Origin of the sequence: Janthinobacterium sp. AD80 (genome assembly GCF_002878455.1) — a bacterium.
Lineage (GTDB): Bacteria > Pseudomonadota > Gammaproteobacteria > Burkholderiales > Burkholderiaceae_D > Janthinobacterium.
Map to the genome: position 1 here is coordinate 1 of NZ_NRDQ01000070.1, position 50,605 is coordinate 50,605.

50 protein-coding genes, 1 tRNA gene and 2 pseudogenes are annotated in these 50,605 nt (G+C 61.2%); 45 read left to right on the plus strand and 8 right to left on the minus strand.

Translation table 11 applies throughout. From position 1 onward, the window contains the following. Positions 1–89: 89 nt before the first annotated feature. Together JaAD80_RS14930 and JaAD80_RS14935 are read right to left on the minus strand one after the other, a co-directional pair. On the minus strand, positions 90–494 hold the full coding sequence (locus JaAD80_RS14930) for a DUF3619 family protein (protein ID WP_102295105.1): 405 nt from the start codon (positions 492–494) through the stop codon (positions 90–92). Further along, entirely contained in the window at positions 491–1,060 is a 570-nt protein-coding gene (locus tag JaAD80_RS14935; protein WP_092795059.1) for an RNA polymerase sigma factor, read from the minus strand. Before JaAD80_RS14935 ends, JaAD80_RS14930 begins: the two co-directional genes overlap by 4 nt. Positions 1,061–1,556: 496 nt before the next feature. Here JaAD80_RS14935 and JaAD80_RS14940 point away from each other — a divergent pair, with 496 nt between their 5' ends. The 9 genes and pseudogenes from JaAD80_RS14940 (at position 1,557) to JaAD80_RS14980 (ending at position 11,356) form a co-directional block, all read left to right on the plus strand. After that, positions 1,557–3,284 (plus strand): acetolactate synthase 3 catalytic subunit, encoded by a 1,728-nt coding sequence (locus JaAD80_RS14940; RefSeq protein WP_180979431.1) that lies wholly within the window; start codon positions 1,557–1,559, stop codon positions 3,282–3,284. A gap of 2 nt (positions 3,285–3,286) precedes the next feature. Further along, positions 3,287–3,778 carry an acetolactate synthase small subunit gene (gene ilvN, locus JaAD80_RS14945; RefSeq protein WP_010399754.1) on the plus strand — a complete coding sequence of 164 codons (492 nt, stop codon included), beginning with the start codon at positions 3,287–3,289 and terminating at the stop codon, positions 3,776–3,778. 79 nt (positions 3,779–3,857) lie between these two features. Continuing rightward, positions 3,858–4,871 (plus strand): annotated as a pseudogene (ilvC, locus tag JaAD80_RS14950) (ketol-acid reductoisomerase); the annotation flags it as partial. Between the two features lie 107 nt (positions 4,872–4,978). Beyond that, complete coding sequence (locus tag JaAD80_RS14955; RefSeq protein WP_146012398.1) at positions 4,979–5,428, plus strand: hypothetical protein; 450 nt, start codon at positions 4,979–4,981, stop codon at positions 5,426–5,428. A gap of 192 nt (positions 5,429–5,620) precedes the next feature. Further along, a complete protein-coding gene (locus tag JaAD80_RS14960; protein WP_180979432.1) occupies positions 5,621–6,859 on the plus strand; it encodes an MFS transporter in 1,239 nt (412 codons plus the stop codon). A 212-nt stretch (positions 6,860–7,071) separates the two neighbouring features. Continuing rightward, on the plus strand, positions 7,072–7,827 hold the full coding sequence (locus JaAD80_RS14965; RefSeq protein ID WP_102295114.1) for an SIMPL domain-containing protein: 756 nt from the start codon (positions 7,072–7,074) through the stop codon (positions 7,825–7,827). 172 nt (positions 7,828–7,999) lie between these two features. Continuing rightward, positions 8,000–8,755 carry an SIMPL domain-containing protein gene (locus JaAD80_RS14970; RefSeq protein ID WP_102295115.1) on the plus strand — a complete coding sequence of 252 codons (756 nt, stop codon included), beginning with the start codon at positions 8,000–8,002 and terminating at the stop codon, positions 8,753–8,755. Positions 8,756–8,912: 157 nt separating this feature from the next. Continuing rightward, on the plus strand, positions 8,913–9,764 hold the full coding sequence (pssA, locus tag JaAD80_RS14975) for a CDP-diacylglycerol--serine O-phosphatidyltransferase (RefSeq protein WP_102295117.1): 852 nt from the start codon (positions 8,913–8,915) through the stop codon (positions 9,762–9,764). Between the two features lie 47 nt (positions 9,765–9,811). Further along, the gene (locus JaAD80_RS14980) at positions 9,812–11,356 is read left to right on the plus strand and encodes a 2-isopropylmalate synthase (protein WP_102295119.1); all 1,545 of its coding nucleotides are present in this window, start codon (positions 9,812–9,814) and stop codon (positions 11,354–11,356) included. 160 nt (positions 11,357–11,516) lie between these two features. Here JaAD80_RS14980 and bamE read toward each other — a convergent pair whose 3' ends face one another. Beyond that, positions 11,517–12,014: an outer membrane protein assembly factor BamE gene (gene bamE, locus JaAD80_RS14985; protein ID WP_102295120.1), complete on the minus strand. Its 498-nt coding sequence runs from the start codon at positions 12,012–12,014 to the stop codon at positions 11,517–11,519. Between the two features lie 185 nt (positions 12,015–12,199). Here bamE and rpsO point away from each other — a divergent pair, with 185 nt between their 5' ends. The 31 genes from rpsO to ispF all read left to right on the plus strand — a co-directional run bounded on the left by rpsO (position 12,200) and on the right by ispF (position 40,470). After that, a complete protein-coding gene (rpsO, locus tag JaAD80_RS14990; protein WP_010399743.1) occupies positions 12,200–12,469 on the plus strand; it encodes a 30S ribosomal protein S15 in 270 nt (89 codons plus the stop codon). A gap of 220 nt (positions 12,470–12,689) precedes the next feature. Beyond that, positions 12,690–14,807, plus strand: a complete 2,118-nt coding sequence (gene pnp / locus JaAD80_RS14995) for a polyribonucleotide nucleotidyltransferase (protein WP_102295122.1) — start codon at positions 12,690–12,692, stop codon at positions 14,805–14,807. A 220-nt stretch (positions 14,808–15,027) separates the two neighbouring features. Continuing rightward, positions 15,028–15,723 (plus strand): hypothetical protein, encoded by a 696-nt coding sequence (locus JaAD80_RS15000; protein ID WP_102295124.1) that lies wholly within the window; start codon positions 15,028–15,030, stop codon positions 15,721–15,723. Between the two features lie 9 nt (positions 15,724–15,732). Next, positions 15,733–16,029: a hypothetical protein gene (locus JaAD80_RS15005; RefSeq protein ID WP_102295126.1), complete on the plus strand. Its 297-nt coding sequence runs from the start codon at positions 15,733–15,735 to the stop codon at positions 16,027–16,029. A 134-nt stretch (positions 16,030–16,163) separates the two neighbouring features. Continuing rightward, the gene (locus tag JaAD80_RS15010) at positions 16,164–18,122 is read left to right on the plus strand and encodes a methyl-accepting chemotaxis protein (protein WP_180979433.1); all 1,959 of its coding nucleotides are present in this window, start codon (positions 16,164–16,166) and stop codon (positions 18,120–18,122) included. A gap of 153 nt (positions 18,123–18,275) precedes the next feature. Continuing rightward, on the plus strand, positions 18,276–18,491 hold the full coding sequence (locus JaAD80_RS15015; RefSeq protein ID WP_102295127.1) for a hypothetical protein: 216 nt from the start codon (positions 18,276–18,278) through the stop codon (positions 18,489–18,491). 109 nt (positions 18,492–18,600) lie between these two features. Continuing rightward, complete coding sequence (locus tag JaAD80_RS15020; RefSeq protein WP_102295128.1) at positions 18,601–19,362, plus strand: GIN domain-containing protein; 762 nt, start codon at positions 18,601–18,603, stop codon at positions 19,360–19,362. Between the two features lie 68 nt (positions 19,363–19,430). Continuing rightward, positions 19,431–20,039 carry a tetratricopeptide repeat protein gene (locus JaAD80_RS15025; RefSeq protein WP_102295130.1) on the plus strand — a complete coding sequence of 203 codons (609 nt, stop codon included), beginning with the start codon at positions 19,431–19,433 and terminating at the stop codon, positions 20,037–20,039. A 73-nt stretch (positions 20,040–20,112) separates the two neighbouring features. Further along, positions 20,113–21,093: an NAD(P)H-quinone oxidoreductase gene (locus JaAD80_RS15030; RefSeq protein WP_102295131.1), complete on the plus strand. Its 981-nt coding sequence runs from the start codon at positions 20,113–20,115 to the stop codon at positions 21,091–21,093. A gap of 72 nt (positions 21,094–21,165) precedes the next feature. After that, positions 21,166–21,915: a triose-phosphate isomerase gene (gene tpiA / locus JaAD80_RS15035; protein ID WP_102295133.1), complete on the plus strand. Its 750-nt coding sequence runs from the start codon at positions 21,166–21,168 to the stop codon at positions 21,913–21,915. A 28-nt stretch (positions 21,916–21,943) separates the two neighbouring features. Then, positions 21,944–22,354 (plus strand): preprotein translocase subunit SecG, encoded by a 411-nt coding sequence (gene secG / locus JaAD80_RS15040; RefSeq protein WP_070255615.1) that lies wholly within the window; start codon positions 21,944–21,946, stop codon positions 22,352–22,354. 202 nt (positions 22,355–22,556) lie between these two features. Further along, a tRNA-Leu gene (locus JaAD80_RS15045) sits at positions 22,557–22,641 on the plus strand. Between the two features lie 177 nt (positions 22,642–22,818). After that, positions 22,819–23,178 (plus strand): NADH-quinone oxidoreductase subunit A, encoded by a 360-nt coding sequence (locus JaAD80_RS15050; RefSeq protein ID WP_071326314.1) that lies wholly within the window; start codon positions 22,819–22,821, stop codon positions 23,176–23,178. A 3-nt stretch (positions 23,179–23,181) separates the two neighbouring features. Then, positions 23,182–23,658, plus strand: coding sequence for an NADH-quinone oxidoreductase subunit B family protein (locus tag JaAD80_RS15055; RefSeq protein WP_010399733.1), 477 nt, complete (start codon positions 23,182–23,184; stop codon positions 23,656–23,658). Between the two features lie 17 nt (positions 23,659–23,675). Beyond that, positions 23,676–24,269, plus strand: a complete 594-nt coding sequence (locus tag JaAD80_RS15060) for an NADH-quinone oxidoreductase subunit C (protein ID WP_102295135.1) — start codon at positions 23,676–23,678, stop codon at positions 24,267–24,269. After that, the gene (locus JaAD80_RS15065; RefSeq protein WP_034749992.1) at positions 24,269–25,522 is read left to right on the plus strand and encodes an NADH-quinone oxidoreductase subunit D; all 1,254 of its coding nucleotides are present in this window, start codon (positions 24,269–24,271) and stop codon (positions 25,520–25,522) included. The genes JaAD80_RS15060 and JaAD80_RS15065 overlap by 1 nt, the downstream gene beginning before the upstream one ends. A 12-nt stretch (positions 25,523–25,534) precedes the next feature. Beyond that, entirely contained in the window at positions 25,535–26,014 is a 480-nt protein-coding gene (gene nuoE / locus JaAD80_RS15070; RefSeq protein ID WP_035820520.1) for an NADH-quinone oxidoreductase subunit NuoE, read from the plus strand. Further along, complete coding sequence (nuoF, locus tag JaAD80_RS15075) at positions 26,011–27,306, plus strand: NADH-quinone oxidoreductase subunit NuoF (protein ID WP_010399729.1); 1,296 nt, start codon at positions 26,011–26,013, stop codon at positions 27,304–27,306. The genes nuoE and nuoF overlap by 4 nt, the downstream gene beginning before the upstream one ends. Positions 27,307–27,328: 22 nt before the next feature. Continuing rightward, entirely contained in the window at positions 27,329–29,662 is a 2,334-nt protein-coding gene (gene nuoG, locus JaAD80_RS15080; RefSeq protein ID WP_102295136.1) for an NADH-quinone oxidoreductase subunit NuoG, read from the plus strand. Continuing rightward, a complete protein-coding gene (nuoH, locus tag JaAD80_RS15085; RefSeq protein ID WP_099378296.1) occupies positions 29,662–30,744 on the plus strand; it encodes an NADH-quinone oxidoreductase subunit NuoH in 1,083 nt (360 codons plus the stop codon). The genes nuoG and nuoH overlap by 1 nt, the downstream gene beginning before the upstream one ends. 14 nt (positions 30,745–30,758) lie before the next feature. Continuing rightward, positions 30,759–31,247, plus strand: coding sequence for an NADH-quinone oxidoreductase subunit NuoI (gene nuoI / locus JaAD80_RS15090; protein ID WP_010399726.1), 489 nt, complete (start codon positions 30,759–30,761; stop codon positions 31,245–31,247). A 66-nt stretch (positions 31,248–31,313) separates the two neighbouring features. Continuing rightward, on the plus strand, positions 31,314–31,946 hold the full coding sequence (locus JaAD80_RS15095; protein ID WP_102295138.1) for an NADH-quinone oxidoreductase subunit J: 633 nt from the start codon (positions 31,314–31,316) through the stop codon (positions 31,944–31,946). Next, positions 31,943–32,251: an NADH-quinone oxidoreductase subunit NuoK gene (gene nuoK / locus JaAD80_RS15100; RefSeq protein WP_010399724.1), complete on the plus strand. Its 309-nt coding sequence runs from the start codon at positions 31,943–31,945 to the stop codon at positions 32,249–32,251. The genes JaAD80_RS15095 and nuoK overlap by 4 nt, the downstream gene beginning before the upstream one ends. Before the next feature lie 46 nt (positions 32,252–32,297). Beyond that, the gene (gene nuoL, locus JaAD80_RS15105) at positions 32,298–34,391 is read left to right on the plus strand and encodes an NADH-quinone oxidoreductase subunit L (protein WP_102295139.1); all 2,094 of its coding nucleotides are present in this window, start codon (positions 32,298–32,300) and stop codon (positions 34,389–34,391) included. Positions 34,392–34,420: 29 nt separating this feature from the next. Next, positions 34,421–35,920: an NADH-quinone oxidoreductase subunit M gene (locus tag JaAD80_RS15110; protein ID WP_102295141.1), complete on the plus strand. Its 1,500-nt coding sequence runs from the start codon at positions 34,421–34,423 to the stop codon at positions 35,918–35,920. A 16-nt stretch (positions 35,921–35,936) separates the two neighbouring features. Then, the gene (nuoN, locus tag JaAD80_RS15115) at positions 35,937–37,439 is read left to right on the plus strand and encodes an NADH-quinone oxidoreductase subunit NuoN (protein WP_102295143.1); all 1,503 of its coding nucleotides are present in this window, start codon (positions 35,937–35,939) and stop codon (positions 37,437–37,439) included. Between the two features lie 3 nt (positions 37,440–37,442). Continuing rightward, entirely contained in the window at positions 37,443–37,766 is a 324-nt protein-coding gene (locus tag JaAD80_RS15120; protein WP_102295145.1) for a DUF2818 family protein, read from the plus strand. Between the two features lie 174 nt (positions 37,767–37,940). After that, complete coding sequence (locus JaAD80_RS15125; RefSeq protein WP_102295147.1) at positions 37,941–38,513, plus strand: NUDIX domain-containing protein; 573 nt, start codon at positions 37,941–37,943, stop codon at positions 38,511–38,513. Between the two features lie 8 nt (positions 38,514–38,521). Beyond that, a complete protein-coding gene (locus JaAD80_RS15130; RefSeq protein WP_102295149.1) occupies positions 38,522–39,217 on the plus strand; it encodes a hypothetical protein in 696 nt (231 codons plus the stop codon). Positions 39,218–39,229: 12 nt separating this feature from the next. Further along, positions 39,230–39,946, plus strand: a complete 717-nt coding sequence (ispD, locus tag JaAD80_RS15135) for a 2-C-methyl-D-erythritol 4-phosphate cytidylyltransferase (protein ID WP_102295151.1) — start codon at positions 39,230–39,232, stop codon at positions 39,944–39,946. 20 nt (positions 39,947–39,966) lie between these two features. Next, positions 39,967–40,470, plus strand: a complete 504-nt coding sequence (gene ispF / locus JaAD80_RS15140; protein ID WP_102295153.1) for a 2-C-methyl-D-erythritol 2,4-cyclodiphosphate synthase — start codon at positions 39,967–39,969, stop codon at positions 40,468–40,470. 124 nt (positions 40,471–40,594) lie between these two features. On the opposite strand, the pseudogene JaAD80_RS32010 reads toward ispF, so the two are convergent. After that, positions 40,595–40,705: pseudogene (locus JaAD80_RS32010) on the minus strand (hypothetical protein); the annotation flags it as partial. 477 nt (positions 40,706–41,182) lie between these two features. On the opposite strand from JaAD80_RS32010, the gene JaAD80_RS15150 reads away from it, so the two are divergent. Genes JaAD80_RS15150 through JaAD80_RS15160 form a run of 3 tightly spaced genes read left to right on the plus strand, consistent with a single transcriptional unit; the run spans position 41,183 to position 44,749 of the window. Further along, positions 41,183–43,153, plus strand: coding sequence for a hypothetical protein (locus JaAD80_RS15150; protein WP_146012400.1), 1,971 nt, complete (start codon positions 41,183–41,185; stop codon positions 43,151–43,153). Between the two features lie 60 nt (positions 43,154–43,213). Beyond that, positions 43,214–44,389, plus strand: coding sequence for a PQQ-dependent sugar dehydrogenase (locus JaAD80_RS15155; protein ID WP_102295158.1), 1,176 nt, complete (start codon positions 43,214–43,216; stop codon positions 44,387–44,389). 57 nt (positions 44,390–44,446) lie between these two features. Then, positions 44,447–44,749: a hypothetical protein gene (locus JaAD80_RS15160; RefSeq protein ID WP_102295159.1), complete on the plus strand. Its 303-nt coding sequence runs from the start codon at positions 44,447–44,449 to the stop codon at positions 44,747–44,749. A 7-nt stretch (positions 44,750–44,756) separates the two neighbouring features. Here JaAD80_RS15160 and JaAD80_RS15165 read toward each other — a convergent pair whose 3' ends face one another. Further along, complete coding sequence (locus JaAD80_RS15165) at positions 44,757–46,004, minus strand: MFS transporter (protein WP_102295161.1); 1,248 nt, start codon at positions 46,002–46,004, stop codon at positions 44,757–44,759. Positions 46,005–46,094: 90 nt separating this feature from the next. Here JaAD80_RS15165 and JaAD80_RS15170 point away from each other — a divergent pair, with 90 nt between their 5' ends. Then, positions 46,095–46,715 carry a TetR/AcrR family transcriptional regulator gene (locus JaAD80_RS15170; RefSeq protein ID WP_102295163.1) on the plus strand — a complete coding sequence of 207 codons (621 nt, stop codon included), beginning with the start codon at positions 46,095–46,097 and terminating at the stop codon, positions 46,713–46,715. 9 nt (positions 46,716–46,724) lie between these two features. Here JaAD80_RS15170 and JaAD80_RS15175 read toward each other — a convergent pair whose 3' ends face one another. Continuing rightward, on the minus strand, positions 46,725–47,114 hold the full coding sequence (locus JaAD80_RS15175) for an MmcQ/YjbR family DNA-binding protein (RefSeq protein ID WP_258003009.1): 390 nt from the start codon (positions 47,112–47,114) through the stop codon (positions 46,725–46,727). Positions 47,115–47,585: 471 nt separating this feature from the next. Between JaAD80_RS15175 and JaAD80_RS15180 the strand changes: the two genes are divergently transcribed. Next, positions 47,586–48,242 (plus strand): CCXG family PEP-CTERM protein, encoded by a 657-nt coding sequence (locus tag JaAD80_RS15180; protein WP_102295166.1) that lies wholly within the window; start codon positions 47,586–47,588, stop codon positions 48,240–48,242. 99 nt (positions 48,243–48,341) lie between these two features. Here the strand turns inward: JaAD80_RS15180 and JaAD80_RS15185 are convergent, their stop codons facing one another. Further along, a complete protein-coding gene (locus tag JaAD80_RS15185) occupies positions 48,342–49,319 on the minus strand; it encodes an FHA domain-containing protein (protein WP_102295168.1) in 978 nt (325 codons plus the stop codon). After that, positions 49,316–50,605, minus strand: a 1,290-nt coding sequence (locus tag JaAD80_RS15190; RefSeq protein WP_102295169.1) for a serine protease, incomplete at its 5' end; no start/stop codon positions are given. The genes JaAD80_RS15190 and JaAD80_RS15185, both read right to left, overlap by 4 nt.

Genomic DNA, 50,605 nt, shown 5'->3' on the forward strand with positions numbered 1-50,605 from the left:
GCCCATCCAGGCGGCGCCGGCCAGCGCGCAGGCGCCCAGGCCGATGCCGGCGGCGAGCCAGCCAGTGCGTTTGCTGATGCGTGCCATGCTTATTGCTCGCGTTTCGTCAGGTAGGCGTTGAAGCCATGGTCCATATAGGCGGACAGCGGCAATTCGTCGGACAGCACGGCGGCATCGATTTCTGCCAGTTCGGCAATATGTTGTTCCTGCTCAAACTGATAAATGCCCACCATGCCGCCGACCAGCAGCAGCAGCGGGATGATGACGCTCATGCGGCCCAGCCATGACAGCGGTTCGACCAGCAAATGGCTGGCGATGCCGGCCAAGACGTCCTTGCGCACGGCGACGGCGGCCGGCGCATCGGCTTTCTTGCGCGACAGGGCCAGCTTGCGTGCCGCTGCCAGGCGGTCGGTGGTCGAGGCGGGCAGGTCGTCGAGTTTTTCGTTCAGTGCATGGCGCACTTTGTAAGCGAAATTGAGATCGTCGGTGTTCATAATTTTATTCCCTTGGCTTTCAGCGATTCGGCGAGCGTGTGGGTAGCTCTGGAGCAATGTGTTTTCACGCTACCTTCGGAGCAACCCATCGCCTCCGCTGTTTCAGCCACATCCATGTCCTGCCAATAACGCATGAGGAACGCTTCGCGTTGACGTGCAGGCAGTTTTTGTACCTCTTCATCAATCAAATCAAGGATTTGCGCGCGTTCGACCTGATCGGCCGAAGATTCTGCGGCGCTGCTGCCCTGTTCGGCTTCATACGTGTCCAATAGTTCAAAATCGTCATGCTCGTCGCCGGAAGATTTCATGCCGGAAAACAGGCTGACCCAGGTGTTGCGGACTTTTTCTCTGCGGAAATAGTCCAGTATGGTGTTCTGCAAAATACGCTGGAACAACATCGGCAGTTCGGCGGCCGGCTTGTCGCCGTATTTCTCGGCCAGCTTGATCATCGCATCCTGCACGATATCGAGCGCCGATTCATCCTTGCGGACCGCGTAGGCGGCCTGCTTGAAAGCGCGCCGCTCGACATTTTCTAGAAAGTCGGATAATTCTTTGTCTGTTGCCATGCGGTATGGGGCGAGCTAGCGGCTGCGTGTGCTGTGGGCGAAATGGAGGCGGGACTGCATTTTGTAAACTGAGGCATGCTAGCAAAAAATGTGCGTTTCCGCATGGTTTTTGCACCTTGCATGAGCAAAAAGGCATTTCCGCTGACATTTTCCTTGACCATAATGGTGCGACGCGATAACGTATGGGACGCTTTGAACACCCCAAAGCTGTATGGTCAGGTCGCGACCGGCACACAACGCCATCCGCGGCAAGACGCGCTTTCATTTGTAGGCAGTTTGTTCTAACCCGCGCCACAAGCGCGAGCGGTTCGTTCAGGCGCCACAGAAACTCCGGCCAAACGAGTTGCGTTAAGCGTTGTTTTGTAAGGTATCTATGGGTGCCCAAAGAAATGCCGTGACCGCATGAAAAGGGAAGCAGGAGCACTGTCGCGCACAGCGAACTTCGTCAGGAAAGAACATCCGATCAATCTCCAATGGACCTTGAAAGGAATGTTTCATGAATACCGAAGCAACAGGACCCATGACCGGCGCAGAAATTGTCGTGCGCTGTCTGGCTGAAGAGGGCGTCGAGCACGTCTTTGGATATCCGGGCGGAGCCGTACTCTACATCTACGACGCCATCTTCCAGCAAAACAAATTCCAGCATATCCTGGTACGCCACGAGCAGGCCGCGATCCACGCCGCCGATGCCTATTCGCGCAGCTCGAACAAAGTCGGTGTCGCCATCGTCACGTCCGGTCCGGGCGTCACGAATGCCGTCACGGGCCTGTCGACCGCCTATATGGACTCGATTCCCATGGTGGTGATCTCCGGCCAGGTGCCGAGCCACGCCATTGGCCAGGATGCGTTCCAGGAATGCGATACCGTGGGCATCACGCGCCCCGTCGTCAAGCACAACTTCCTCGTCAAGGACGTCAAGGACCTGGCAGCGACGATCAAGAAAGCCTTCTTTATCGCCCGCACTGGCCGTCCCGGCCCCGTGCTGGTGGATATCCCGAAGGATATCAGCATGCACAAATGCCATTTCGACTACCCGAAGGAAGTCGAGATGCGTTCCTACCGTCCCGTGGACAAGGGCCATTCGGGCCAGATCCGCAAGGCCGTGCAATTGCTGCTGCAAGCCGAACGCCCGATGATCTACACGGGCGGCGGCGTGATCCTGGCGAATGCCTCGGCCGAGCTGAACAAGCTGGTTGACCGCCTGGGTTTCCCTTGCACCAACACCTTGATGGGCCTGGGCGCCTACCGCGCCTCGAGCGAGCAGTTTGTCGGCATGCCCGGCATGCACGGCACCTACGAAGCGAACATGGCGATGCAGAACTGCGACGTGCTGATCGCCATCGGCGCGCGTTTCGATGACCGCGTGATCGGCAACCCGAAACACTTCGCCTCGCATCCGCGCAAGATCATCCACGTGGACATCGATCCATCGTCGATTTCCAAGCGCGTGAAGGTCGATATTCCCATCGTCGGCAACGTCAAGGATGTGCTGATCGAGTTCCTCGCGCAGCTTGACGCGGCCGAAGCCAAGCCGAACGTCAGTGCATTGAGCAACTGGTGGAAGCAGATCGCCGAATGGCGTGGCCGCGAATGCCTGAAATACCCGACCTCCGACCTGGTCATCAAGCCGCAATCGGTGGTCGAGAAAGTCTTCCAGATCACCAAGGGCGATGCCTTCATCACGTCCGACGTGGGCCAGCACCAGATGTGGGCGGCGCAGTACTACCGCTTCGACAAGCCGCGCCGCTGGATCAATTCCGGTGGCCTGGGCACCATGGGGGTCGGCTTGCCGTACGCCATGGGCGTGCAGATGGCCAACCCGGACGCCACCGTTGCCTGCATCACGGGCGAAGGCTCGATCCAGATGTGCATCCAGGAGCTCGCCACGTGCAAGCAGTATCACCTGACGCCGAAGATCATCATGCTCAACAACCGTTTCCTCGGCATGGTGCGCCAGTGGCAGGAAATCGATTACGGCTCGCGCTATTCCGAGTCGTACATGGATTCGCTGCCGGACTTTGAAAAACTGGCCGAAGCATATGGCCACGTGGGCATGAAAATTGAAAAACCGGGCGACGTCGACGGCGCCCTGAAAGAGGCGTTTGGCATGAAAGACAGGCTGGTATTCATGAACTTCATTACCGACCAGTCCGAAAACGTGTGGCCAATGGTGAAAGCCGGCAAGGGCCTGTCCGAAATGATGCTCGGCTCGGAGGATCTCTGATCATGCGCCATATTATTTCTGTCTTGCTGGAAAACGAAGCGGGTGCCCTGTCGCGCGTGGTGGGCCTGTTCTCGGCACGCGGCTACAACATCGAAACATTGACCGTGGCGCCGACGGAAGATTCGACCTTGTCGCGCATGACCATCGTCACCAGCGGCTCGGACGACATCATCGAGCAGATCACCAAGCACTTGAACCGCCTCATCGAGGTGGTCAAGGTGGTTGACCTGACCGAAGGCCAGCATATCGAACGCGAGTTGATGCTGATCAAGGTCCGTGCCGTGGGCAAGGAGCGCGAGGAAATGAAGCGCACCGCCGATATCTTCCGTGGCCGCATCATCGATGTCACCGAAAAGACGTACACGATCGAGCTGACGGGCAACAAGGTCAAGCTGGACGCGTTCATCGATTCGATCGACCGCGCCGCCATCCTGGAAACCGTCCGCACGGGCGGTTCCGGCATCGGCCGCGGCGAACGCATCCTCAAAGTATAAAAATATAAGCAGCACTACGCGGCCCTGGCGCCGCATTTAAAACAACAACGCATCATCAAATATATAGGAAATACCATGAAAGTTTTTTTACGACAAAGACGCTGACCTCTCCTTGATCAAAGGCAAAAACGTGGCCATCATCGGCTACGGTTCGCAAGGCCATGCTCACGCGCAAAACCTGAACGATTCGGGCGTCAACGTCACCGTCGGCCTGCGCAAGGGCGGCGCTTCCTGGACCAAGGTCGAGCAAGCGGGCCTGAAAGTGGCGGAAGTCAACGACGCCGTGAAAGCGGCCGACGTCATCATGATCTTGCTGCCGGATGAAAACATCGCCCAGGTCTACAACGAAAACATCGCGCCGTTCGCCAAGCAAGGTGCCGTGCTGGCCTTCGCCCACGGCTTCAACGTGCATTACGGCCAAGTCGTGCCACGCGCCGACCTGGACGTGATCATGGTCGCGCCGAAAGCGCCAGGCCACACCGTGCGCGCCACCTACACCCAGGGTGGCGGCGTGCCGCACCTGATCGCCGTGTACCAGGACAAATCGGGCATCGCCCGCGATATCGCCCTGTCGTACGCCTCGGCCAACGGCGGCGGCCGTGCCGGCATCATCGAAACGAACTTCCGCGAAGAAACCGAAACGGACTTGTTCGGTGAACAGGCCGTGCTGTGCGGCGGCGCCGTGGAACTGATCAAGGCCGGCTTCGAAACCCTGACGGAAGCGGGCTACGCGCCTGAAATGGCTTATTTCGAGTGCTTGCACGAACTGAAGCTGATCGTCGACCTGATCTATGAAGGCGGCATCGCCAACATGAACTACTCGATCTCGAACAACGCCGAATACGGCGAATACGTGACCGGCCCGAAAGTCGTGACCTCGGCCACCAAGGATGCGATGCGTCAATGCCTGAAAGACATCCAGACGGGCGAATACGCGAAGAGCTTCATCCTGGAAAACAAGGCAGGCGCACCGACCCTGATCTCGCGCCGCCGTTTGACGTCCGAGCACCAGATCGAAGAAGTGGGCGCGAAACTGCGCGCCATGATGCCTTGGATCGCCAAGAACAAGATGGTTGACCAGTCGAAAAACTAAGCAGTATCGTTCTTCACAAGAAGCCGGCGCAAGCCGGCTTTTTTTGCGCCTCGCCTGGCAGGCAACATCCGTTACAATCGAGGCCAGTCCACCATACCGTCAGCGCCATGCTTGTTTTTTCTAAAGTTTTTGTCGGCAATCTCCATGTGCTCAAGCGCCCCTTCCCCGTCACCATCAGCTGCTGGTTTCTGATTTTCGGCTCCCTGTCAGCGCTGGTGTCGGCCTGCCTTGGCCGCAACGATTCCGCCAGGCTGGCCGGGATGGCGGACGGCGTGATTCCCGCCGAGGTGCAATACGCGATTATGATCTTCAGCATGGGCATTACCCTGGTGGCAGCGCTGGCCATGCTGCAAAGGCTGCGTGGCGCCCGCACCGTATATCTGGTGTGGGGCGTGATCGATACTGCGATCTGCCTGGCGAGCGTGCCGCTGAAGATGAACGTGCTGCCTGGCACGCTCATGTTCGCCGTCATCTGCGCCGTCCTGTACAGCCCGAAATCGAATGCCTGGTTTTCGCCACGCAAGGCGGCCAATGATGCCAGCATGACGCCAGCGTGAGCGCGCTGTTTTGGCGCGCACGCTTTTCGCCCGCCTCCTGTCTTTTCATCTTCCTATATAATCCCGCCCTTCCTTTGCAGTTTCCTGTGGACTGCATCTGTTTCGGTATCTGCCGACCGCAACGCGCATCACCGCTTTCGTAGCACGCCAGGCGCTGGCTTACCAGCTGCCTGCGCAATCTGAAGGACCCCTATGACTGACCGCACCACCACCGCAGTACCCATGCCGGGCACTGCCGAATCCTCCGTTGCCGAACGGCTTCCCGTGCTGGCCTTGCTGGCCCTGGCGATGACGGCGTTTCTCGCTCTATTGTCGGAAACCTTGCCGGCCGGACTGCTGCCGCAGATTGCCCGCGACTTGAATATTTCCGAAGTCATGACGGGCCAGCTGGTCACCGTCTATGCCATCGGTTCCATCCTGACGGCGATCCCGCTGACGGCCCTGACGAGCGGCTGGCGCCGGCGCAATGTCTTGCTGCTGGCCATCATCGGCTTCTTGATCTTCAACACGGCGACGGCCCTGGCGCCCAACTATATGGTTGCCCTGGCCTCGCGCTTCGTCACCGGCATGGCGGCCGGCCTGGCCTGGGGCTTGATGGCCGGCTATGCGCGCCGCATGGTCAGTGTCGAGCAGCAGGGCAGGGCGATGGCCATTGCCATGATCGGCACGCCGCTGGCCCTGTCCTTGGGCGTGCCGCTGGGCACCTTGATGGGGGGCGTGCTGGGCTGGCGCAGCATCTTCGGCATCATGTCCGGCCTGGCCGTGGTGCTGGTCGCGTGGGTATTGCTGGCCGTGCCTGATTATCCGGGGCAAAAGAATGGCGAACGCCTGAGCATCCGGCAAGTATTCATGACGCCGGGCGTGCGGCCGATCCTGTTTGTCATCGTCGCGTGGATGCTGGCGCATAATATTTTATATACCTATATCGCGCCGTTCCTGGCGCCGTCCGGCTTGCGTCCGCGCGTCGACCTGGTGCTGCTCGTGTACGGCGTGGGCTCGCTGGCCGGCATCTGGCTGGTCAGCCAGCTGATCGACCGCTGGCTGCGCACTCTGGTGCTGGGCTGCATTGCCGCCTTTGCCGTGGTGGTGGTCGTGCTGGGACTGGCGATGGACTCTCCCATCGTCATCTATGTCAGCATGGCCATCTGGGGCATCACCTTCGGCGGCGCCGGCACCTTGCTGCAGACGGCGTCGGCCGACGCGGCCGGCGACGGCATGGATGTGGCGCAAGCGATGGTGGCGACGATCTGGAACGTGGCCATCGCGGGCGGCGGCCTGGCGGGCGGCATGCTGCTCGACGGTTATGGCGCGGCGTCGTTCCCGTGGGCCATGCTGGCCTTGCTGCTGGTGGCCTTGACCATCGCCTGGCGCGCGCGCCGCTACAGCTTCAAGCCGGGCCGGCGCAGCGGCGGCGTGGTGGCGGGACATTGATATCATCGTCATATAAAATAACGTTGTTATTAAAATGTGAGCAGATGTGACTGGCAAGCGCATTTTGTGACGATTTGTTAATTTGCGCCACGGGAAGTTTCGAGGCGTTAGAATCTACACAGTTTGACAAGTTTCTCAAGTGAAATGGGACAGTGCATTGCACCGTCCCGTTCCTGATTGTCAGCCACTAATTAACCACCTAGGAGTACCCCATGACCGTGATGAAATCCGTCCTTGTTGCTGCCGCAGCCACCGTTGCCCTGAGCGCACAAGCCCAATCCTTGCCGACCAACGGCACCCTGGTGGTCGTACCCGCATTTGGCGAAGTCAAACATGTTAACGACCAGGTCGTTGCGACCCTGGCTGTCGAAGAGCAGGACAAGGACAAGGCGGCCGCAGCGTCGCGTGTCAACCAGAAGATGAACAAGGGTATCGCCATCGTCAAGCAGGCCGATCCGTCGGCGGCACTGAAATCGTATGGCTACTACACCTACCCCGTGTATCCGGAAGAACGTCCATTGCCGGCCGGCGCCGTGGCCAAGCCGCGCCTGCCGACGGCCTGGCGTGTCGGCCAGTACCTGGAAGTGACAACGGCCAACCTGGCGGGCCTGCCAAAAACCGTGTCGGCGGCGCAAGGCGTGCTGACCCTGAACGGCCTGAATTTCGGCTTGAAGCCGGAAACCATCCGCTTGCTGGACGACCAGCGCATCGCCGCCACGTATAAAAACCTCAACGAGCGCGTGGCCGCCATCGCCAAGGCCATGGGACGCAATGTGTCGGACGCCGTGCTCGACACCGTTGACTTTGAAGGTTCGGGCAATTACGCCACTGAAAACCGTCCGGCCGCCGCACCGATGATGATGCGCAGCGCCAAGATGAGCGAAGACAGCGCCGTTGCCGAACCAAGTTTTGAACCAGGCGAAACCACGCTTGACATGCGTGTCGTCGGCAAGGTCAAGTTCAAGTAAGCGCGCCGTATTGCGTGTTGTATTGCTCCCGCGCGCCGCTCCCTGCGGCCGCGGCAGCGCGGTGCCATGTACATTGCGACATAGCAACTCTTTCCGCGCTAGAATGTCTTAGTAAAAAGCCATGGTGCAGTCCTGTGCCATGCGCCGCCTGTAAATTCCCTAGGAGAAATGAATGACCGTCATGAAATCGATGCTGGCAGTTGCCGCCGCTACCGTTGTCCTGTCCGCCCAGGCGCAAAGCCTGCCTGCTTCCGGCACCCTCGTGGTGGTGCCTGCCAATGGCGAAGTGGTGCATGCGAATGACCAGGTCACCGTCACCCTGGCCATCGAAGAGCAGGACAAGGACAAGGCCGCGGCCGCGTCGCGCGTGAACCAGAAAATGAACCAGGGCGTGGCCATCGTCAAGAAGGCCGATCCGCAAGCTGTGCTGAAAACCCAGGGCTACTATACGTATGCCGTGTACCCGGAAACGGGGCCTTTGCCGGCCGGTGCCGTCGCCAAGCCTAGAGTGCCGACGGGCTGGCGCGTTGGTCAGTATCTGCAGGTGACGACGACCAACTTGGCCGCCTTGCCGAAAACCGTGTCGGCGGCGCAAGGCGTGCTGACTCTGAACCGCCTGAATTTCGGCCTGGCGCCGGCCACCGTGCGCAAGCTCGATGACCAGCGTATCGCTGCCGCCTACAAGAACCTCAACGAGCGCGTGGCCGCCATCGCTGGCGCCATGGGCCGCAATGTCAACGATGCGGTGATCGATACCATCGATTTCGAAGGTTCGGGCAACTACGCGCAGCGCGTCAACGTGACGGGAGCGCGCAACATGAGCGCCGATGCCGTGGCGTATGGCGGCAACCAGGTGGCCGAACCGAGCTTCGAAGCGGGCGAAACCACCCTGAACATGGGTCTGGTGGCCAAGGTCAAGTTCAAATAGGCCTTGAACAGGCGTCAATATTGCCAGCTTGATGCCGCCGCGCTTTTCTTTGGCGGTGGCTCCTCTATAATGGCAACATCGGCAGGCGCATGGTGTAGTCGCCATGCGCCTGCCTTCTGGCACCGAATCCCCGGCAGTACACAAGATATGGAACAACATGGCAAACTTCCCCCGTCGTAGAGGCAAGAACGGCACTCCCGCAGCATCCAAAGCTTCCCGCTTCAGCAAATTCGTGCGCCAGCCGGTGGCCGATGGCGCGGGCAAGAAAACCTTGCGCCGCCGCGGCATCTATCTGTTGCCGAATGCCTTCACGACGGCAGCCCTGTTTTGCGGCTTTTACGCCATCGTCATGGCCATGAACCAGAAATTCGAACACGCGGCCTGGGCCATTTTCATTGCCATGATCCTCGACGGCCTCGATGGCCGCATCGCGCGCCTGACAAATACCCAGAGCGAATTCGGTGCCCAGTACGACAGCCTGTCCGACATGGTCTCGTTTGGCGCCGCGCCGGCGCTGGTGATCTACGAATGGTCGCTGCGCGGCATGGGCAAGCTGGGCTGGCTGGCCGCCTTCGTCTACTGCGCCGGCGCGGCCTTGCGCCTGGCCCGCTTCAACACGAATATCCAGGTGGTCGACAAGCGCTTCTTCCAGGGCTTGCCCAGCCCGGCGGCGGCGGCCATGGTGGCCGGTTTCATCCTGCTCATGAATGACCTGGAATTCGCCGGCAACCAGCTGGCCTGGGTCTCGTGGACGATCGCCCTGTTCGCCGGCCTGACCATGGTCACCAACGTGCCGTTCTACAGCTTCAAGGATGTGAACTTCCGCAAGTCCGTGCCCTTCATCGTCGTATTCCTGCTGGCACTGTTCTTCGCCCTGATTTCCATCGACCCGCCGAAAGTGCTGTTCCCGATTTTCGTTGCCTATGGCTTGTCCGGCTATGCCGTGTTCTTCTGGCGCATGGCGAAAGGCAAGCCGGTCAGCATCATCCAGACGGACCCGGAGCACTGACGACACCCTGGGCCGGTAGCCACTTCTTTCCATAGCGAGGAGCAGCCATGACTAGCAATAACCGGCTCATCATTTTTGACACCACCCTGCGCGACGGCGAGCAATCGCCGGGCGCTTCCATGACGCGCGAAGAAAAACTGCGCATCGCCAAGCAGCTCGAACGCATGAAGGTCGATGTGATCGAAGCGGGCTTCGCCGCCGCCTCGCAGGGCGACTTCGAGTCGATCCGCGCGATTGCCGGCGCCGTGCGCGAACCGACCATCTGCTCGCTGTCGCGCGCCAACGACCGCGATATCGCCCGCGCCGCCGAAGCGCTGGCACCCGCCGAACGCAAGCGCATCCACACTTTTATCGCCACCTCGCCGCTGCACATGCAGATGAAGCTGCGCATGACGCCCGAGCAGGTGTTATTGCAGGCGCAGAACGCCGTGCGCTACGCGCGCCAGTTTACGGACGACATCGAATTCAGTCCCGAGGACGGCAGCCGCTCGGACGAGGATTTTTTGTGCCGCGTGCTGGAAGCCGTGATCGCCGAAGGCGCCACTACCATCAATTTCCCCGATACGGTGGGCTACGCCGTGCCTGAAATCTTCGGCAACACCATCAAGCGCTTGCGCGAACGCATCCCGAATGCTGACAAGGCTGTCTGGTCCGTGCATTGCCATAACGACCTGGGCCTGGCGGTGGCCAATTCGCTGGCCGGTGCCATGATTGGCGGCGCGCGGCAGATCGAGTGCACCATCAATGGCCTGGGCGAACGGGCCGGCAACACGGCGCTGGAAGAGGTGGTGATGGCGCTGCGCACGCGCGCCGCGTATTACAACCTGACGGTGGGCATCGACACGACGCAGATCGTGGCGGCCTCGAAGATGGTGTCGCAGATCACGGGCTTTGCCGTGCAGCCGAACAAGGCGGTCGTCGGCGCAAACGCTTTTGCGCACGCGTCCGGCATCCACCAGGATGGCATCTTGAAGGCGCGCGAGACGTATGAAATCATGCGCGCCGAAGACGTGGGCTGGACGGCCAACAAGATCGTGCTGGGCAAATTGTCGGGCCGCAATGCCTTCAAGCAGCGCCTGCAGGAGCTGGGCATCGCGCTGGAATCGGAAACGGAAGTGAACGCCGCCTTTGCCCGCTTCAAGGAACTGGCGGACCGGAAATCCGAGATTTTTGACGAAGACATCATGGCCCTCGTCAGCGAGGAACAGCAGGCGCAGGTGAGTGAGCACTACCGTTTCATTTCATTGGCGCAGCAGTCGACCACGGGCGCCGTGCCCCGGGCCCGCGTGGAATTCATCGCCGGCGGTGAACAGCTGAGCTGTGAAGGGCAGGGCGACGGCCCAGTCGACGCCACAGTGAACGCCATCGAAAGCGCGGCCGCCAGCGGCGCGGAGCTGGTCTTGTTTTCCGTCAATGCCATCAGCACGGGCACGCAGTCGCAGGGGGAAGTGACCATGCGCTTGTCGCGCGACGGACGCATCGTCAACGGCGTGGGTGCCGACCCGGACATCATTGTCGCGTCGGCCAAGGCGTATTTGTCGGCACTCAATAAACTGCACGCCAAGGATGAGCGCATCGATCCCCAGCCGTAGGATGGACGCCTGATTAAACCTGCTGCGCGTCGCGCTTTGCGGCCGGCGATGCTCACCGTGCTCTAGCACGGCTGCGCTTCTCGGCCCAAAGGGGGGGGGGGCACCGAGCCTTACTGCCGCTCGCTACGGTTTTATCTGGCGTCGTTGCGCTAGTAATATATCACCAGAAGAAGCGCCGCTCTTCCTTGGCGGGATCGGGCCCGTTCATCATCATGCGCACGATGCCATCGTGGTCGAAGTGCACATGCATCATGGAATCCCACACGCCCGACTCCTTGTAGCGGTAGGACCAGACATGCAGTTTCGGCAGCGCCAGATAGGATTTTTCCGTCGGCCGGCCCAGGGTGTGCAGCACGTCCTGCTGGGTCGACACGCCGACCTTGATCCTGGCGAAGCCTGGCGTGTCGAGCACTTGCTCGTAGGAAATGAGCCTGTCGTCGGGGCCGAAGCGGGCCATGTAGGTGTACTGGCCATATGGGCCCGTGGCGTATTCAAGCTCGGGACCGGTGGGCAGCTGGTAGATCGCCGTCGGCCGGCCCAGGCGTGCTTCCACGGCGGCGCGCGGTTCGCCCGGCTGGGGCGGCGGGGCGTTCCAGCTGGCGCAGCCGGCCAGCGCGGCAAATAGCAGCGGCGTTGCTAATTTGAGCAGTTTTTTCATGTTTGACCTCCTGAAATGCAGGAAAAACCTATCATGCACCGAGAAAAGCCCGCACGGCAGGATACAGGCGGGCTTTTTTCCGATATACTTGCGCGTCTGGTTTGTAGCTAGGGCCAGTATTTTAATAATCGTAGTTCACGGTGGATAGGGTTCAGACTCTGTGCACCGCATGTGAAAGGTTTATCATGACAGTAGAAAACATCAACAAAGCCGCTATCATCGCGGACAACGCACGTGGTCAAAACGACACCGGCTCCCCTGAAGTGCAAGTTGCACTGCTGACAGCTCGTATCAACGAACTGAACGGCCACTTCAAAGCCCACTCGAAAGATCACCACTCCCGCCGCGGCCTGATCATGATGGTCAACCGTCGTAAGAGCCTGTTGTCCTACCTGAAGGCTAAAGACGCTACCCGTTATCGCGACCTGATCGCTAAACTTGGTCTGCGCAAGTAATTTTTGCCGTACAAGGTTTATACAGAAATGCCTGCGCCAGTTCGCTGACGCGGGCATTTTGTCATTTGAAATCCGGATTTTTGTCGGCAAGTGCAGTATTCTCTACCGATATCATGTTTTAAAAGTAAAGTAGTAAAGGCGGCAACGGTGTTTCCGCCGCCTGTGGTGAGGTGAACGACAGCCCCTGAAAATCTGTCGGCAATTAGAAAAGGGATACCCCATGTTTAACAAAGTTACGAAAACCTTCCAGTACGGTCAACACCAAGTGACCCTGGAAACCGGCGAAATCGCACGTCAGGCATCCGGCGCAGTGCTGGTGTCGATCGAAGATACCGTCGTTCTGGCAACGGTAGTGGCACGCAAAGATGCCAAGCCAGGCCAGGATTTCTTCCCTTTGACGGTTGATTATGTCGAGAAAACCTATGCTGCCGGTAAAATTCCGGGCGGTTTTTTCAAGCGCGAAGGCCGTCCTTCCGAAAAAGAAACACTGACGTCGCGTCTGATCGACCGTCCTATCCGTCCGCTGTTCCCGGAAGGCTACCTGAATGAAGTGCAAGTCATCATTCACGTGTTGTCGGTCAACCCTGAAATCGATCCGGACATCGCCGCCATGATCGGCGCATCGGCCGCCCTGTGCGTATCGGGCGTGCCTTTCAACGGTCCTATCGGCGCCGCGCGCGTCGGTTACGCCAACGGCCAGTACATCCTGAACCCGACCGTCCAGCAACTGAAAACGTCGGAAATGGACCTGGTTGTCGCCGGTACCGAAACGGCCGTGCTGATGGTTGAATCGGAAGCGAAACAGCTGTCCGAAGAAATCATGCTGGGCGCCGTGGTCTTCGGCCACGACCAGATGAAAGTCGTCATCGACGCGATTCACGACCTGGTGCGTGACGGCGGCAAGCCGGAAGTGGAATGGGCGCCTGCGCCGAAAAACGAAGCACTGATCGCCCGCGTCGCGCATTTCGCCAACGCCAAGATCAATGACGCGTATCAAACCAAGGACAAGCAGGAACGTACGGCCAAGCTGAAAGCAGCGACGTCGGAAGTCATCGCCGACCTGTCGGCTGAAGCGGCTGCCGGCGGCGGCGCGGCTATCGACAGCGCTGAAGTTAACAACATCCTGTTCGACATCGAAGCGAAAATCGTGCGTACGCAAATCCTGGACGGCGAGCCACGCATCGACGGCCGCGACACGCGCACCGTGCGTCCGATCTCGATCCGCACCAGCGTGCTGCCACGCACCCACGGTTCGGCCCTGTTCACGCGCGGCGAAACGCAGGCGCTGGTCGTGGCAACGTTGGGCACCGCCCGCGACAGCCAGAAGATCGATGCGCTGATGGGAGAGTTCACCGATTCGTTCATGCTGCATTACAACATGCCTCCGTTCGCCACCGGCGAAACGGGCCGCGTGGGTACGCCGAAACGCCGCGAAATCGGTCACGGCCGTCTGGCCAAGCGCGCGCTGATCGCCGCCCTGCCAGCAGCTGAAGAGTTCAGCTACTCGGTGCGCCTGGTATCGGAAATCACGGAATCGAACGGTTCCTCGTCGATGGCATCGGTGTGCGGCGGCTGCCTGGCGCTGATGGACGCCGGCGTGCCGATGAAAGAACACGTGGCCGGTATCGCCATGGGCCTGATCAAGGAAGGCGGCAAGTTTGCCGTGCTGTCCGACATCCTGGGCGACGAAGATCACCTGGGCGACATGGACTTCAAGGTAGCCGGTACCCGCAACGGTATCACGGCGCTGCAGATGGACATCAAGATCATGGGCATCACCAAGGAAATCATGCAAGTGGCACTGGCGCAAGCCAAGGAAGGCCGCGAGCACATCCTGGGCGAAATGCAAAAAGCCATGCCGCACGTCAAAACCGAACTGTCCGATTTCGCACCGCGTCTGATCACCATCAAGATCAACCCGGAAAAAATCCGTGACGTGATCGGCAAGGGCGGCGCCGTGATCCGCGCGCTGACCGAAGAGACGGGCACCCAGATCGACATCAGCGACGAAGGCGTGGTCACCATCGCTTCCGTCGACGCTGCTGCCGGCCAGGAAGCCAAGCGCCGCATCGAAGAACTGACCGCTTCCGTCGAAGTGGGCAAGACCTACGAAGGCACCGTGCTGAAACTGCTGGACTTCGGCGCCATCGTGCAAGTCATGCCAGGCAAGGACGGCCTGCTGCACATTTCGCAGATCGCCAACGAGCGCGTCAACGCCGTGGCCGACTACCTGAAAGAAGGCCAGCTGGTCCGCGTGAAAGTGCTGGAAACGGACGACCGCGGCCGTCTGAAGCTGTCGATGAAAGCTGCTGAAGGCAACGAAGCGCCAGCCGCTTAAGCTTCTTAGTCTGACTGCGGCCCCGGCCGCATGATCAAAACCGCCAGCGCGCAAGCCCTGGCGGTTTTTTTACGCCTGGTTTTTGCACCTTGTTTGCGCTGCATCGAAAGCGTGTGCCGGCTTGTGCATCGGCCTTGATCCAGCGCGTATCGGCCGCTGCCGCGCCTTGTAGATTCGGGAGGGGATAGGTCCCTGAACCAGTCTTCCAAGGAGATGCAGCATGTACACACTATGCCGGCTGGCCGCCGTCTTGCTGTTTGCCGTCTCGCCCGCTGCCTGGGCGCAGATGGACGGCGCGCCCACGCCCGTGCCGCTGCCGATACCGCTGGCCGCGGCCAGCACGGCCATGCCGGCGCAAGACATCGACGCCTTGCGCGCCGTACATGCGCGCGAAATCAATGACCTCAGCACTTTCAAGACGGTCGGTCTGCAGCGGGAAGTCATCGACCCGTATCTGGAAAGCGCGCCTGGCCAGCAATTCCTGCGCGAGCTGCGCGCCGCAGACCCGGCCGCTTCCGCCGATACCGTGTATGCGCGGGCCGTCGAACAGCTCGCTTCCGGCAGCACCTTGCCGGAGCAGCAGGCAATGGCGGCCGCGCTGGTGAAAATCGTGCCGCACGGCCAGAGCGTGTCGCCGTATTCGCCGTATTTCACCACCAGCGCGCAATTGCAGCAGGCATCTAGCCGCTGCCCCACCCTGGCCGACTGTTTCGGCCTGCCCTTGAAGAGCGAGGCGCCGCTGTATGATGTGTATCAGATCATGCCCAAGGGCACCGTCAACGTGTTCGTCAGCCAGGTGGCGCCGACCCAGGAGTTGGGCGGCCTGGTGCGGCGCCGTGGCGGCGCCCAGCAATATTTATTGCCAAACCGCAGCCTGTGGTCGGCGCCCGTGCTGGTTGGCACCATCAAGAATTGAGGAGGGGACATGGACCAGCAGCGATTGCAAGCCTGTGCCGCCGAACTGCAGCAAGTGCTGGCGCGCCTGGCGCCAGCCGACATGGAAGTGGCCGACCTGCGCAGCGCGCTCGAGCCGCTGCTGGCCCTGGCGGGCAGCGGCGCCCTGAGCGCGCCGCTGCCGTGGGGCGATATTCCAGGCGGGCGCTATTTCACGGAAGGCGGCCTGCGCCGGTACGCCGAGTTGGAGCAGGCGTTTGCGCGCTTTCGCATCGAGCTCACGGGTGGCGAATCGCCGGCCTTGCGCAAGCTGCGCGGCGATGTCTGATCCATAATTGTTTATGACCGCACGGTATCAATTGTTGTTTATGGGTAATTGATAGTCGGTATTGCTTGACGACAAAATCTTATTCCCTGACCATGGCGCATCCCTCCCGATTTTCTTTTTTTATTGGATGCACCATGTTGTCCTCCCTTAAGGCGCGGCTGATCGCCATCGCCGTTTCCATCGTCGTGCTGGCCATGCTGGCCGTCGCCATCGCCAACTTCTTTACTACCCGCTCAAGCACCCTGGCAGCGCTCGACACGCAGATGCTGCAGCTGTCGCACAGCCATGCGCAAGCCATTGCCGAATGGCTGCGTTCCAAGCAAGCCGTCGTCGCTTCGCTCAAGCAGGGCGCCACGGGCGCCGATCCCTTGCCGGCCCTCAAGGCGGCCGAGCAGGCGGGAACCTTCGACATGGCGTATATCGGCTTTGCCGACAAGCACGCCGTATTTTCGCAGGAGCGCCAGCGCGCGGCCGATTACGATCCCACGGCGCGGCCCTGGTACAAGCGGGCCTCCGAAGCGGGCGGCCCCATCATCACGGCGCCCTACATCGGCGCCAGTACGGGCAAGCTGGTGGTGACGTTTGCCGAGCCGCTGGGCGGCAAGGGCAGCGTCACGGGCGTGCTGGCGGCCGACGTGATGATGGATGCCGTGGTGCAAAACGTCGCCTCGATCAAGCCGACGGCGGCCAGCTATGGCTTCCTCGTCGATGGCGGCGGCAAGATCATCGCCCACCCGGATGGCAAGCTGACCCTGAAGCCGCTGGCCGAACTGGATCCGGGCCTGAGCGCACAGGCGCTGGCCGATATCGAAAAGAGCGGCGAAGGCGCCAGCATCCGTCTCGGCGGCCGCGACGGTATCTTGCACGTGAGTAAAGTGCCAGGCAGCGACTGGCTGCTGGCCACCGTGCTGGACCGCGCGGAAGCGACGCAGGCGCTCACGTCCATGCTGCGTGCCTCGGCCCTGACGGCCTTGCTGGTGCTGGTGCTGGCCGCGACGGCATTGAGCGCGCTGGTGGCGCGCGCCCTGCGCCGCCTGGGCCTGGTGCGCGACGCCATGGAAGCCATTGCCACCGGTGACGGCGACCTGACTAGCCGCCTCGACGCGGATGGGTCGGACGAGCTGGCGCAGATCGCCAAGGCTTTCAACTTGTTCGTTGAAAAGATCGCCACCGTGCTGGTGCAGATCCGCAGCATCAGCACCCTGGTGCGCAGCGAATCGGCCGACATTGCCGCTGGCAATGCCGACCTGTCCTCGCGCACGGAAGCGCAGGCGGGCGCGCTGGAAGAGACAGCGAGTTCCATGGATGAGCTGACCTCGACCGTGAAACAGAATGCGGAAAACGCGCATGCGGCCAATGAGCTGGCCGTCTCCGCTTCGGCCGTGGCGGCCAAGGGCGGCCAGGTGGTGCAGCAGGTGGTCGGCACCATGGCCGGCATCCAGGAAAGCTCGCGCAAGATCGTCGACATCATCGGCGTGATCGATGGCATTGCCTTCCAGACGAATATCCTGGCCCTGAACGCGGCCGTCGAGGCGGCGCGCGCGGGCGAGCAGGGCAGGGGCTTTGCCGTGGTGGCGTCCGAAGTGCGCAACCTGGCGCAGCGCTCGAGCCAGGCGGCCAAGGAAATCAAGGAACTGATCGGCGACTCGGTGGAAAAAGTCGATGCCGGCGGCCGCCTCGTCAATGAGGCGGGCCAGACCATGGATCAGGTAGTGGCGTCGGTACAGCAATTGACGACCATCATGAGCGAAATCACCGTGGCCAGCCGCGAACAGAGTGCCGGCATCGGCGAGATCAATACGGCCGTCACGCACATGGATACCATGACGCAGCAGAACGCTGCCCTGGTCGAGCAGGCGGCCGCCGCCGCGGAGAGCCTGCAGGAGCAAGCCGTGGACCTGGCGCAAGCCGTCGGCATGTTCCGCCTGGGCGATACGCCTGCGGCAGCGCCGGCATCCGCTCAGGTGGCGCGCCTGAAGGCGAAGCCAGCCGCTCCTGCGCCGCGCGCGCCGGCCCGCGCGCTGTCTCCTGCCAGGCCGGTGAGTGCAGTCAGGGCGGCCAAGTCCGGCGCCGACGAGTGGGAAGAGTTTTAAGCAGTCTCTGCTGGGAAATGCACGTCTATCCGCGTTTTTGTCAGGCCAGCCTGCCAAAAGCGCAGTTCGTCGCAATCGGCGTGCCGGCCGGGCGCGGTATGGCTATAGTCACACCATACCGCAAGCCCACTGCCAGACACCGAGGAGAACAAGATGAACATCGCTAAAAACATGGAAGTCATTGCCGTCGCCGCCGCCATCCTGATCGGCGCCAGCTGCTACGCCATCGCCCCTGCCGCGCCAGCCCTGCAGGTGGCCAACTCCACCGCCACCCTGGCCGCGCCCGCCGGCAAGGCCGCCATGTCCATGCACGTGGTGCAAGTCAAGGCCAAGCGCCTGAGCGCCGCCGAAAAAGCCCGTTTTGCATAATTGATTGTCAGCCATTTTCCACGCTGCTAGAGTGGCAAGGCGTGATGCAATGCAGGCGTCCCCGGCGGGCGCCCTGACAGATAAAAACAAGATATCGAGGATGTAATACATGAAAAAGACACTGCAACTGGCGCTGCTGTTCCTGGCGACACTGGGCCTGCTGCGCGCGGCGTCCGCCGAGACCCGCTTGCTGGAAATGCGCACCATCGACGCGCGCGTGGTGCGCGTCAAGCTCGATGGCGTGATGGAAGTGCGCATCCGCCAGGGTAGCGTGCCTTCGCTGAGCATCACGGCCGACAAGCGCTATATCGCCGATGTCAGCACGGCGCAAAGCGGCGACACCCTGCATATCGAAACGGAAGTGCGCGGCTTCAAGATCGGTCCCTCGTCGATCCGCGCCGACCTGGTCCTGCCCAGCCTGCGCGAGCTCAGCTCCGAAGGCTTTGGCAGCACGGACATCACGGGCTTTACGGGCGAGGAACTGACCCTGTCGCTGGAAGGTGCGGGCAGCATCAAGGTGGTCGGCGACTACCGCAAGCTGTATGCCAGCCTGGGCGGCGTGGGCAGCATGCAGATATGGGTCGGCAACAATGAAAAGGCAGAGCTCGACCTGCAGGGTGCCGGTTCCGTCGTGCTCGGTGGCCGGGGGCGCGTGCTGAAAGCCAGCCTGGGCGGCCTGGGCAGCCTGAATGCGAAGCAATTCGAAGCCGATGCCGTGAACCTGGAATTGAGCGGCCTGGGCAATGCCCTGGTCAATGCCCATACGAACGCCAAGCTGAACCTGAGTGGGCTCGGTTCCGTGGTGGTGTACGGCAAGCCGGCCAACCGTGATGTCAGCGTCGAGGGCCTGGGCAAAGTAAGCTGGAAGTAAGGATATAAGAGGCTCCTGCCGTGGGCAGGATCAGAAAAGAAAAAGCAGTCAGACCACATCCCATTCCGATGAAAAAACTGATCATTACATTACTCATGCTGTGCGCCATACAGCTACCCGCGCGGGCGGGCTTCGTCGAAGGCGCCAGCGCCTACAACAACAAGAATTACGCCCTGGCCTACAAGGAAATCCTGCCCCTTGCCAAGACTGGCAATGCCGATGCCCAGCACCTGCTGGGCTTGATGTATTACATGGGGCGGGGCTTGCCGCAGGATTACAAGCAAGCCATGTTCTGGCACCGCAAGGCGGCCGAGCAGGGCAAGGCCGACGCCCAGTATGTGGTGGGCGCCATGTATTACACGGGCAATTCCGTGCTGCAAGACCACAAGCAGGCCGTGGTCTGGTTCCGCAAGGCGGCCGAGCAAAACCATGCGGAAGCGCAGCAGGTGCTGGGCCTGATGTACCGCTACCACATGGGTGGCGTGCAGCAGGACAACGTCATCGCCTACATGCTGTGGAACCTGGCGGCGGCCAACGGCAATGCGAACGCGGCCGACCAGCGCGCCGCCGTGGTGCGCAAGATGACGCATGAGCAGGTAGAGGAAGGCCAGGCCCTGTCGGCCAAGTGGAAGCCGGGCACGCCCTTGCCGCGCCAGTCGAAAACCGGCGCTGGCTAGCCAGGGGAGGGGTGGACTGCAAGGCGCGGCGGCTTGGCGTACAATCGCCGTTTTCCCTTCAACGAGTCCACCCATGCGCGCAGTTGCCATCAGCCAGCCAGGTCCCGCCGACGTTTTGCAGATCACCGAGCGTCCCGTTCCCGCCTTCAAGACGGGCGAGCTGCTGATCAAGGTGCACGCGGCGGGCATCAACCGCCCTGACGTGCTGCAGCGCCTGGGCAAGTACGCGCCGCCAGCCGGCGCGTCCGACTTGCCGGGCCTGGAAGTGGCGGGCGAAATCGTCGATGGCGATTTTGCCAACACCGAATTCAGGAAGGGCGACCTGGTCTGCGCGCTGGTGCAGGGTGGCGGCTATGCCGAATACTGCGCCGCGCCCGCCGGCCAGTGCCTGCCCCTGCCCAAGGGCTTGACGGCGCTGGAAGGCGCATCCCTGCCGGAAAACTTCTTTACCGTCTGGAGCAATGTCTTCGACCGCTGCGCGCTGGCCGACGGCGAAACGTTGTTGGTGCAGGGCGGCACGTCCGGCATCGGCGTGACGGCCATTCAACTGGCGGCCGCGCTCGGTCATCGCGTGTTCGCCACGGCGGGCAGCGACGAGAAGGCGCGCGCCTGCGAGGCGCTGGGCGCCGAACGGGGCATCAATTACCGCACGGAAGATTTTGTTGCTGTCGTCAAGCAGCTGACCGATGGCAAGGGTGTCGATGTCATCCTCGACATGGTCGGCGGCGACTACCTGCCGCGCGAGATCGATTGCCTGGCCGACGATGGCCGCATCGGCCTGATCGCCGTGCAGGGCGGCACCAGGGCGGAGCTGGACCTGGGCACCTTGCTGCGCCGCCGCCTGACGGTGACGGGTTCCACCTTGCGTCCCCGCTCCATCGCTTTCAAGGCGGCCATCGCGAATCACCTGCGCACGACCGTCTGGCCGCTGATCGAGGCAGGCAAGGTCAAGCCCGTGATCTATCAAACTTTCCCTCTGGAAAAAGCCAGTGAGGCGCATGCCTTGATGGAAGCGAGCACGCACGTGGGCAAGATCATGTTGCAAGTTGCCTGAAACGGGGCACTGCCTGTTTGACCGGCATCGGTGCTGGAGTTAGAATGACGGGTTATTAGAATTTAGGCTACTATGCGTCGCAAACTCGTCGTCGGAAATTGGAAAATGAACGGCAGTCGCACCTCGAACGCGGTGTTATTGTCTGAAATAGTTGCTGGCTTGAGCGCCTCGGGCGCCGCCAGCGCCGTCTGTGTGCCCGCGCCATACCTGGCGCAGTGCCAGGCGCAATTGGCAGGCACGGCCCTGGCATGGGGCGCGCAGGATGTTTCCGCCCACGCCGGCGGCGCCTACACGGGAGAAATCTCGACCGCCATGCTGCAGGATTTCGGCTGCAGCTATGTGGTGATCGGGCATTCCGAGCGCCGCGCCTACCATGGCGAGAACGATGCGCACGTGGCGGCCAAGACGGTTGCGGCGCTGGCGGCCGGCATCACGCCGATCGTCTGCATCGGCGAGACCCTGGCGCAGCGCGAAGCGGGCCAGACCGACGCGGTGGTGGCGCAGCAGCTGGGCGTCGTGCTGGCCGCGATCAGCGCCGACGACGTGGCCAAGCTGGTGCTGGCCTATGAGCCGGTCTGGGCCATCGGCACGGGCAAGACGGCCACGCCGCAGATGGCACAGGATGTGCATCAGGTGCTGCGCGGCCAGTTGGCAGCAAAGAATGCGGTAGCGGCGGCCGGCGTGCAAATCCTGTACGGCGGCAGCATGAAGCCAGAGAACGCAAAAGAATTGATGGCGATGCCGGATATCGATGGCGGTCTGATCGGCGGAGCGGCATTGAAGGCGGCGGATTTCCTGGCAATTATTCACGCCGCTGATTGAATTAATTTAAACTAAGAATGGAATTGCAATGAACATGATGTTCAATCTGGTAGTGGTAGTACAGGTTATCTCGGCTTTGTCGATTATCGCGCTGGTGTTGCTGCAGCACGGCAAGGGTGCCGACATGGGCGCCGCCTTCGGTTCGGGCGCATCGGGCAGCCTGTTTGGTGCGACGGGTTCGTCGAACTTCATGTCCAAGTCGACCGGCGTTGCCGCCGCGATCTTCTTCGGCGCCACGCTGGCCCTGTCGCTGATGGCCAATCAGCGCGCCACCACGGTGGGCGGCGGCGTGATGGATAAAGTTGTCAAGCCAGTGCCGGTGACCGGCGCGGGCGCGATCCCGACGACGGTACCTGCAGCCCCTGCGGCACCAGCGGCCAGCGCTCCGGCTGCGGCGGCACCAGTTGCCAGCACCCCGGCCGGCGCGATTCCGAAGTAATTCGATAGTCGCTGAGTAGTAACTCGATACCTCATCGAGAGTAATTCTCATTACGGGCAGATTATTGCTCAATGTTTTAGCAGCGCGGCAGGAAAAAATCGTGATGCGCTGGAAGATGTAAAAATTTATCGTTTTTATCTGTGTTTTGATGCATTTGTGCATTAACTTTAGCGCCAAAGCAGAGTAGAATACGGGCCTTACCGCCGACGTGGTGAAATTGGTAGACACGCTATCTTGAGGGGGTAGTGGCGAAAGCTGTACGAGTTCGAGTCTCGTCGTCGGCACCAGAAATCAGAAGCCAGCAACGGCGCACGAGCCATGGCTCGTACAAAGTTGCTGGCTTTTTTTACGAGGATGTGTCGTTCGATCCTGGTCTTAGCTTTGATTGGGGTCGTGCGTTAGATACGCTGCAAATGATCGCAGTGTCCTCATTTAACCGATCGTTCAATATAAGCTCATCAATCGTGAACCTCGAAAATTACTTCCCCGTCCTGCTGTTTATTCTTGTCGGCCTCGGTGTCGGCATCGCTCCCCAGCTCCTGGGGCGCCTGTTAGGTCCTAACAAGCCTGACGCAGCAAAACTCTCCCCGTACGAATGTGGCTTTGAAGCATTCGAAGACGCGCGCATGAAATTTGATGTGCGCTACTATCTGGTCGCAATCCTGTTTATTTTGTTCGATCTGGAAACGGCATTCTTCTTCCCGTGGGGCGTTGCAATGCGCGACCTGGGTTGGGCCGGTTTCGTCACGATGATGGTGTTCATCGCTGAATTCGTGGTCGGATTTTGGTACATTTGGAAGAAAGGTGCCCTTGACTGGGAATAAGCCATGGCTATTGAAGGCGTATTAAGCGAAGGTTTCATCACCACCTCGGCCGACAAGCTGATCAACTGGGCGCGCACCGGGTCTATGTTCCCGATGACGTTCGGTCTGGCCTGCTGTGCGGTCGAAATGATGCATGTGGGCGCAGCCCGCTACGATATGGACCGTTTCGGCGTCGTGTTTCGTCCGTCGCCGCGTCAGTCCGACGTCATGATCGTTGCCGGTACCCTGTGCAACAAGATGGCGCCGGCCCTGCGCAAGGTCTACGACCAGATGGCGGAGCCACGCTGGGTCATCTCGATGGGTTCCTGCGCCAATGGCGGCGGGTACTACCATTACTCCTACTCTGTGGTGCGCGGCTGCGACCGCATCGTGCCCGTCGACGTGTATGTGCCTGGCTGTCCTCCGACGGCTGAAGCCCTGCTGTACGGCATCATGCAGTTGCAGAACAAGATCAAGCGTACCAGCACGATCGCACGCTAACCGGGCCGCTTCAGATTATGACAACACATTTAGAAGTACTGCAAAACGCCCTCGGCACTGCCCTGGGCGAACGCGTTAGCACCACGGTTACCCTGGGCGAAGTCACCTTGCTGGTCAAGGCGGAAGACTACCTGGGCGTGATGCAGACCCTGCGCGACGATCCGGCCCTGCACTTCGAGCAATTGATCGATCTGTGCGGCGTCGATTACTCGACCTATGGCGATGGCAGTTGGGACGGCCTGCGTTACGCGGCCGTTTCGCACTTGCTGTCGGTCAAGCACAACTGGCGCGTGCGCGTGCGCGTGTTCGCACCGGACGACGACATGCCGCTGCTGCCTTCCGTGGTGGGTATCTGGCGCGCCGTCAACTGGTACGAGCGCGAAGCATTCGACCTGCTGGGCATCCTCTTCGAAGGTCACAACGACTTGCGCCGCCTGCTGACCGACTACGGTTTCATCGGCCATCCGTTCCGCAAGGATTTCCCCGTCTCCGGCTATGTCGAGATGCGCTACGATCCGGAACAAAAGCGCGTGATTTACCAGCCCGTGACGATCGAGCCGCGGGAAAACGTGCCGCGCGTGATCCGCGAAGAACATTACGGGATGAAATAATGGCTGAGATTAAGAACTACACCCTGAACTTTGGGCCACAGCATCCGGCCGCGCACGGTGTGCTGCGCCTGGTGCTGGAGATGGATGGCGAAGTCATCCAGCGTGCCGACCCGCATATCGGCCTGCTGCACCGCGCCACCGAAAAGCTGGCCGAACAGAAGACCTATCTGCAATCCGTGCCGTACATGGACCGTCTCGACTATGTGTCGATGATGTGCAATGAACACGCGTACGTGATGGCCATCGAAAAGATGCTGGGCCTGGAAGTGCCGCTGCGCGCGCAATACATCCGCGTCATGTTCGACGAGATGACGCGCATCCTGAACCACCTGATGTGGCTCGGCACCCACGCGCTGGACGTTGGCGCCATGGGCCCGTTCCTGTATTGCTTCCGCGACCGCGAAGACTTGTTCGACGCCTACGAGGCAGTGTCGGGCGCGCGCATGCACGCGGCCTACTACCGTCCGGGCGGCGTGTACCGCGACCTGCCGGACGCCATGCCGCAGCACAAGGCGTCGATCATCCGCAACGCCAAGGCCATCGGCAAGCTGAACGAAAACCGCCAGGGTTCGCTGCTGGACTTCATCGAAGACTTCGCGCGCCGTTTCCCGAATTCGGTGGACGAGTACGAAACGCTGTTGACCGATAATCGAATCTGGAAGCAACGGACCGTCGGCATCGGCGTGGTCTCGCCGGAAGATGCGCTGGCCATGGGCTTTACGGGCGCCATGCTGCGCGGCTCGGGCGTGCAGTGGGACTTGCGCAAGAAACAGCCGTACGAAGTGTACGACCTGATGGACTTCGACATTCCTATCGGCACCAACGGCGATTGCTACGACCGCTACCTGGTCCGCGTGGAAGAGCTGCGCCAGTCGAACCGCATCATCAAGCAATGCGTGGAGTGGCTGCGCAACAATGAAGGTCCTGTCATGACCAGCAACCGCAAGGTGGCGCCTCCGGGCCGTGTCGACATGAAGACCAACATGGAATCCTTGATTCACCACTTCAAGCTGTTTACCGAAGGTTTCCACGTGCCGCCAGGCGAAGCCTACAGCGCCGTGGAGCACCCGAAGGGCGAGTTCGGCGTGTACCTGGTGTCCGATGGCGCCAACAAGCCGTACCGCATGAAACTGCGCGCACCGGACTACGCCCACTTGCAGTCGCTCGACGAGATGGCGCGTGGGCACATGCTTGCCGACGCCGTGACCATCATCGGTACGCAAGATATCGTGTTCGGCAGTATTGACCGCTAAGAGGCAAAAAGTATGTTGTTATCAGAGCAATGCTATAAGAAAATTGACCGTGAGTTGGCCAAGTACCCGGCCGACCAGCGTCAATCCGCCGTCATGGCCGCGCTGGCGCATGCCCAGGATGAACTGGGCTGGCTGGCACCGGAAACCATGAAGGAACTGGCCGATTACATCGGCATGCCGGCGATTGCCGTGCAGGAAGTTGCCACGTTCTACAATATGTACAACGTGAAGCCCGTGGGCAAGCACAAGATCACCGTGTGCACCAACTTGCCATGCGCCCTGTCGGGCGGCGTGCGCGCTGCAGAGTACCTGAAGCAGAAGCTGGGTATCGATTTCCGCGAAACCACCGCTGACGGCCAGTTCACCCTGGTTGAAGGCGAGTGCATGGGTGCTTGCGGCGATGCGCCTGTCTTGCTGGTCAGCAATAAAACCATGTGCAGCTGGATGTCGAACGAGAAGATCGACGCCATGCTGGAGGAACTCAAGAAATGACGTCACTCCACAACCGCCATATCGATCCATTGATCCTGAAGGATCTGGATGGCAAGAACTGGCATTTGCAAGATTATGTGAACCGCGGCGGCTATAGCGCCCTGCGGCGTATCCTGGAAGAGAAAATCACGCCGGAACAGATCATCGCCGACCTCAAGGCTTCGTCCTTGCGCGGCCGTGGCGGCGCGGGTTTCCCTACCGGCCTGAAGTGGAGCTTCATGCCGCGCCAGTTCCCGGGTCAAAAATACCTCGTCTGCAATACAGATGAAGGCGAACCGGGCACTTTCAAGGACCGTGACATCATTCGTTACAATCCCCATGCGCTGATCGAAGGCATGGCCATTGGCGCGTACGCCATGGGCATCACCGTGGGTTACAACTACATCCACGGCGAGATCTTCCAGGAATACCTGCGTTTCGAAGAAGCGCTGGAAGAGGCGCGCGCCGCCGGCTTCCTGGGCGACAAGATCATGGGCAGCGAATTCTCGTTCCAGTTGCATGCGCACCATGGTTATGGCGCCTACATCTGCGGCGAAGAAACGGCCCTGCTCGAGTCGCTGGAAGGCAAGAAAGGTCAGCCGCGCTTCAAGCCGCCTTTCCCTGCCTCGTTTGGCCTGTACGGCAAGCCGACGACGATCAATAACACGGAAACCTTCGCGGCCGTGCCATTCGTGCTGAACATCGGTCCAGAGAAATACCTGGCGATGGGCAAGCCGAACAACGGCGGTTCGAAGATCTTCTCGATCTCGGGCGACGTGGAAAAACCGGGCAACTATGAAGTGCCGCTCGGCACCCCGTTTGCGACCCTGCTGGAACTGGCAGGCGGCATGCGCGGTGGCAAAAAGATCAAGGCCGTGATCCCTGGCGGTTCGTCCGCTCCGGTGATCCGCGGCGACATCATGATGCAGACCGACCTGGACTACGACTCGATCGCGAAAGCCGGTTCGATGCTGGGTTCGGGCGCCGTCATCGTGATGGACGAAACACGCTGCATGGTAAAGGCGCTGGAACGCCTGTCCTACTTCTACTTTGAAGAATCGTGCGGCCAGTGTACGCCTTGCCGTGAAGGCACAGGCTGGATGTACCGCATGGTGCATCGCATCGAGCAGGGGCAGGGTCGTCCAGACGACCTGGACATGCTCAACTCGATCGCCGACAACATCCAGGGCCGCACTATTTGCGCACTGGGCGATGCGGCTGCCATGCCGGTACGGGCCTTCATTAAGAATTTCCGTGAAGAATTTGAATATCATATCGAGCACAAGCATTGCTTAGTGCCCGCATATATCTAAGCTGCGTCAGGTAACGATCACCATGGTTGAAATCGAAATAGACGGCAAAAAAGTCGAAGTCCCTGCTGGTAGCATGGTGATGGACGCCGCCAACAAATTGGGAACCTACATTCCGCACTTCTGCTATCACAAGAAATTGTCGATCGCAGCGAACTGCCGCATGTGCCTGGTCGAAGTGGAAAAGGCCCCCAAGCCTTTGCCCGCTTGCGCGACCCCGGTCAGTGCCGGCATGATCGTGCGTTCCGCCAGCGATAAAGCTGTGCAGGCGCAAAAGTCGGTCATGGAATTCTTGCTGATTAACCACCCGCTCGACTGCCCGATCTGCGATCAGGGCGGCGAGTGCCAGTTGCAAGACTTGGCAGTGGGCTACGGCAAGAGCGAATCGCGCTACAAGGAAGACAAGCGCGTCGTCACGCCGAAGGAAGCCGGTCCGCTGGTCTCCATGCAGGAAATGTCGCGCTGCATCCAGTGCACCCGCTGCGTACGCTTTGGCCAGGAAGTGGCCGGCGTGATGGAGCTGGGCATGATCGGCCGCGGCGAACACTCGGAAATCGTGTCCTTCGTCGGCCAGTCCGTCGACTCCGAACTGTCGGGCAACATGATCGACCTGTGCCCGGTCGGCGCACTGACCTCGAAGCCGTTCCGCTACAGCGCCCGTACGTGGGAACTGTCGCGCCGCAAATCGGTCAGCCCGCATGACGGCCTCGGCTCGAACCTGATCGTGCAAGTGAAAGCTGGCAAGGTCAAGCGCGTGCTGCCGCTGGAAAACGAAGCCGTCAACGAATGCTGGATCTCGGACAAGGACCGTTTCTCGTATGAAGCGCTGGACAGTGCCGAACGCCTGACCTCGCCGATGCTGAAACAGGGCAACGAGTGGAAAGAAGTCGATTGGCAGACGGCGCTGGAATACGTGGCGCACGGCCTGAAAAACATCAAGCACGAACATGGCGCCGACGCCATCGCCGCGCTGGCAACGCCGCATTCGACCGTTGAAGAGCTGGTCCTGCTGCAAAAGGTCGCGCACGGTCTCGGTTCCGAGAACGTCGACTTCCGCCTGCGCCAGACGGACTTCGCGCTGGACGCGAACGTCAAGCCATGGCTGGGCATGCCGATCAACGAATTTGGCCAGATCAAGCGCGCCTTCGTCATCGGCTCGTTCCTGCGCAAGGATCACCCATTGCTGGCCACGCGTTTGCGCGCGTCCGTCAAGGGCGGCGCCAAGCTGTCGATCCTGCACGCCTCGGACGATGATCAGCTGATCACCATCGCCAACAAGATGATCGTTGCGCCAAGTGACTGGCTGGCAACCTTGTCGGAAGTGGTCGCCGCTGTTGCGAAAGCCAAAGAAATCGCCGCGCCAGCCGGTTTTGAAACGGTTGCCGCTTCGGACGTGGCAGTGGACATCGCCGCCAGCCTGATGGCCGGCGACCACGGCGCCGTGCTGCTGGGTAACGCGGCAACGCAACACCCGCAAGCGTCGCAACTGCATGCTGCCGCGCAATGGATCGCGGAACAGACGGGCGCCACCCTGGGCTACCTGACGGAAGCGGCCAACACGGTTGGCGCGCACCTGGTCGCCAAGCCGCGCGCGAACGTGCAAGCTGCGTTTGCCGTACCGAAAAAAGCCTACGTGCTGCTGCACGCCGAGCCGGAACTCGATGCCGCCAATCCACAAGCGGCCCGCGCCGCGCTGGACAAGGCCGAGATGGTCGTGGCGATGTCGGCCTTCAAGCATGGCATGGACTACGCCGATGTCTTGCTGCCGATCGCCCCGTTCGCTGAAACCTCGGGCACCTTCGTCAACTGCGAAGGCCGCGCGCAAAGCTTCAACGGCACCGTGAAACCGCTGGCGGAAACCCGTCCAGCCTGGAAAGTGCTGCGCGTCCTGGGCAACATCCTGGGCCTGGCCGGTTTCGACTACGACACCTCCGAAGCGATCCGCGACGAAGCGTTTGGTGCCGGCGTGACCGACCTGTCGGCACAGCTGAACAACATCGCCAAGAACGCGCCGGAAGCGGCAAGCTACGCACCGGCTTCGCCTGCGCTGCAACGCATCGCCGACGTGCCGATCTACTTCGCCGACGCGCTGGTACGCCGCTCCGAGCCTTTGCAACGCACGGTCGATGGCGCCACGCCGCAAGCCCACCTGTCCGCCGAACTGGCTGGCAAGCTGGGCATCAAGGCGGGCGACAAGGTCAAAGTGGCGCAAGGCTCCGGCAGCGCCATCCTGGTGGCGGCCATTCACGCCGGCCTGCCAGCCAATGTGGTCAAAGTGTCGGCGGCGCATGCCTCGACGGCTGGCCTGGGCGGCATGTTCGGTGACATCACAGTTGAAACAGCAGAGGGGAAAATCTGATGGCTCTGCCTGAATTTGTAAACGTCATCAACAGTACCGGCCAGGATTTGCTGGGCGGTACCTGGCCGTTCTTCTGGACCCTGATCAAGATCCTGTGCGTGCTGTTGCCGCTGATGGGTCTGGTTGCTTACGCCACCCTGTGGGAGCGCAAGCTGATCGGCTGGATCCAGATCCGCGTCGGCCCGAACCGCGTGGGTCCGCTGGGCTTGCTGCAGCCGATCGCCGATGCGCTGAAACTCTTGTTCAAAGAGATCATCATCCCGGCCAAGGCCGCCAAGGGCCTGTTCGTGATCGGCCCGATCATGACCATCATGCCGGCCCTGGCCGCCTGGTCGGTCGTGCCGTTCGGTCCGGAAGCCGTGCTGGCCAACGTCAATGCGGGCTTGCTGCTGCTGCTGGCGATTACCTCGATGGAAGTCTACGGCATCATCATCGCCGGCTGGGCTTCGAACTCGAAGTACTCGTTCATGGGCGCCATGCGTGCGTCGGCACAGATGATTTCGTATGAAATCCCGATGGGCTTCGTGATGGTCATCGTGCTGATGGTCTCGGGCAGCCTGAACTTCATCGACATCGTCGGCGGCCAGCAAATCGGCTACTTCGCCGAAAAAGGCGTGAACTTCATGTCGTGGAACTGGCTGCCGCTGCTGCCGATGTTCGTCATCTACCTGGTGTCGGGCCTGGCTGAAGCCAACCGCCACCCGTTCGACGTCGTCGAAGGCGAGTCGGAAATCGTTGCCGGCCACATGGTCGAGTACTCGGGCATGGCCTACGCCATGTTCATGCTGGCCGAATACGCCAACATGATCCTGATCGGCGCCCTGGCTTCGATCATGTTCCTCGGTGGCTGGTCCGCACCATTTGCTTTCCTGGAGTTCTGGGGTGGTTTCGGCGGCTTCTTCTGGCTGTTCGCGAAAACCTTCTTCATCGTCTCGGTGTTCATCTGGGTACGCGGTACGTTCCCACGCTACCGTTATGACCAGATCATGCGCCTCGGCTGGAAAGTGTTTATCCCGTTGACGCTGGTCTACCTGGTCTTCGTCGCTGCCTGGATGCAGACATCCTGGAATATTTGGAAGTAAGAGAGTGCATACGAATGGATAAGGTAAAAGATTTCTTCAGCAGCCTCTTGTTAGGCGAGCTGATCAAGGGCATGGCGCTGACAGGCAAGTACATGTTTTCGCGCAAGATCACGGTGCAATTCCCGGAAGAGAAGACACCGATCTCGCCGCGTTTCCGTGGCTTGCACGCGCTGCGCCGCTACCCGAACGGCGAGGAACGTTGCATCGCCTGCAAACTGTGCGAAGCGGTTTGCCCGGCGATGGCCATCACGATCGAATCGGAACAGCGTGACGACGGTTCGCGCCGCACCACGCGTTACGATATTGACTTGACCAAGTGCATCTTCTGCGGTTTCTGCGAAGAGTCCTGCCCGGTCGATTCGATCGTCGAGACGCAAATCCTGGAATACCACGGCGAGAAACGCGGGGATTTGTATTACACGAAAGAGATGTTGCTGGCCGTAGGTGATCGTTATGAAAATGACATCGCCGCTGCGCGCGCCGCCGACGCACCTTATCGCTGATGGATGCGCCGCAGCTGAGAGGCTGCGGCGCGCCCCTCGTTCATCTGTACGTCTATTGGGTTTTTTATGGACTTTAAAACAATTTTGTTTTACGCCTTCGCGCTGATCTTGATTCTGGCAGCGACGCGCGTCATCACGGCCCGTAATCCGGTCCACGCAGTGCTGTTCCTGGTACTGTCCTTCTTCTCCGCGGCCGGCATCTGGATGCTGCTGCAAGCTGAATTCCTGGCCATCGTGCTGGTATTGGTGTATGTCGGCGCCGTGATGGTGCTGTTCCTCTTCGTGGTCATGATGCTCGATATCAATATCGACCGCATGCGCGAAGGCTTCTGGGGCTATCTGCCGTTGTCCGTGACGGTGGGCGTGATCATCGTGCTGGAAATGGCCGCTGTCCTGTGGCACGGTTTCCGTAACTTTGCGCCGAGCATCGCGCCGGTGAACGTGAACCTGGGCGGCACCAAGGAACTGGGCATGCTGATCTACACGAAATACGTGTTCGCCTTCGAGATCGCCGCCGTCGTGCTGCTGGTGGCCATCGTTGCCGCCGTTGCACTGACCCTGCGCAAACGCAAGGACACCAAGCATTTCGCTCCAGGCGATGCCGTGCGCGTCAAGCGCAACGACCGCCTGAAGATCATCAAGATGGACGCGGTTGTCGAGCGTCCTGCGGCTGAGCCGGAAGTTAAGGAGGCACCATGACATTATCGCTCACACATTTTCTGGTCCTGGGCGCGATCCTGTTCGCAATCTCGATCGTCGGTATTTTCCTGAACCGCAAGAACATCATCGTATTGCTGATGGCAATCGAATTGATGCTGCTGGCGGTGAATATGAATTTCATCGCGTTCTCCCATTTCATGGGCGACGCGGCCGGTCAGATCTTCGTTTTCTTCATCCTGACGGTTGCCGCCGCTGAGTCGGCTATCGGTCTGGCTATTCTGGTGGTGATGTTCCGTAATCTGGATACCATCAACGTCGAAGACCTGGACAGCCTCAAAGGCTGATGTTTTTCAGACTCGATCTCTCGAATAATAACGATTAAGGTTCATCATGGCGGGGCAACTCCTCAACCCTAACCTCCTTCTTGCCGTACCGCTGGCGCCGCTGGCCGGTGCCGCGATTGCAGGTTTGCTTGGCACCCAGTTCCTGGGTAATTTGGTCGGACGCAAGACGTCGCATACCGCGACGATCCTGGGCGTTCTGATTGCACTCATCCTGTCCGTCCACACGCTGCTGGCCGTACTCGATGGCGCGACGTTCAACGGCACCATCTATAACTGGATGACGATCGGCACCCTGAAGATGGAAGTGGGCTTCCAGATCGATTCGCTGTCGGCGATGATGATGTGCGTGGTCACCTTCGTGTCCCTGATGGTGCACATCTACACGATCGGCTACATGAAGGACGACGAAGGCTACAACCGCTTCTTCGCCTACATCTCGCTGTTCACGTTCTCGATGCTGATGCTGGTCATGGCCAACAACTTCCTGCAACTGTTCTTCGGTTGGGAAGCCGTGGGCCTGGTCTCTTACCTGCTGATCGGTTTCTGGTACCAGCGTCCGACGGCCATCGTGGCCAACATGAAGGCGTTCCTCGTCAACCGCGTGGGCGACTTCGGCTTCATCCTGGGCATTGGCCTGCTGCTGGCCTATGCCGGCACCATGAACTACCAGGAAGTGTTCGCCAAGAAAGACGAACTGGCACTGTTGAGCCTGCCTGGTACCGACTGGGCCCTGCTGACCGTGGCCTGCATCTGCCTGTTCATCGGCGCGATGGGCAAGTCGGCGCAGTTCCCGCTGCACGTGTGGCTGCCTGACTCGATGGAAGGTCCTACCCCGATCTCGGCACTGATCCACGCCGCGACGATGGTGACGGCCGGTATCTTCATGGTCTCGCGCATGTCGCCGCTGTTCGAACTGTCCGACACGGCACTGTCCTTCATCCTGGTGATCGGTTCCATCACGGCACTGTTCATGGGCTTCCTGGGCATCATTCAGAACGACATCAAGCGCGTCGTCGCTTACTCGACCCTGTCGCAGCTGGGCTACATGACCGTGGCGCTCGGTTCGTCCGCCTACTCGGTGGCCGTGTTCCACCTGATGACGCACGCATTCTTCAAGGCACTGCTGTTCCTGGGCGCCGGTTCCGTCATCATCGGCATGCACCACGATCAAGATATCCGCAACATGGGTGGCCTGCGCAAGTACATGCCTATCACCTGGATCACTTCCCTGATCGGTTCGCTGGCCCTGATCGGCACGCCGCTGTTCTCCGGTTTCTACTCGAAAGACAGCATCATCGAAGCCGTCGAAGCAACGCACATCTGGGGCGCTGGCTTTGCCCAGTTCGCCGTGCTGGCTGGCGTGTTCGTCACCGCCTTCTACTCGTTCCGCATGTACTTCCTCGTCTTCCATGGCAAGGAACGTTTCGGCCAGCCACACGCGCACGGCCACGACGACCATCACGCGCCTGCGGCCAAGCATGATGCCCACGCGCATGACGACCATCACGAAGAGGAAGAGGACGACCACGCGCACCACGGTCTGGAGCCTGGCCAGAAGCCGCACGAGTCCCCATTCGTCGTCTGGTTCCCGCTGGTGATGCTGGCGATTCCTTCGCTGATCATCGGCTACCTGACCATCGGCCCGATGCTGCATGGCGATTTCTTCAAGGGCGTGATCTTCGTCGGCGAAAACCATCCAGCAATGGAAGAGTTGTCGCACGAATTCCACGGCGCAATGGCGATGGCGATCCATGGCCTGTCGACGGCACCGTTCTGGCTGGCATTGTCCGGCGTGGTGGCAGCCTACTACTGCTACATGGTCAACCCGCGCGTACCGGCCTGGTTCTTTGCCAAGTTCCACGCGATCCACACCCTGCTGGACAACAAGTACTACATGGACAAGTTCAATGAAGTCGTGTTCGCCGGCGGTGCCCGCTTGCTGGGTAATGGCCTGTGGAACTTCGGTGACAAGAAGCTGATCGATGGCCTGCTGGTCAACGGTAGCGCCAAGGTCGTCGCCTGGCTGTCCTCGCTGTCGCGAGTGCTGCAGACCGGCTACATCTATCACTATGCATTCGTGATGATCCTGGGCGTGCTGGGCTTCCTGATCTATTTCCTGCCATTCTGGCCCGCTAAGTAAGCTGACCTGATAAAAGAATACTGAGAACCATGATGCAGTCTACGATTTCTACACTACCTCCTTACCTGAGTCTGTCGATCTGGGTGCCGATCATTTGCGGCGTCCTGGTCCTGGCTCTCGGCCGTGACAGCAAAGCGGGCTTTACCCGCTGGCTGTCGCTGGCTGGCGCGGTGCTCAGCATGCTGTGCACCTTGCCGCTGATCCAGCATTTCGACAACGCCGCACACGGCATGCAATTCGTCGAAAAAGCACCGTGGATTGAAACCTTCAATATCTGGTACTCGCTGGGTATCGACGGCCTGTCGCTGTGGTTCGTGCCACTGACGGCCTTCATCACCGTCATCGTCGTCATTTCGGCGTGGCAAGTGATCGAGAAGCGCGTCGCCCAGTACATGGGATCGTTTTTGATCCTGTCGGGCCTGATGATCGGCGTGTTCTGCGCGCTGGACGGCTTGCTGTTCTACTTCTTCTTTGAAGCAACCCTGATCCCGATGTTCATCATCATCGGTATCTGGGGCGGTTCGAACCGCGTGTACGCGTCGTTCAAGTTCTTCCTGTACACCTTCTTCGGTTCGCTGCTGACTCTGGTTGCCATCATCTACCTGCGCAATGTATCGGGCACCTTCGACATCCTGGCCTGGCACGCGTTCAAGCTGACGATGAACGAGCAGATCTTCATCTTCCTGGCCTTCCTGATGGCGTTTGCCGTCAAAGTGCCGATGTTCCCGGTCCACACGTGGCTGCCGGACGTCCACGTGGAAGCGCCGACGGGCGGCTCCGCCGTGCTGGCCGCCATCATGCTGAAACTGGGCGCCTACGGCTTCCTGCGTTTCTCGCTGCCGATCACGCCGGACGCCAGCCACTACCTGTCGGGCTTCATGATCACCCTGTCGCTGATCGCCGTGATCTACATCGGTCTGGTTGCCCTGGTGCAAACGGACATGAAAAAACTGGTCGCCTATTCGTCGATCGCGCACATGGGCTTTGTCACCCTGGGCTTCTTCATGTTCAACGACATCTCGGTGCAGGGCGGTATCGTGCAGATGGTCTCGCACGGCTTCATCTCCGGCGCGATGTTCCTGTGCATCGGCGTGCTGTATGACCGCATGCATACCCGCAACATCGCCGACTACGGCGGCGTCGTGAACCGCATGCCGAAATTTGCCGCCTTCTTCGTGCTGTTCTCGATGGCCAACTGCGGCTTGCCAGCGACGTCCGGCTTCGTCGGCGAGTTCATGGTGATCCTGGGCGCGGTGAAATACAACTTCTGGATTGGTCTGCTGGCTGCAACGGCACTGATCTGGGGCGCGGCGTACTCGCTGTGGATGGCCAAGCGCGTGGTGTTCGGCAAGATCAAGAACAAGCATGTGGCTGAACTGACCGATATCAACAAACGTGAATTCTTCATGCTTGCTGTACTGGCCATCGCCGTGCTCGTAATGGGTCTGTACCCAGCCCCGTTCACCGACACGATGCAAACTTCGGTTGCTGACCTGCTGCAGCATGTCGCCACCAGCAAGTTGCCTTAAATAGAAGACCGATAACATGACTAATGCACCTAATCTGGTACCGCTGTACGCGGAAATCTTTCTGCTGATCGCCACGTCGGCGCTCTTGCTGATCGATATGTTCTTGCCTGCGGCGAAGCGCACGATCACCTATGCGCTGTCCTTGCTGACCCTGGCCGGCTGCGCCTTGCTGACCGTGGGCGACTTCAACGCGGGCACCACCGTCTACACGTTCCACAATATGTTCGTGTCGGACCCGATGTCGCAGCTGCTGAAACTGTTCTCGTACGGCGCCGTGGCGCTGACCCTGATCTACTCGCGTGCCTACGCTACCGACCGCAACATGCTGTCGGGTAACCTGGGCGGCGAGTTCTACGTGCTGGCCCTGTTTGCACTGCTGGGCCAGATGATCATGATCTCGGCCAACAACTTCCTGATCATCTACCTGGGTCTGGAACTGATGTCGCTGTCGCTGTACGCGCTGATCGCCCTGCGCCGTGACAATGCCAAGGCCACGGAAGCGGCCATGAAATACTTCATCCTGGGCGCACTGGCTTCCGGTTTCATGTTGTACGGTATCTCGATGCTGTACGGCGCGTCCGGCACCCTGGACCTGGGCGAACTGCGCGTGGCGCTGGAAAACGGCAAGACCAACGGCACCATCATGGTCTTCGGCCTGGTGTTCCTGGTTGCCGGCCTGGCCTTCAAACTGGGCGTCGTGCCATTCCACATGTGGGTGCCTGACGTGTATCAGGGTTCGCCAACGGCCGTGACCCTGCTGCTGGGCGGCGCGCCGAAACTGGCCGCGTTTGCCATCACCCTGCGTTTGCTGGGCGAGGGCTTGCTGCCGATGGCGCATGACTGGCAGCAGATGCTGCTGGTACTGGCCGTGATGTCGCTGGCTATCGGTAACTTTACCGCGATCGCGCAAACCAACCTGAAGCGTATGCTCGCGTATTCGACCATTGCGCAAATGGGCTTCGTTCTGCTGGGTCTGCTGTCGGGCACCGTTGACGCGCCGAACAACACCCTGAACGCGGCTGGCGCAGCCACCGCCTACGGCGCCTCGATGTACTACGTCATCACCTATGTGTTCACCACCCTGGGTACCTTCGGCGTGATCATGTTGTTGGCACGTAACGGTTTCGAAGCGGAAGAACTGGCCGATTTCAAGGGCCTGGGCAAACGCAGCCCGATCTTCGCGCTGGTCATGACCCTGTTCATGTTCTCGCTGGCCGGCGTGCCGCCGCTGATGGGCTTCATGGCCAAGTACTCGGTGCTGGCATCCGTGCTGGCCACGGGCCAGCTGTGGCTGACCATCGCTGCCGTGCTGTTCTCGCTGATCGGCGCCTTCTACTACCTGCGCGTGGTGAAAATGATGTGGTTTGACGAGCCGACCGACAGCAATGCGCTGGTCGTGCATGGCGACATGCGCGTGATGCTGGCCCTGAACGGCGTGTTTGTCCTGGCGCTGGGCGTGATGCCGAACAGCATCCTGGCGGCCTGCGCTTCGGCCATCAGCAAGACCCTGGCGTCCTGACCGATGGATGTCACCGTCTCCAGCTGGCTGGTGATCGCCCTGGGCATCCTGGGTGCCAACCTGCCTTTCTTTAACGAGAAACTGTTTGCCGCCGTGCCTTTGAAAAAGGCCGCACCAGCGGAGCAGGGCTGGCGCAAGCCGCTGGCACTGCGCCTGCTGGAGATGGTGGTGCTGTACTTCGTCGTCGGCGCCGTGGCGTTCGCGCTCGAAGCGCGCATCGGCAACGGCTTCCCGCAGACGTGGGAGTTCTATGCCATCACCGGCTGCCTGTTCCTGGTGCTGGCTTTCCCGGGGTTTGTGAGCCGTTATTTACGCAAACGCCGCTAGAACGCTGATCAAACCTGCTGCGCGTCGCGCTTTGCGGCCTGTGATGCTCACTGTGCTACAGCACAGCTCCGCTTCTCAGCCACAAATCACTGCCGCTCGCGACGGTTTTGTCAGTGTTCCTACCCTCCGAAAGCGGCGCCTCTGGCGCCGTTTTTTATTGAATAAAGGAATTCCATGGATACCCAAGCCACTGATACGCAATTGATTGAAACCAAGGTGGACGGCGAGATCGTCTACGAGGGTGGCTTCCTGCGCGTGCAGCGCGACCGGGTGACGCTGCCGGACGGCAAGATCACGGCGCGCGAATTCATTTTGCATCCGGGTGCCGTCGTCATCCTGCCGCTGCTCGACGATGGTACGGTGCTGATGGAGCGCCAATACCGCTATCCGCTGGAGCGGGTCTTCATCGAATTCCCCGCTGGCAAGATCGACGCGGGCGAAGCGCACCTGGCCTGCGCCCAGCGCGAGCTGCTGGAAGAGACAGGCTACACGGCAACAAGCTGGCAATTCGTCTCCACCATCCATAACGCCATCGCCTATTCGGATGAGCACCTGGAGCTGTACCTGGCGCGCGGCCTGGTGGCGGGCGAGCGCCGTCTCGACGACGGTGAATTCCTGGAAACGTTCACGGCCACCGTGCCGCAGCTGCTGGACTGGGTCAGGGATGGCACCATCACGGATGTGAAAACCGTGATCGGCATCTTCTGGCTCGACAAGATCACCAGCGGCGCCTGGCAGCCGGCCTGATCCCATCCATGCGCACGGCCATCTTCCTGTTGCTGGCGGCTGCCGCCTGCGGTGCGCAGGCGCAGACGCGCACGCCGTTCCAGGTGCGCTGCGAAGACAGCATCAGCAAGACGGTGTCCGTGCTGACGGCGCAGCAGAACGGCTACAGCATCGACACGCATCTGCCGTACAAGGCGCTGACGGTAATGAAAGGCATGGCGCGCGCCAACACTTGGGTGCTGGGCCTGACGAAGACGGATTCGCAGGTGCAGATTGGCCTGGCCGGTCCCATGCTGCAAGACCCCGCCAGCGGCTACGAATGTGTGGCGCCGCAAATCACCGTCAAGATTACCTACGCGCCCGTGGTGATCTATATCGGACGCGAGTTCGCTCCCGGCAGCTGCGCGTATGATGAGATACTGGCGCATGAGCTGCGGCACATGAAAACCTATATGGAGCATTTGCCCAAGGTGGAAAAGACCGTGCGCGCCGCGCTGGCCAGGCGCTTCGAGGCGCGCCCCCTGTATGCGCCGCGCGGCACGGCCAAGGCGGCGCTGGCGCGCGAGATCGACACGGGCTGGCTGCCCTACATCAAGGCGGAAATGCGCAAGGTGGAAACCTTGCAGGCCGCCATCGATTCTCCGCAGGAATATGCGCGCCTGGGCAAGGCCTGCAAGGGCGACATCCAGAACATCCTGGCGGGCAAGGCATCGCCCGCCAACTAGACAAGGAATGGCATGACAGTAGCAGTACCGAATAGCGTCCGTTACTTTGCGCTGATCCCCGCCGCCGGCGTGGGCGCACGCATGCAAGCGGGCAGTCCCAAGCAATATTTACCCATCGCCGGCAAGCCCATGCTGCGCCACGCGCTCGACGCCTTTATGGCCAGCCCTCTCATCGCGCACACGTATGTCGTCGTCAGCGCCGATGACGGCGTGATCGACTCGGTGGTGCAGGAGCACGGCGCAGGGTCTGGCGTATCGGTGCTGCGCTGCGGCGGCGCCACGCGTATGGAAACGATCTTGAACGCCCTGCAAGCCTTGCACGGCAGCCTGCAGGCGCACGACCAGGTGCTGGTGCACGACGCGGCGCGGCCCGGCCTGACGCCGGCGCTGATCGAAAAACTCATTACCGAAGTGGGTGACCATCCGGCCGGGGGCTTGCTGGCCTTGCCCGTGGTCGATACCGTCAAGCGGGCAGGCGTGGGGAATGTGTCGGCGCAGACGGTGCCGCGCGACGGCCTGTGGCTGGCGCAGACGCCGCAAATGTTCAGCTATGCCTTGTTGCACAAAGCCTTGTCCGAAGCGCCCGATCCGCAGGCGATTACCGACGACGCCAGCGCCGTCGAAGCGCTGGGCCTGGCGCCCAGACTCGTCGAGGGCCACCCGCGCAACCTGAAGGTGACCCTGCCGCGTGACATCCACACGGCCGAACTGTATTTGGCCCATCCTTGAATCCTGAACCGAAAGAGCGCATGACGATCACCAACACTCCCGACCTCCCATTTCGCATCGGCCAGGGCTATGACTGCCACGCCCTCGTGGAAAACCGCGACCTGATCATCGGCGGCGTGAAGATTCCGCATCACCTGGGCTTGCTCGGCCATTCCGACGCCGACGTGCTGCTGCACGCCATCACGGACGCCATCTTCGGCGCGGCCGCGCTGGGCGACATCGGCCGCCATTTCCCCGACACGGACGCGCAATTCAAGGGCGCCGATTCGCGCACCCTGCTGCGCGAAGCCGTGCGCCGCGTGCAGGCGACGGGCTACGTGATCGGCAACATCGACGCCACCATCATCGCCCAGCGCCCGAAGATGGCGCCGCACATCGCCGCCATGTGCGCCAACGTGGCCGCAGACCTGGGCGTGAGTGTGGGCCAGGTCAACATCAAGGCCAAGACGAATGAAAAGCTTGGGTATCTGGGGCGTGAAGAGGGGATTGCCGCGGAAGCCGTGGCCTTGCTGCTGCGGGCTTGAACCGGGCAGGCATCAGCAGTGTGTCGGGCTTACGCGGCGCGCCGCCGCTAATTCGCCCTAACAGGCTTATTGCTGTCATCAACAATATGTCGGATTACGCACGGCTGTGCCGTGCTCATCCGACCTACGCGCTCAATGCGCGCCCTGGTAGGTCGGAGTAGCGCAAAGCGCGTAATCCGACATCACCATCACCATCACCATCACCATCACCATCACCATCACCATCACCATCACCATCACCATCACCATCACCATCACCATCACCATCACCATCACCATCACCATCACCATCACCGCCGCAAGCTCAGGCACGGCACGGACGGCAATCCCTGGCCATTGTCTTGCAGGCGCAGCGCGCCACCGTGCATTTGCGCCGCGGCATGGTGGCGCGGCGGACATGGCCAGCGCCAGCAGGCTGGCCAGGGTGCCGGATCAATCTGCTACAGCGCCAGCCCGGCGCTTACGCCAGCCTTTGCATATCGTTAAAGTTTTTTAATGTTGGCGGTGGCCGCCCATGCCTGATGTTTCTTGATAAAAATTATTTCCGTGGGTGATATTTTGTGAATATTAAATGTTATTCACATGATAATATGCGTTCGGCAATTTTTTTGGATGCGACAAGACGTCATTCATCACCACGGAAATACTGAGAGAACGGATCCATATGCGCAGTCGTATACAGGGGCCGGCAATGCGCTGGCTGGGAGCGGGCATGCTGGTCATGGTCATGCTGGCGGGGTGCGGTGGTGGCGGCGGCGATGCTGCGGCACTGCCGCCAGTGGCGACGGTGCCGCAGCCTGCCATTTTGTTTGCCGGTGCCGTTTCGGCAGCCGCTGATGGCGCTGACGCGACGGGCAGCATGGGGGCGCCTATCGAACTCGATGCGGGCGGTAGCAAAGATGCGGACGGCAATGCCTTGAGTTTTGCCTGGAGCATTGTTAGCAAGCCAGCGGGCAGTACCTTGAATCTGGCAAATGCCAGCGCCGCGAAGCTGGTATTCCAGGCCGATGTGCTGGGCAGTTATGTCTTCAGGCTGCGCGTGACGAATAGCAAGGGCGGCTTTGCGGAAAAAAACGCCACAGTACTGGTGAATAACCGGGTGCCAAATACGGCGGTCGTGGTCAATGCCAGCTTTACGGCGGAACCCGTCGTCAAGCCGCCTGTGAGCGTGTCGGCGGGATCGGCTATCGTCCTCGATGCCACGGGCAGTACCGATGCCGATGGCGATGCGGTGACGACTACCTGGGACCTCATCGAGAAACCGGCTGGCAGCGCATCCGGCCTGCGCATTGCCGGCCAGGTGGCACGTTTCTCTCCCGACGTGCTGGGACAGTACAAGGTCCGGGCGCGCGGTGCGGATAGCAAGGGCGCGTATGCCGAGACAGTGTATGTCTTCGACGCTGCGAACCGCTCGCCATACAATGTCATTCTGGATACGGTTGCCATCATAGACCGCAGCCAGCAAACGGCAATCGCCGGCTCGCCGGTTGCGGCGAACGGCGCTTTGAGCTATGACGAGCACGGCGCAAGGCTGAGCTATTTGTGGAAGGTGGAAAGCCGTCCTGCCACGTCAGGTGCGGCGATTGCGTCGTCCGCCTTGCCGCAGCTGGCCTTTACCCCCGATGTGGCTGGCGCTTATATTGTGTCGCTGACAGTCAGCAGCGGCGCGGCAGCGAACACGGCTTATATGACCTTGAATGTGCTCGCGTCGGTACCGACCGTCGTGCCGCTCGGCTTCAAGCCCCTGTATGCCAAATACAGCACTTCGCTCGATCGCGTGGTGGCGGTGGCGGCGGATCCGGATGCCCTGAAGATTGTCCATCCTATCACCGGTGTCATCAAGTCCGTGATGTTGCCGTTGCCCGGCATCGCCTTGAGCCTGAGCAAGAATGGCAAACTGGCAGCCGTGCTGCAGCAAGGTAGCGTAAGCCTGGTCGATCTGGAGGCGGCGAAAATCATCCGCACGCTGGGAACCGGTGGCCTGCATACGGAAGTGGCGTTGCGTGATGACGGGATTGTTTATCTGACGGGATCGACCACATCTTCGTGGATGAGACCGGCGGTAGTGGCCTTGAACATGTTGACGGGCGCCGCGTCCGCGTCGCCTGACAGTTTTTCATTCTATGGGGTGACGCGAGGCGTCTTTGCCGCCACGAAGAACAAGGCCTTGCTGATTTCGGAAGGCATCAGTCCGGCTGACATCTATTACTTTACTGTCGATCCGGTGAGCGGCGCCATATTGACCACCGGCGACTCCCCGTACCATGGCGACTATCCTATGAGCTCGCCGCTGTTCCTGTCCGCCTCCGAGCAACTGGTGTTTACAGTCATGGGGAATTACTTTGACACGGATACCTTGCGGTTCGTGGGCAACCTGGGGCTGCCGGGCCAGATGATCGCGATCAGCCACTCCGACGCACGCGGGGAAGCGCTCGTCATGCGAAGCGTCTACAATGGTTCGCCATACTTTGCGAATGAATATTTGACCAGTTACAGGCGCTTCAGTATCGCCGGATCGCTCCTGTTGCCTGACGTGGATATTCCCCTGCCTGTCATTGAGGGCCAAGCCAGTTATGGCCTGGACATTTTCCATGGTGGAAATGGAAATCATGTGGCCCTGGTGCAAGCAGGCAGTGCGCAGGTGGGAGCGTCAGGTGTGAAATACTATGTCGTATATCGCTGATTGACGACCCTGGCGGGTTCGGTAATGCTGGCCCGCCTCATCCACTGATGGAGATTGCCCATGTTTTCACGTCCTGCTGACTGCCGCCCTTGGCTCGCCGCCCTGGCTGCCCTGGCATTCATTACCCCGGCCGCCCATGCCGAACTGCAAGCCACGGGCGAGCCGCCCGCCGCCAAACAGGGCTGGAAGGCCGAGACTGTCGCGCAGGGCGTGCGCCAGCCGTGGGGCATTGCCTGGCTGGGCGAGGGCCGCGCGCTCGTTACCAGCAAGCTGGGCACCTTGCACCTGCTGAATGGCAAGACGTTCAGCGACGTGGCGCTGGAAGGCATGCCGGCCGTCTTTACGGGCGGGCAGGGCGGCCTGCTCGATATCGTCATCCACCCGCAGGATGCCGGCAAGCCCAATCCCCGCGTGTACATGACGCTATCGACGGGCAACAATGATGCCAACCGCACGACCCTGGTGCGCGGCGTCTTCGATGGCAAGAAGGTGACGGGCATCCAGACCCTGTTCAAGGTGGCCACGGACAAGAGCGGCGGCCAGCACTTCGGTTCGCGCCTGCTGTGGCTGCCGGACGGCAGCTTGCTGATGAGCGTGGCCGATGGCGGCAACCCGCCGCTGCGCATCGGCGACCGACTGGCGCGCGAGCAGGCGCAGAACCTGGCCACGCACCAGGGCTCCATCCTGCGCCTGACGGACGAGGGCAAGCCCGTGCCCGGCAACCCGCTGGCGGCCAAGGGCGCCTTGCCGGAAATCTGGTCGTACGGCCACCGCAACGTGCAGGGCCTGGCGCTCGATCCCGTGTCTGGCCGCGTGTGGGCCACGGAACACGGCCCGTATGGCGGCGATGAACTGAACTTGGTGGTGGCAGGCGGCAACTACGGCTGGCCGTTGCAAAGCTATGGCGCCGACTACAAGACGCATGAAGCCGTTGGCAAGCACGAGGTGGAGGGCATGCTCAACCCGAGCGTGGCCTGGGTGCCGTCGCCGGCGCCGTCGGGCCTGGCCGTCTACACGGGCGACAAGATTCCCGCCTGGCGCGGCAGCGTCTTCAGCGGCGGCCTGGCGGCCAAGGATATCCGCCGCATCGCCGTCGATGCCAGCGGCAAGGTGACGGGGCAGGACCGCCTGGCCATCGGCGCGCGCGTGCGCGACGTGCGCCAGGGGCCGGATGGCTATCTGTATGCGCTGACAGATGAAGACAACGGGCGCTTGCTGCGCATCGTGGCGCAGTAACACGGCAGGCGCCCACTTCGCTTAAGATGGCGCCTTTACTCAAGACAAGGTGGCAACATGGCCCGAGATACTTATGCATACCGGCATGTCGCCGTCGAATCGCGGTCCGTCAATGGCAAGGTGGAAATCCGCCCCGTGCCGGGCCAGGCCTTTTCGCCGGAACTGGCCGTGCAGTGCGCGCGCCGCCTGAGCGACCTGCAGCGCTATCCGCTGGGCAGCCGTTTCTTGCTGTTCGCCAAGCTGACGGACCGCCTGGGCGGCATACCTTTCCTGTATGCGTATCACGGCGATGCGGATGTCGTGATGACGCCGGCCGAAGTCAAAAAATTCCTCGGTGAATTTCGCCGAGGACGCATCTGAGATTGCCTCAAGCTCCTGCCTTGCAAGCCACGCCAGCGGTCACGGCTGCCGTGGCTTGCGGCTTGCCGAAGATGCCGATGGTCAAGGCGCAGCCGAGAGCAAACAGGCCGCCCACCACCATGGCGCTGGCCACGCCCAGGTGATCGACGGCCAGGCCGCCCAGCAAGGCACCCGACGCCAGCGATACTTGCACGATGGCCACGAACAGCGCGCTGCTGCCCTCCATCAAATGCGGCGCCGCCTTGAACATCCACGTTTGCACGGCGATCGGCATGGCGCCAAAGCCGAAGCCCCAGATCGCCACCAGCAGCATCGCCGTCACCTGATGGCTGCCCAGCGCGGCCAGCGCCAGGGTCGACACGCCCAGCACGGCGCCCGTCACCATCAGGGCTGAACGCTCGTGGCGCCCGGCCGCCCAGCCGCCGACGATATTGCCGATGAAGCCGGATGCGCCATACACCAGCAGCATGGCGCTGACGGTGCCGGCGGCCAGGTGCGACACCTGCGTGAGGAAGGGCGCGATATACGTGTAGGCGGCGAACTGGCCTGTAAACAGCATGGCCGTGGCGATCAGCCCCAGGCGCGCCTTGCGGATGCCGAAAATCATCGGCAGCTGGCGCAGGCGGATGGCTTGCGTCGGCGGCAGCTTGGGCAGCAGGAACAGCTGGCCGATGAAGACCAGCACGGCGATGGCGCTGGCCGCGCCAAAGGCGACTCGCCAGCCCACCAGTTCGCCCACCAGCGCGCCGGCCGGCACGCCCGCCACCGTGCCCAGCGAGACGCCGGCAAAGATGATGGACATGGCGCGCGAGGCGTGCTGCGGCGACACGAGGCGCGGGCCGATGGCGCTGCCGATGGCCCAGAAACCGCCCACGCCCACGCCCAGCATGGCGCGGCCCAGCAATATCGCGCCATACGATGGCGCCAGCGCCACCAGCAGGTTCGAGGCGATCAGCAGGGCCGTGAGGGCCAGCAGCACGATGCGGCGGTCCAGCCGGCCCGAACCGACGGTGACAAAGATGGCGGCAAACGCGGCAACGATGCCGGGCGTGGTGATCATCAGCCCCGCCTGGCCCTTGCTGATGGCCAGTTCGGCGGCCATGGCGGGCAGCAGGCCGACGGGGAGGAATTCGGAGGTGACGAGGGCAAAGGCGCCGATGCCGACGGACAGGACGGCCAGCCAGGGCGCCGCGGCGGTATCGTCGCTGGCGGCGGGCGTATCGGCCTGCGCCGGAGAGTTGTTGGGTGCGTGCATGGTGGGTTCCTGAATAGCGGGAGGTTTTTAACCGGTCGGTATATAATATCCGGGAATTAAAATCCTTGTCACAATTTTTTACCGAACGGTATGAAACAAGAGAAAAAAGAGCCAGCGCTGAAGGCGAAAACGGGACGGCCACGCACGTTCGACGCGGATGAGGCGCTCGATTGCGCCATGAAAGTGTTCTGGGAAAAAGGCTATGAAGGCAGCTCGCTGCCCGAATTGACGAAAGCCATGGGCATGAACCGGCCCAGCCTGTATGCGGTTTTCGGCAACAAGGAACAATTGTTCCACAAGGCCCTGGAGCGCTACAGCGATACGCGCATGCGGTTTTTCGACGCGGCGCTGGAGCAGCCGACGGCGCGCCAGGTAGTGGAAGCCTTGCTGACGCAGTATGTCGACGCGCAAACCATGCCCGACGGCCCGCACGGCTGCATGGGCGTGAATGCGGCGCTGGCCTGCAGCGACGATGCCTTGCCGATCCGCGATGAATTGTTTGCGCGCCGCCTGCGCGGTGAAATCAAGCTGCGCGACCGTTTGCGGCGCGCGAAGCAGGAGGGTGATTTGCCGCCGGACTCCTGCCCCGAGCAGCAGGCGCGCTTTGTCGTGACCTTGTCGCAGGGCATGGCCATCCAGGCCGCCGCCGGGGTCTCGCGCGAACAGCTGCACCAGATGGTGGCGCTGCTGTTGCGCAACTGGCCGATGTAGCCGGCTCTTTTAGCCGGCCTGGTCGATGGTCTTGGCCAGGTCGCTGGGCGCCTTGCGTCGCCATGCGGCCGTCAGGGCGGCGGCCAGCATGTCGAGTTCGGCATCGGCCAGGCGCACCGTGATGCCCGCCAGGCGCTCGCCCCACCACAGCTTTTCGCAGCCGGCGGGGGTGATGACGGTGGCGATATGTGCCGCTTCCGCATCGAGCAGAACGTTGATGTGCTCATCGTCGGGCAGGGTGGCAAAGATCTTCCCGCCCACGCGGAAGGCCGGACGGTCGTGGTGTTCTTCCTCGGTGGTATCGGGAAACGACAGTGCCAGATAGCGTAGTTCTTCCAGGTCGACCATTTCCTCTTTCCCCCTTATCGGATAGACAGTAGCGTGAGTGCATTTTGCCATGCTGTCCCGCCGCGTGGTGCAGCGGCATGCGAAAAGAAATGCGCAAGATGCGACAGTGGCGGGGCCAGCTGTGGCGCTGGCGCGACACGCCATGGTCTGCCGGGAAGGCTGCGCAGCCCTTGGCGCAGGGCGGAACAGCCTGCTTTTGCCTGTTCAGCGTGGCATTGTTAGAAAAATATCTTCCGTAGTCAAAAGAAAAATACTTTTCTTGTAGGAATTTAATATAGAATAGATTCAACGTTTTACCTGACCCGTCAATTGACTGGCTTTGTCCCGGGAACCCGAACCCTTTCCAGGACGCTTGCAGTGCCGCCTTGGCACGCCGCGAGTCCGCGCTGCGGAAGTCACGTTCCCGACCGCTCATCTTGCAATCTCTAGCGCTTCGCCGACACGCCTCAATGCAGCGTGTATTCAGCTCAAGCGCCACTCCGCCTGCTGCGCCCACTGAATACTTATTGACTGGATACCATCATGAAAAACTTGCCTAAAATCGCCTTGTCCCTGATCGTCGCTGGTGTGTTTTCCCACGCGAACGCCAGCACCATCACCCTGTCCACCGGCTATTCGGAGGCCGGCGCGCAAAGCTCCGCCGCCGCCTACCAGTCCGTCGTGAACGCCGCCGTGGCCACGCCGGGCGCCGGCTATGGCTCGACAAGCGTCGCCAGCTATGACAACCTGAACAACAGCAGCCTGTTCGGCAGCAATTCGAACATCGCCTTCAAATCCGTCATCAACTTTGGCGTCAGCGCCAGCGATGCGGGCGCCTGGAGCTTCCGCAGCGGCGTCGATTTCGGCAGGGGCGGCGCCCTGTTCCTCGACGGCGTGGCGCTGGACTTCAAGAGCAACGACATGTGGTGGGCAGGCAACTACAACAATGGCAGCCAGTTCCTCAGCGGTTCGAGCGCCTTGTCGGCCGGCAACCATACCCTGAGCATCTATGGCCTGGAAGGCTGCTGCGATGGCGGCCAGCAAGTGCAGTTCAAGGCCGGCAATAACAATTTCGCCAGCTTCGGCGCAAATGACGGCTTGATCTCGGCCGTGCCGGAACCGACCACCTACGCCATGCTGCTGGTCGGCCTGGGCTTGCTGGGCTTTACGGCACGCCGCAAGCAGCCAGCCAAGTTCTAAGTTTCAGCGATGCCCGCGCCTGACGGCGCGCATGAAAAAGCCCGCCGGTCTGCAAGGACACGGCGGGCTTTTTGACGTCAGGCGTAGGTGCGCTGGCGCTTACTCGTCGCCATCGTCCTCCGCATCGCCCTTGGCCGCCTTGCCCCGTTCGGCATCGACGCCGCGCTGCAGGGCGGCCGCATCGCGGAAGAAGGCGTCCGTCGTCTGGTTCGGGCTCAGGCGCAGCGCGGGCGGGTAGAGCACGGACATATAGGGCTCGTCGGCCAGGCGGCCATGGACTTGCAAATTGCTCAGCAAGATCAAGGCCGAGCCGATGATGGCCAGCACCACGGCCACCAGCGCGAAGCGGCGCGGGTGCTGCGGCTTGATCGTGCACAGGTGGTAGTAGATCATGGCGCAGACGATGGCGATGAACATGTGCCGGCCATAGCGCGTGAGCGCCTCCAGCGACAGCGCGTACGCTGCCACATTGCTGCCCAGTTCCCACACTTCCATGGCCAGCAGGCCGCAGCCGATGATGAACACGTGGCGGCCGAAGCGCGCCGTCTGGCCGAACAGGCGGTTGGCCACGGCCCAGATCGACGCCCAGATGAGGCCGCCACCGAGCGCATACGCGATGACCATCAGGTAGGCAATCGGCTCGAAGGCTTCCGCATCACTGAGCCAGTTGCTGAAGACGGCCGAGGCGCCGATCATGGCCAGGCCGGCCACGGCGGGACGCAAGCCTTCCCAGTTGTGCATGGTGGTGTCGCTCAGTTCCGGCGCCACCGGATGGTCGCTGGCGCGCACGCGCAAATGCGTATGCCCCAGGCGCACGATGCTGTTGCCAGTCAAGGCCACCTGCACCTGGCGCTGGCCACGGTGGATCACGCCGTTATGGCTGCCCAGGTCGCGCAGCAGCAGGCCGCCTGCGCCGTCGTCCTCGACGATGGCATGGGCGGCGGCCGTATGCGCGTCGTCGAGGATGAAGTCATTGTCGTAGCCGCGGCCGATGCGGATCGGCAGGGTCTCGATGCGCTGGCGCTGCCGCACCTCGCCATTGTCGGCAAGGATTTCGATGTAGTAGGGCGCTTTCATGGCTTGCGGCTGCTGTTGGTGGAGGGCGCGCGCGACAGCGCTTCGAGGAAGGTGCGCGTGGCGCGCATGCCGTTGGCGTAGGACACGCCGCGCGCATCGATGCGGCTTTGCAAGTTCATCAGTGGCTCATCGGTGCTGGCCGCCAGCAGGGCAAAATCGTACAGGCCGGCAAACTTGCGGTAGGCGCGCACGCACAGCACGGCGCGCAGGGGCAGGGTCTTGTTCTTGACGAACTGTTCGGTGCAATGGGGGCCCGTCAGGTTGGCGCTTTTATAGCTGCCGAAATTTTCGTTCTTGAATGACGCGCTGGCCAGCTCGGAAAAGCGCAGGGCGCCCAGTTCGCTGCTGCGCAGGAACTCATGGCGCATCGATACCTGCCCCGTCTGCAAGGCGCCGGAAATGAAGATGGCCGACTCCATGGCGCAGCTGGTGTTGTCGATCGTGTAGGGCTTGTCTGCCTTGACGTTGGAGCGGCCCCAGCAGCGCATCTGGTCCGATTCGCGCACGGGCACGCGGTAGGGGCCCATGGCTTTCAGGTTCAGCGGCGTGTCGAGCAGGCGCGCCAGCATCACTTCCTGGTGCGCCAGCAGTTGCGCCGTCACCAGCGGCTTGAAGTCTTTCGGCGGCTTGCCTTGCTGCGCCACCTTGGCCAGCAATTGCTGGGCATAGCGGGCGGGCACGAGGAAACTGACGAGTTCGCCATCGAGGCGTTTCGAGACATTGACGCCAGCCACGTCGCCGGCCGCCGTGACGCTGGGGCCGCCGCTCATGCCGGAATTGATGGGGCCCGTAAACATCAGCTGGTCGTAGAAGCTGCGCGTGACGACGCCGTTGTACGCGCCTTCCGAGATGGCGAAGCCCAGGTCCAGCGGATTGCCCATCGAATACAGGTACTGTCCCTGCGTCAGCGGCGCCAGCTGTTCCGGCATCTTGAAAAAGCCCGTGCCGTGACGGTTCACGCGCAGCACGGCCAGGTCGTGCAGCACGTCGACGGCCAGCAATTCCACATTGCCGCGCTGGCCGCTGGTATCGACCCATTCGCCCACATAGGTATCGGGGTCGAGCGCGAACTGCGACACCACATGATAGTTGCTGACCACCAGGTCGCCCGTGCCGATCAAAAAGCCCGAGCCGACGGACGACTGCGTGCGGCCGTTTTTCAGCAGCACGCGCACCTGCAGGATATCGGCGCGCGCCGCCGTGTACAGCTTTTGCGCGGCCGACGAAGGCGGCGGCAGCGCTTGCGCGGTGGCGGCCGGTGCGGCGGTGGCCGGTGGCGGCTTGAC

Coding starts and splice junctions, on each gene's coding strand:
- pnp (WP_102295122.1), top strand. CDS start 12,690: ATGTTTAACAAAGTTACGAAAACCTTCCAGTACGGTCAACACCAAGTG.
- secG (WP_070255615.1), top strand. CDS start 21,944: ATGAACATGATGTTCAATCTGGTAGTGGTAGTACAGGTTATCTCGGCT.
- JaAD80_RS15165 (WP_102295161.1), bottom strand. CDS start 46,004: ATGCACGCACCCAACAACTCTCCGGCGCAGGCCGATACGCCCGCCGCC.
- JaAD80_RS15125 (WP_102295147.1), top strand. CDS start 37,941: ATGGATACCCAAGCCACTGATACGCAATTGATTGAAACCAAGGTGGAC.
- JaAD80_RS15150 (WP_146012400.1), top strand. CDS start 41,183: ATGCTGGTCATGGTCATGCTGGCGGGGTGCGGTGGTGGCGGCGGCGAT.
- nuoH (WP_099378296.1), top strand. CDS start 29,662: ATGGCTCTGCCTGAATTTGTAAACGTCATCAACAGTACCGGCCAGGAT.
- JaAD80_RS15025 (WP_102295130.1), top strand. CDS start 19,431: ATGAAAAAACTGATCATTACATTACTCATGCTGTGCGCCATACAGCTA.
- JaAD80_RS14980 (WP_102295119.1), top strand. CDS start 9,812: ATGACTAGCAATAACCGGCTCATCATTTTTGACACCACCCTGCGCGAC.
- ilvN (WP_010399754.1), top strand. CDS start 3,287: ATGCGCCATATTATTTCTGTCTTGCTGGAAAACGAAGCGGGTGCCCTG.
- JaAD80_RS14955 (WP_146012398.1), top strand. CDS start 4,979: ATGCTTGTTTTTTCTAAAGTTTTTGTCGGCAATCTCCATGTGCTCAAG.
- JaAD80_RS15030 (WP_102295131.1), top strand. CDS start 20,113: ATGCGCGCAGTTGCCATCAGCCAGCCAGGTCCCGCCGACGTTTTGCAG.
- JaAD80_RS15110 (WP_102295141.1), top strand. CDS start 34,421: ATGATGCAGTCTACGATTTCTACACTACCTCCTTACCTGAGTCTGTCG.
- JaAD80_RS15180 (WP_102295166.1), top strand. CDS start 47,586: ATGAAAAACTTGCCTAAAATCGCCTTGTCCCTGATCGTCGCTGGTGTG.
- JaAD80_RS15120 (WP_102295145.1), top strand. CDS start 37,443: ATGGATGTCACCGTCTCCAGCTGGCTGGTGATCGCCCTGGGCATCCTG.
- JaAD80_RS15060 (WP_102295135.1), top strand. CDS start 23,676: ATGACAACACATTTAGAAGTACTGCAAAACGCCCTCGGCACTGCCCTG.
- nuoK (WP_010399724.1), top strand. CDS start 31,943: ATGACATTATCGCTCACACATTTTCTGGTCCTGGGCGCGATCCTGTTC.
- nuoI (WP_010399726.1), top strand. CDS start 30,759: ATGGATAAGGTAAAAGATTTCTTCAGCAGCCTCTTGTTAGGCGAGCTG.
- JaAD80_RS15055 (WP_010399733.1), top strand. CDS start 23,182: ATGGCTATTGAAGGCGTATTAAGCGAAGGTTTCATCACCACCTCGGCC.
- JaAD80_RS14940 (WP_180979431.1), top strand. CDS start 1,557: ATGAATACCGAAGCAACAGGACCCATGACCGGCGCAGAAATTGTCGTG.
- JaAD80_RS14970 (WP_102295115.1), top strand. CDS start 8,000: ATGACCGTCATGAAATCGATGCTGGCAGTTGCCGCCGCTACCGTTGTC.
- JaAD80_RS15170 (WP_102295163.1), top strand. CDS start 46,095: ATGAAACAAGAGAAAAAAGAGCCAGCGCTGAAGGCGAAAACGGGACGG.
- JaAD80_RS15160 (WP_102295159.1), top strand. CDS start 44,447: ATGGCCCGAGATACTTATGCATACCGGCATGTCGCCGTCGAATCGCGG.
- JaAD80_RS15000 (WP_102295124.1), top strand. CDS start 15,028: ATGTACACACTATGCCGGCTGGCCGCCGTCTTGCTGTTTGCCGTCTCG.
- JaAD80_RS15020 (WP_102295128.1), top strand. CDS start 18,601: ATGAAAAAGACACTGCAACTGGCGCTGCTGTTCCTGGCGACACTGGGC.
- JaAD80_RS15010 (WP_180979433.1), top strand. CDS start 16,164: ATGTTGTCCTCCCTTAAGGCGCGGCTGATCGCCATCGCCGTTTCCATC.
- JaAD80_RS15005 (WP_102295126.1), top strand. CDS start 15,733: ATGGACCAGCAGCGATTGCAAGCCTGTGCCGCCGAACTGCAGCAAGTG.
- JaAD80_RS15155 (WP_102295158.1), top strand. CDS start 43,214: ATGTTTTCACGTCCTGCTGACTGCCGCCCTTGGCTCGCCGCCCTGGCT.
- JaAD80_RS14965 (WP_102295114.1), top strand. CDS start 7,072: ATGACCGTGATGAAATCCGTCCTTGTTGCTGCCGCAGCCACCGTTGCC.
- JaAD80_RS15095 (WP_102295138.1), top strand. CDS start 31,314: ATGGACTTTAAAACAATTTTGTTTTACGCCTTCGCGCTGATCTTGATT.
- nuoF (WP_010399729.1), top strand. CDS start 26,011: ATGACGTCACTCCACAACCGCCATATCGATCCATTGATCCTGAAGGAT.
- JaAD80_RS14930 (WP_102295105.1), bottom strand. CDS start 494: ATGAACACCGACGATCTCAATTTCGCTTACAAAGTGCGCCATGCACTG.
- JaAD80_RS15175 (WP_258003009.1), bottom strand. CDS start 47,114: ATGGCAAAATGCACTCACGCTACTGTCTATCCGATAAGGGGGAAAGAG.
- nuoE (WP_035820520.1), top strand. CDS start 25,535: ATGTTGTTATCAGAGCAATGCTATAAGAAAATTGACCGTGAGTTGGCC.
- JaAD80_RS14935 (WP_092795059.1), bottom strand. CDS start 1,060: ATGGCAACAGACAAAGAATTATCCGACTTTCTAGAAAATGTCGAGCGG.
- nuoL (WP_102295139.1), top strand. CDS start 32,298: ATGGCGGGGCAACTCCTCAACCCTAACCTCCTTCTTGCCGTACCGCTG.
- bamE (WP_102295120.1), bottom strand. CDS start 12,014: ATGAAAAAACTGCTCAAATTAGCAACGCCGCTGCTATTTGCCGCGCTG.
- nuoG (WP_102295136.1), top strand. CDS start 27,329: ATGGTTGAAATCGAAATAGACGGCAAAAAAGTCGAAGTCCCTGCTGGT.
- JaAD80_RS15130 (WP_102295149.1), top strand. CDS start 38,522: ATGCGCACGGCCATCTTCCTGTTGCTGGCGGCTGCCGCCTGCGGTGCG.
- JaAD80_RS15185 (WP_102295168.1), bottom strand. CDS start 49,319: ATGAAAGCGCCCTACTACATCGAAATCCTTGCCGACAATGGCGAGGTG.
- tpiA (WP_102295133.1), top strand. CDS start 21,166: ATGCGTCGCAAACTCGTCGTCGGAAATTGGAAAATGAACGGCAGTCGC.
- nuoN (WP_102295143.1), top strand. CDS start 35,937: ATGACTAATGCACCTAATCTGGTACCGCTGTACGCGGAAATCTTTCTG.
- JaAD80_RS14960 (WP_180979432.1), top strand. CDS start 5,621: ATGACTGACCGCACCACCACCGCAGTACCCATGCCGGGCACTGCCGAA.
- pssA (WP_102295117.1), top strand. CDS start 8,913: ATGGCAAACTTCCCCCGTCGTAGAGGCAAGAACGGCACTCCCGCAGCA.
- JaAD80_RS15015 (WP_102295127.1), top strand. CDS start 18,276: ATGAACATCGCTAAAAACATGGAAGTCATTGCCGTCGCCGCCGCCATC.
- ispF (WP_102295153.1), top strand. CDS start 39,967: ATGACGATCACCAACACTCCCGACCTCCCATTTCGCATCGGCCAGGGC.
- ispD (WP_102295151.1), top strand. CDS start 39,230: ATGACAGTAGCAGTACCGAATAGCGTCCGTTACTTTGCGCTGATCCCC.
- rpsO (WP_010399743.1), top strand. CDS start 12,200: ATGACAGTAGAAAACATCAACAAAGCCGCTATCATCGCGGACAACGCA.
- JaAD80_RS15065 (WP_034749992.1), top strand. CDS start 24,269: ATGGCTGAGATTAAGAACTACACCCTGAACTTTGGGCCACAGCATCCG.